Here is a 57,671-nt window from a genome sequence, read left to right on the forward strand (position 1 = left end):
ACGGCCTGTCGGCGGCGGCGGTCCACGCCCATGCGGTTGCGCTGGTGATGCGCCTGCTGCCGCTGCTCGCAGCCGACGATGGTGTCGCACTCGGCCATGTCGTCGTCGCCTCAGGCGCGCGCGTCGCGCTCGGCGACGAGATCGGCGCCATTCTCGGCGCGCGCATGGTCGTGACGCTGATCGGCGAGCGGCCCGGCCTGTCCGCGCCCGACAGTCTCGGTGCCTATCTGACCTTCGCGCCGAAGCCGGGCCGCACCGATGCCGAGCGGAACTGCGTGTCGAACATCCACCACGCTGGGTTGAGCTATGACGAAGCCGCCTTCAAGATCGCCTGGCTCGTCCGCGAGGGGCTGGCAAGGGAGGTCACCGGCGTCGCGCTGAAAGACGAGAGCGCAGACCGCTCACCGCGTCGAATTGGCACGGCTTTGCCCGAATGACGGGCATTCCGGCAAATTCGCCACATCTTGATCGGTTTGGCCACACTTCGCCGGCTTGCGAGACAGGCTATGGACCTGCTAAACCCCTCGCGGCGATTTTCCGCGCATTTTCAAGGGGCAAGCCTCCCATTGGTATGGCGTTTTCAAGCCGTTCGCGGGGCGCAATAAGCTCACTGACCGAGCCGATTTAGGAACTGGATAAGGCATGCTCGAAAAGCACCGCGAGAATGAGGTTCATGTCGACAAGGTCGAGCAGGGACCTGCGTCCTCCATCGCCTTCGGGCTGGAGCGCATCGGGCTGATCGCCGTCCGGGCGCCGATCGTCTCCTGCATCGTCCTGCTCGTCCTGATCGTGGGCGCCGTATTCGGCATCCACCGGATCAAGATCGACGATTCGCTGTCGCAGCTGTTCCGCTCCGACACCCGCGAATTCCACCAGTACGAAGAGGTGACGAAGAAGTTTCCAGCCGAGGAGTTCGACGTCCTCGTGGTGGTCGAAGGCAAGAACCTGCTGGCACGGAACAACCTCGAGAAGCTGCGCGACTTCATCACCGACATGCAGCTGGTCGAAGGCACGCGCGGGCTGGTCTCGCTGTTCTCGGCGCGCCAGGCGCCGGCGCCGGGCAAGCTGCCGGCGGCGCTGTTCCCGCCCGAGCTGCCCGAGGGCGCGGCCTATGACAAGTTCATCGAGACCGTCAAGAACAACGAGATCATCCGCGGCAAGCTGTTGTCGGAGGACGGCACGCTGGCCCTGGTCGTGCTGTCGCTCGATCCGGAGGTGGTCGCCTCCAGCAAGCTGACCAAGACCGTCGCCGACATCCGCGCGCTGATGAAGGAGGATCTCGGCGACACCGGGCTCAACGTCCAGCTCTCCGGCGTGCCGGTGATGCAGCTCGAGATCCGCAACGCGGTCGAGCGCGACGGGCTGACCTACAACATCCTCGGCATTCTCGCCGGCTGCGTCATCGCCATCATTTTCTTCCGCAAGATATCGTTCATGATCGCGGCGGCGTTCCCGCCGATGATCGCGATCCTGCTGGCGCTCGGCGCGCTCGGGTGGGCGAACTTCAATCTCAACATGTTCCTGAACGTGATGACGCCGCTCATCATGGTCATCAGCTTCTCGGACTCGATGCAGCTCACCTTCGCCGCGCGCGACCGGTTGATCGCAGGCCAGGACAAGTTCACCGCGTTCAAGAACGCGGTGCTGGTGGTGGGGCCGGCCTGCGTGCTGACGCACGGCACCGCCGGCATTTCCTTCATCGCGCTCCAGTTCTCCAACTCCGACCTGATCCGCAAATTCGGCGAGGCAGGGCTCGCCGCCACCATCATCGCGCTGGTCGCGGTGCTGTCGCTGGTGCCGGTGTTCGGCGTGCTGTTCGTGCGCAACGAGAAGGTCTTTGCGGTCAAGTTCCAGAGCGCGGATGCCGGCGTCCAGGCGCTGCGCAATTTCTGCTACTGGATCGCGGTGCGCATGGTCGGCCGGCCCGGCCTGTTCAGCCTGATCGCGGTGCTGTTCGTCGGCGGCCTCGGCGTCATCTACGCCAATCTGGAGCCGCGCTACCGGCTTGCCGACCAGGTGCCGGACAAGCGCCAGGCGGTCGCCGCCAGCGACCGGCTCGATGCCAAGCTCACCGGCGCCAATCCGGTCAACGTGCTGATCCAGTTCCCCAAGGGTGAAACGCTCTATTCGCCGGAGACGCTGCAGACGATCGCCGACGTGCATGCGACCGTGGAGAAGGCGGCCGGCGTCGGCAACGTCTGGTCGGTCGAGACCCTGCGCCGCTGGCTCGCGGAAAAGGCCGGCAGCGCTGACGTCGCGACGCTGAAGGAATATGTCAGCGTGATTCCCGAGCATCTGGTGCGGCGGTTCATCGACGCCGAGCAGGATGCGGTCGTCGTCGCAGGCCGCGTGCCGGACAAGGATTCCAGCCAGCTCCTGCCGATCGTCGACAAGCTCGACACCGAGCTCGACGCCGTCCGCAAGAAGCACCCCGGCTACGAGGTCGCGGTGACGGGCCTTGCCGCCATCGCCGCGCGCAATTCGGCCAGCATGATCGAGAAACTGAACCGCGGGCTCACCGTCGAGTTCGCGCTGGTCGCGATCTTCATCGGCCTCGCCTTCCGCTCCTGGGTGGTGATGTTCGCCTGCGTCCTGCCGGGCATCTTCCCCGTCGTGATGTCGGGAACGGTGCTGTGGGCGATGGGCGAGGGGCTGCAATTCGCCAGCGTCGTCGCGCTCACCGTTTCGTTCGGCCTGGGGCTGAGTGCGACCATCCACTTCCTCAACCGCCTCAGGCTGGAGAGCAAGCCGGGCGTCGGCTCGGCGCTCGCGGTGGAGCGGGCGACCGTTCTGGTCGGACCGGCACTGATCCTGACCACGGTGGTGCTGGCCTGCGGCCTCGTCGTCACCGTGTTCTCCGACCTGCCGTCGCTGCGGCTGTTCGGCTGGCTCAGCGCCTTCTCGATGGTCATGGCCCTCGTTGCCGACCTCTTCATCCTGCGGCCGACAGCGATGTGGCTGATCAACCTGCACGCCAAGCTTCAGGGCGCGGACAAGCGCGCGATCTGAGCGTGGGGCGGCGGACGCCACGCCTCGCTCACGCTTCGACGCGTATGATTCCGTACGGGTTGAACTTGAAATCGTCCTCGGCGTAGTCCTGCGCCCGCGTTAGCGTGAGCTTGCGGTCGCGCAGCGTCGCTTCGATGCCGCGCTCGGCCATCGCGTTGGCGAGCTCCTCCATCAGCATGACCGCGGCCCATTCGTTGCCGCGCGATTTCGCGACATAGATCTCCGGCAGGCCAACGAGGTGATAGCCGACGGTTTCGTTGTAGCGATCACCGCCGAGTGGGCGCTTGGCGAAGGCAAGACGACATGCTTTGGCGACAGCGAGAGTCACGGCAAGACCCTGACCGGTGCTCGCGCCCTTGCGCGCCTGGCCGGCCAGTTGCCGCCATCGATCGAGGCCGTGGGCAACGCCCGCGCTTTCGCCCTTCACGGCGGTGGCGCCGGCCTCGATCATCTCCTCGACGATGCGCAAGGCCGCCGCCGAATAGGCGACCGTCTTCTGCTGCTCCATCGGCGGGCTCAGCACATAGAGCACTGATTTGTGGTTGGCCACGGCGGCTTCGTCGGTGGCGGACCAGGCTTTCGGGAAGATGCGGTCCCAGCACACGCCAAACGAGCGCTCCATATGCGGATCGGGTTGGGCCTGCGAATAGGTGCGGTCGATCTCGAAGCCGAAATCCGCGATCGTCCTGGTCACGGCCTCCGGCGGGTGCAGCAGGCTTTCGTCCTTGCCGAGGAAGCAGAGCACGTGACGCGGCATCACGGATGAAGGCTGCATGTCCGTCCTTCGCTAGCTTGACGGTTGATCATTGGCCCATGCGCGACTGGTTGCGAACAGTCCGGCGGCCTTGAGCAGGCTTCTGCGAATAGGGTCCATGTCAGCAAAAAGCCCCCGGCTCGCGAGAACCGGGGGCGTGTTCCTCTCGACGCGGGAGGGGCGTCAGCCCTTCGTCATCGTGATGTTGACGCCGCGGATCTCGCCCTTGGAGCTGATCTGCACCGTCTGCTTGGTGCCGTTGGTGCGCAGCGACAGGTTGGCGGCGAAGCCGTTGGCCTCGACGAACACCTCGATCTGGCCGCCGCCGGCGGTGCCCTGGAGATTGCCGAAGATGTTGCGGCTGGCCTCGCTCCAGTTGCCGGAGATGCGGTCGCCCTGGCTCGTCACGTCGCTGGTGAGGTCGAATTTGTAGCTGTCGGACGCGCAGTGCAGAGCCTGCTTCAGGCTGAGACCGCTGCCGGCGACCTTGTAGTCCGCCTTGCAGCGGATGCGCTCGGTGGAGCCGTCGGACAGCGACACCGTGCCGGTGCCGGTCCACGCGCCGTCGAAACCGGCAAACGGTCCGGACGACTGTGCGTGGCTTGCCGAAACCGAGAAGAGCAGCGCCGCCCCAATGCCGGCCGCCTTGATTGCCAGTCCAGATCGCCCAAAGAATTTCATCACAAATATCCCGTTTTGGAACGACGTCCGCTCAAGATCAGAACGTCTCGCCACATCGAAGGTTTAGTGTCCCGAGCCTGTGTCAGGTTCAAAGCCTGGCCGCCAGAGACGGTGGTTCACGAAGCCCTTGCGCCACGCCCGGCGGCTGCGATTTCCCGTGTTTCGGCGTGTTTCCGGCCGAAACGGAGGGGCAGAGAGATGCAGCTCTGCAACAGGCGTGCAGTAAAATGCGGGCTACCTGAATTATGACGTAGTATCAACCTCTTACATCTGCCAATGAAGGCGCAGGGAAGACCTGATTTGGTCGGTGTGGCGCCAATTTGGCCGCATTTGCCAGTGCTTGTGCCTTCTCCGAGGCCGCTACCCCGCGGCGACTTGCCATCAGAACACTCCGTTCCGGTCGTCCGCCCTGTGCTGTCCGGGATCGGTGCGATTCTGCCGTCAGAATGAAGGAATACAATGCGTAAGCTTCTCGTCGCTCTCACCCTGCTGTCGGCATCCCTTTCCACGGCGGCATTCGCCCAGGCAGGACGCGGCACGGACAGCGAGCAGAAGGCCTGCACGCGCGATGTGCAGAAGTTCTGCCGTCCGGTCATCGATCAGGGCGATTTCACCATCCTGGCCTGCCTGAAGGAGAACCGGGCCAAGATCTCGCAGGCCTGCGACCAGGTCCTGAAGAACCACAACCAGTAAGCTCGGCCACTGGCCCACAAGGGCGGCCCCCCCCGGGGCTGCCCTTTCGGGGCCGATCCGCGAAGGGCAGCCATCGCGAGACAGGATTGGTTTTGCGGCCGTATTCCCCTATATGGGGGCCGCGCCGGCATGAGCCCGCGCGAGCGAAAAAGCCCTTCCTGTCCAAACGATTGTAAACCAGCCCTCGATGACCTCTGCGAGCGAATTGCGATCCGGCAAGGGTGACCGCGACGAGAATTTTCCCGTCGCGTCCTGGATCATTCATCCGCGTCATCGTGCGCTGATCCTGGCGTATTACAATTTCGTCCGCACCGCCGACGATATCGCCGACCACGCGACGCTGCCACCCGACCAGAAGCTCGCCTATCTCGACCTGCTCGAGGCGGAACTGCTCGGCAAAGGCGACACCCAGGCTGAAGCCGTCAGCTTGCGGCGCGCGCTGGCCGAACGCGGCATGGCGCCGCGCCATGCGCTCGACGTGCTCATCGCCTTCCGCATGGACGTGACCAAGCTGCGCTACGAGAATTGGGACGAGGTGATCCACTATTGCCGCTACTCGGCGATGCCGGTCGGCCGTTTCATGCTCGACGTTCATGGCGAGAGTACCTCGACCTGGGCTGCATCGGACGCGCTTTGCGCGGCGCTCCAGATCAACAATCACCTCCAGGATTGCGGCAAGGATTTTCGCGAGCTCAACCGCGTCTACCTGCCGCGCGATGCGCTGGCCGCGAGCGGCGCCTCCGTCGAGCAGCTCGGCCTTGCCCAGTCGCCGCCGGCGATGCTGGCCTGCCTGCAGGCGCTCGCCGTGCGCAACGAGGCGCTGCTGGGCGAAAGCAAGTCGCTGAGCGCGGAGGTGAGGGATTTCCGCCTCGGCGTCGATATCTCGGTGATCCAGGCCTATGCTGATCGCATCGTGCGCCTGCTCAAGGTGCGCGATCCCCTGCGCGAGCGCGTGCACCTGAACAAGTTCGAGCTTCTCACCTTCAGCCTCGCCGGCATGATCGGCGAAGTCGGCCGCCGCGCGATCGGACGCAGGGCCGTTTCCAGACCGGGGACTGCACATGACGCTTGAGGCGACCTCGCCCGGCGCCAGTTATGGCTCGGCCGCATCCGGCAGTTCGTTCTACGCCGCGATGCGCATCCTGCCGCATGACCAGCGCGAAGCGATGTTCCAGATCTATAGCTTCTGCCGGCAGGTCGACGACATCGCCGATTCCGACGGTCCGCGCGAGGAGCGGCTCGCCGCGCTTCAGGAGTGGCGCAACGACATCGACGCGCTCTATCAGGGCAATCCGCCGCCGCGGCTGAAGGACTACGTCGCCTCGGTGAAGACCTTCGGGCTCAAGCGCGAGGATTTCCTGGCCATCGTCGACGGCATGGAGATGGACGTGCCGCAGGACATCCGCGCGCCCGACATGGCGACGCTCGATCTCTATTGCGATCGGGTCGCCAGCGCCGTGGGACGGCTGTCGGTGCGGGTGTTCGGCATGCCGGAAGAGGACGGCATCCTGCTCGCCCATCATCTCGGCCGCGCACTCCAGCTCACCAACATCCTGCGCGACATCGACGAGGACGCGGGCCTCGGCCGGCTCTATCTGCCGCGCGAGGCGCTGCTGCATGCCGGCATCACCTCCAACGATCCGAACCGCGTCATCGCCGAGCGGGCGCTGCCGAAGGTCTGCCTGCCGCTGACGCAGCGTGCGAAGGTGCATTTCGAGAAGTCGGACGAGATCATGAACCGCAACAAGCGCCGCGCCGTGCGTGCGCCGCGGATCATGTCGAAATACTATCATGCCATTCTGGACCTCCTGATCGCGCGCGGCTTCAACGCGCCGCGCGAGCCGGTGCGTGTGTCGAAGGTCACACGCATCCTGATCCTGCTCCGTTACGCTTTCATCTGATGCAAAACACAGCTCACATCATCGGCGCTGGAATTTCCGGCCTCTCCGCCGCCGTGCGGCTCGCCAATGCCGGCTTCAAGGTCGCCGTGCACGAGGCCACGCACCAGGCCGGCGGCCGTTGCCGTTCCTATTTCGACGGCGCCACCAACCTCACCATCGACAACGGCAATCATCTGCTGCTGTCGGGCAACAGCCATGCGCGCGCCTATGCGCGCGCGATTGGATCCGAGGCGGGCCTCGTCGGCCCTGACAGCGCGCAGTTTCCCTTCGTCGATATCAAGACCGGGCAGCGCTGGCAGATCGATCTCGGCGCCGGCCGGCTGCCGACCTGGGTGCTCGACGAGAGCCGCCGCGTTCCCGACACGGGCCTCACCGACTATCTCAAGCTGGCGCCGTTGATCTGGGCGTCGGAGGCGACGCCGGTCGGCAAGTCCATTCCCTGCGAAGGCGTGCTCTATCAGCGCCTGGTGCAGCCGCTGCTGCTCGCCGCCCTCAACGTCGATCCGCCCGAGGGGTCGGCCGGGCTCGCCGGCGCGATCGTGCGCGAGACGCTGCTTGCCGGCGGACAGGCCTGCCGTCCGCTGATCGCGCGCGACGGCCTCAGCGCCGTGCTGATCGAGCCCGCCGTGAAGTTCTTGCAGGAACGTGGCCACTCGGTTCAGCTCGGCCATGAGCTGCGCTCGTTCGTGACCAGTGACGGCAAGGCCGGCGCGCTGAATTTCGGCGGCGAGGATGTGATCCAGCTCGCCGAGGGCGATGTCGTCGTGATGGCGGTGCCGCCGCGTGCCGCCTCAAGCCTGCTGCCGGGCCTGAAGACGCCGACCGAATTCCGCGCCATCGTGAATGCGCATTTCCGTTTTGAGCCGCCGCCGGGTTCGCCGCCGATCCTGGGCGTGATCGGTGGTGTCGTGGAATGGCTGTTCGCGTTCCCGAACCGGCTCTCGGTGACCATCAGCAATGGCGACCGTCTCGTCGACATGCCGCGCGAGGAACTCGCGCAGGCGATCTGGAACGACGTCTGCGAGGCAGGCGGCGTCTCCGGCGAGCTGCCTCCCTGGCAGATCGTGCGCGAACGCCGCGCCACCTTTGCCGCCACGCCGGCGCAGAATGCCCTGCGTCCGGGGCCGGTTACGGCGCTGAAAAACCTTTTCCTCGCCGGCGACTGGACTGCTACGGGATTGCCTGCAACCATCGAGGGATCGGTCCGGTCCGGTGATCGCGCCGCCGATCTGGTGATGGCTGCGCGGCGGCCCTGACGGGAATTTGTCCCGGTCAATTCAAATCAACTATCGGAGTAATCGAGCGAGATGGATTCCGTGAACGCGACCGCCCGCGAAGCCCAGGAATCGAGGATCTTGGAATCGAAGGTCTTGGAATCGAGCATTGCGTCAGCCACGCAAGGCGTCCTCGGCTTGCAGCAATCCGACGGCCATTGGGTGTTCGAGCTCGAGGCCGACTGCACGATTCCGGCCGAATATATTCTCCTGCGCCATTATCTCGCCGAGCCGGTCGACACCGTGCTCGAAGCCAAGATCGGCAACTATCTCCGCCGCGTGCAGGGCGCCCATGGCGGCTGGCCGCTGGTGCATGACGGCGAGTTCGACATGAGCGCCAGCGTGAAGGCGTACTTCGCGCTGAAGATGATCGGGGATTCCATCGACGCGCCGCACATGGTGCGCGCGCGCGAGGCGATCCACGCCCGCGGCGGCGCCATTCACAGCAACGTCTTCACGCGCTTCATGCTCGCGATGTTCGGCGTCGTGACCTGGCGCGCGGTGCCGGTGCTGCCGATCGAGATCGTGCTGCTGCCGTTCTGGTCGCCGTTCCACATCAACAAGATCTCCTACTGGGCGCGCACCACCATGGTGCCGCTGATGGTTATCGCCGCGCTCAAGCCGCGCGCGAGGAATCCGAAGGGCGTCGGCATCGACGAGCTGTTTCTCCAGGATCCGCGCTCGATCGGCATGACCGCGAAGGCGCCGCACCAGAGCATGGCCTGGTTCATGCTGTTTCGTTCGCTCGATGCGATCCTGCGCGTCATCGAGCCGCTGTTTCCGAAGAGCCTGCGCAAGCGCGCGATCGATGCCGCGCTCGCCTTCACCGAGGAGCGGCTCAACGGCGAGGACGGCATGGGCGCGATCTATCCGCCGATGGCCAACATCGTCATGATGTACGACGCGCTCGGCAAGGACGAGAGCTTTCCGCCGCGCGCGATTACGCGCCGGGGCATCGACAAGCTGCTCGTGATTGGCGATGACGAGGCGTACTGCCAGCCCTGCGTCTCACCGGTGTGGGATACGACGCTGACCGCCCACGCGCTGCTGGAAGCCGGCGGCGACAAGGCCGTGCCTGCGGCCAAGCAGGGCCTCGACTGGCTGATCCCGAAGCAGGAGCTCAGCGTGAAGGGCGACTGGGCGGTGAAGCGGCCCGACGTGCGCCCGGGCGGTTGGGCCTTCCAGTACAACAACGCCCATTATCCCGATCTCGACGACACCGCGGTCGTGGTGATGTCGATGGACCGGATGCGCCGGGAGCACGGCGTCACCGGCTATGACGTTGCGATCGACCGCGGCCGGGAGTGGATCGAGGGCATGCAGAGCGACGACGGCGGCTGGGCCGCCTTCGACGTCAACAATCTCGAATACTATTTGAACAACATCCCGTTCTCGGACCACGGCGCGCTGCTCGACCCGCCGACCGAGGACGTCACCGCGCGCTGCGTCTCGATGCTGGCCCAGCTCGGCGAGACCGCCAAGACCAGCAAGCACGTGGCCGACGGCGTTGCCTACCTCCGCAAGACCCAGCACCCGGAAGGGTCCTGGTACGGCCGCTGGGGCATGAACTTCATCTATGGAACCTGGTCGGTGCTTTGCGCCCTGAACATGGCCGGCGTCAGCCACGACGACCCGATGATCCGGAAGGCCGCCGCCTGGCTGGCCTCGATCCAGAACAAGGACGGCGGCTGGGGCGAGGACGCCGTCAGCTACCGGCTGGACTACAAGGGCTGGGAAGCCGCCCCCTCGACCGCCTCGCAAACGGCATGGGCCTTGCTTGCCCTGATGGCGGCAGGCGAGGTTGATCACCCGGCCGTCGCCCGCGGGGTGGAGTACCTGATTGCAACACAGAACGAAAAAGGACTGTGGGACGAGCAGCGGTACACCGCCACAGGCTTTCCCCGTGTATTCTATCTACGGTATCATGGTTACCCAAAGTTCTTCCCGCTGTGGGCGCTGGCGCGGTATCGGAACTTGCGGAACACCAACAGCAGGGTGGTAGGGGTCGGAATGTGACTTTGGGGACGGGGGACTATCTTACCGCGGGCAACGCCATTGATCCGCGGCCAATACTTATTGTGACCGGTCTGGTTCAGGAGGCCCGCATCGCGGCCGGGCCCGGGATGGCGGTGATCTGCTCGTCCAGCAGCCCGACCCAGTTGCGGGCGCTTCTGACCGTGGTGGACCCTGAAACGATTCGCGGCGTGATCTCGTTCGGCGTGGCCGGCGGGCTCGACCCGACGCTGCGCTCCGGCGACGTCGTGCTGGCGACCGAGGTGCTGTCAGGCGATACCCGCTGGGCCGCCGGGCTGTCGCTCGGCGACGACCTGATCGACCGCCTGACGTCGGGGCGCCGCCGTGTCGTGCGCGGCAGCCTTGCCGGCGCCGAGGAAGTGGTCACCGGGCGGTCCTGCAAGGCCGCATTGCATTCGGAGACCGGCGCTTCCGCCGTCGACATGGAAAGCCACATCGCGGCCGCCTACGCCGCCGAGGCCGGGCTGCCCTTTGCCGCGGTCCGCGTCATCAGCGATCCCGCCCATCGCGCGCTGCCGGCGCTCGCCCGCGCCGCCATCAAGCCGAACGGCCAGATCGACCTCGCGGCCGTGCTGCGCGGCATCGTGCGCAATCCGACGACGCTGCATGCGCTGGTCTCGACCGGCCTCGACTTCAACCGCGCGCTGCGCTCGCTGCGCGGCTGCCGCGACTATCTGATCGGCACCGAGCTCGTGGAGAGCAGCGCGCTGGTCTCCGAGGCGGCCTGAGCGGCGTCTTCGATCCAATCAAGAAAAGGCCCGGTCGCGCGACCGGGCCTTTTTCGTTTTGATGTTCGTAGCCCGGATGGGGCGTGGCGTCGCGAAGCGTGCGCATTGCGATCTGCTCACAAGGCTGACATCGCCTCTTCGAGGATATCGAGCGCCCGGTCGAGTTCATCGCGCGAGATCGTCAGCGGCGGGCATAGCGTGACCACGTTGCCGCCGCCGAGCTTGAAGCTCAGGCCTGCCTCCAGGCAGCGATACAAGAGGCGCTCCGCGAGCGCGTTGGCCTCGGCCTCGTCGCGGCGGCCGATCTCGACGCCGAGATAGAGACCTGCGCCGCGCACCTCGGAGATCAGGGGGTACCGGTCTGCCATCGATCGCAGCCGTTCGAGGGCGTGCGCGCCGAGGACGCGCGCTGCCGCAAGCAGCCCTTCCTCCGCGATCACATCGAGCGTGGCAAGGGCTGCAGCGCAGCCGACCGGGCTCTTCTCGTGGGTGTAGTGGCCGAGCGCTCCCTCGGGCACCACGTCGAGATCGGCCCGCGCCACGATGGCCGCCATCGGCATGATGCCGCCGCCCAGTCCCTTGCCTAGCACGAGAATGTCGGGCGCAGTTTCGGCCTGCTCGCAGACGAACATGGTCCCGGTGCGGCCGAGGCAGCTCGGCACCTCATCGAAGATCAGGAGCGCCCCGTGCCGATCGCAGCTCGCGCGCACGCGGGGCCAGAAGCCGGGCGGCGGCAGTTCGACCGTGGTCCAGCGCATCGGCTCGGCGATCACGGCCGCGACGTCGCCCTGCACCTCGAGGACATAATCGATGTAGTCGGCGAGGCGCTCATGCGCGCGGCCGTCCTGTCCGAAGAAGCGCGCGGCCAATCCCGGCGGCGGCACATGCTCCGTGCCCGGCAGCAGCGGGCCGGCGCCGCGCCGAAACAGGGCTTCGCCGCCGACCGAGACCGCGTCGAGATTGGCGCCGTGGAAAGCATCCCACATGGACAGCGTCTTGTGTCGCCCCGTTGCGTAGCGGGCGAGCTTCAGTGCCATGCCGATTGCAGCTGACCCGCTGGGTGCCAGCAGCACCTTCTCCAGGGGCGCCGGCGAGAGTTCGGCGAGGCGCCGGGCGAGGTCGATGGCGGACTTGTTGGTGTAGCGGCGCGGGCAGAAGGGCAGGGTATCGAGTTGCGACTTGATGGCCGCCACCACGCGAGGATGACCGTAGCCGACCTGATGCACACCGTTGCCGTGGAAATCGAGGATGCGCCGCCCCTGGAGATCGACGATGTGGCTGCCTTCGGCGGCGGTGGCCACGTTCAGGCACGGCGTTGACAGCGACTGTCGCAGGAACCAGCGCTCGTCCTCGTCGAGGCAACTTTGGGTCTCTGCGTCGAGGTGGCGCTTCTGAAACGATCGCCGCTCCGCCGACAAATTGACGTCGCCCTCAGAGGCGCTCATGCCGGACTCGCTTGTCTCGGACACGCTCATGTTAGACTCCTGGCCGCTCTCCGCGGGCCAGCCGGCCCTCGATCGCAGCGATCACCGGGATGATGTCGGCGACGCCGTCGATCACGTAATGGGCGCCGGCGCCTGCCAGCCGCTCGACTGCGGCCGCGCGCCGCTCGGCGAAGGCTTTCGGCGGCAACGCTGCCGTGTCGGCGAGCGACAACCCGAACACGTTGCCGGTGACGGCAACGCCGACGGTCCAGCAGCCGCCGTTGAGACCTTCGTTGATACCGACCTCGGTGTCGTCGACCTTGACGCAACTCCAGGCCGGCCAGACGGCGAGCTCCAGAAAGGCCTTGTAGAGCATGAAGGGCGTGGGTCGGCCGTCGGGCGTGTCCCCGGTGCAAACGATGCTGTCAGGCGCGTAGCCTTGCGCGGCCGCGACCGGAATGACCTCGGCCATGATCTCGCGCGTGTAGCCCGTGCTCGAGCCGATCTTCAGGCCGCGGCGCCGCAGGCCGGCGACAGCTTCGGCCACGCCCGGGATCACGTCGGCGTAGCGGGCGGCGACCTCGACATTCATCGGCACGAACACGGCGTAGAGCGCATCGATGTCGGCTTCGGTAGGCTCGCGCCCATGCTTGTTGCGCCAGGCGGTGGCGATCCGGGGCAAGCGCAGGAGGGCGGCGATGTGCGGGCGCTTGGCCATGCCCATCGGCCCGCGCGCCTCGTCGACGGTGATCGTCACTCCGAAGCGCGCGAATGCCTCGACGAACACGCCCATCGGCGCCAGCGAGCCGTGATCCACCGTCGTGCCGGCCCAGTCGAACACGACGGCCCGGACGTGCTGGAATTTATCGGTCATGTCGTTCGGCTCCCGGACGTTAATTCGTCAATCACTTCCTCGGCGATCGCAAACGAGGTGCTGGCGCCAGTGCCGCTGGTGATCATGACGAGGCGTACAGTTTCAGAAGGGCGGTCGATCAGCATCAGCCGGTCGGACGCCGAGGCGTAGGTGCCGATCCAGCGCTCGCGGATGATAGGCGTTGGCCAGGCCATAACTTGCCGGAATTCATCCATGATCAACTCGTCCACCGTATCCGGACCGAACGGGTCCGGCGTCGCGTCGTAGTGGTGGGAATCACCGACGACGAGCGAGCCATCCTCGCTCTGCACGGCGATCAGATGCACACCGTTGGCCAGATGCTGGCCCTGCTCGGATTCGAGTCGCTGCTTCAGTGCGGCGGTCTCCGGCAGTTCGGCGTAGCCGAGATAACGCACGAGGCCGAGGTCCGACATCACGGCCGCGTTGAAGCGCGGCATCGCGCTCGCCGATGCGACCCGCAGCATGTGCAGCTTGCATCGGACGAGGCCGTAGCTCGCCAGGCGTTCCGGATAGAGGCTCAGGAAATCGTCGCCGGGGCAGACCACGCAGAGCCGGGCCCTGACCGGCCCTCGTGTGGTGTCGATGACCGGCGGTGTCACCGCCTTGGCCAGCGTCTGATACAGGAAGGTGACGCCGTGCACTTCGGCCAGCCAGCGCGCCAGTGCCGGCACCGCGATGCGCGACTCCACCCGCAAATCGTGCGGGCTCGCCAGCACGGCTAGCAGATCGTCGGTCCGCAGCATCGGGAAACGACGGCCCGCCTCAGCCGGGTTCAGAAGCTCGCAACCCTCGCCCATCTCGGTGGTGCGGAACGCCTCGAGCACGGCCACGGCTTCCGGTCGTCGCACCGCGACCGCCAGTCCGACATGCTCGATCCTGATGCCCGCGGCCGGGGCCACTTCGGCCCAGACCTGCCGCGATCGCATCGCCCGCTGCCAGCACTGGCCGCGCTGCTGCCCGGTGACGGTGACGAAGCCGAAATTGCGGATCGAGGCGCCGTTCGCCCTCGCATCGCGCTCGATGACCACGACCCGCAAGCCCCGGCGCACGCCCGCAAGCGCATGGGCGAGACCGCAGATGCCGCCCCCGATAACGGCCAGATCGAATTCGTCTCCTGACACGCTCACCGCTTCCTCCACATCTGCGCGCGCGCAAGATAGCCCTGTGTGAGTAACATGTAGATGGCTCGTGTGACGGCGGCGGTGGCGAACACGACCATGGCCATGGCCGCCGCCGGAGCCACGTCGCCAGCGTCATCCATATTGAGCACGGCGATGGCCGCAAGTGTCGTGTGCGGCGCGTAGATGAAGACCACCGCGGAGACTGTCGTCATCGCGTTCACGAACAGATACATGGCGATATCCAGCACGGCCGGCAGGCAGACCGGCAAGGTCACTCGCATGAAGGTACGCCAGAACGGCACCCTGAGCGATGCCGAAACGGTCTCGAATTCCTGGTCGATCTGCTTGAGCGCCGTCACCGCGGTCAGGTGCGAGACGGAGTAGAAATGCGAGATGGTGCAGATGACGAGGATGGCCATCGTGCCGTAGATGAAGTTCAGCGGATTGGCCGGGTTGTTGAAGAAGAAGATGTAGCCGAGGCCGAGCACCAGCCCGGGAACGGCCAAAGGAAGCAGCGCGAGAAACTGCACGAAACCGCGAATGGTGCGAAAGCGCGGGGTCTTCTCGACGAGATAGGCGCCGGCAAAGATCACCGCAGTCCCGAACAGCGCGGTGAGGCCGGCCATGACGAGTGAGTTGAAATAGCTGCGCCAGCCGCCGCCATCCATCATGTCGAAGTCGAAGTTCTTGAAGCTGGGCGTCAGATTGTAGGGCCAGAACGTCGCGATCGAGGCGAAGAAGGACACGCCGAGAATGACCAGGATCGCGAACGCGATCAGCGAGCAGATCGCCAGCATCGCGCGATCGATCGTGGAGTCGGGCCTGGGCGCATACGGTACGGCGCGCGCGGAGAGCAGCGCCAACTGGCGTCGCTGCATGAGCTGATCGACGACGAAGGCCAACCCCGCGGGCAACAGCAGGATCAAGCCGACCACCGCGCCCATCTGGAAATTCTGCTGCCCGACCACCTGTTTGTAGATGTCGGTCGCGAGCACGTTGAACTTGCCCCCGATGACCTTCGGCACGCCGAAATCGGTGATCACCAGGGTAAAGACGACGAAGACCGCGCTGATCAGGCCATAACGTGCTCCGGGAATGGTCACGGTCCAGAAGGTGCGGCGCGGGCTTGCCCGCAGCGCTTCCGCCGCCTCATACAGACGCGCGTCCGAAATCGCCAGCGCCGCGGTGATGATGATGAGCGCGTGCGGGAAGGTCCAGAACACCTCGCCCATCACGATGCCGATCGGACCGTAGATCGACGCGCCGAACAGCATCCATTTGACGAGGCCCTGGTTGCCGAACAGATAGACAAGGCTGATCGCAGGCAGCAGCGAGGGTGCGAGAATCGGGATCTGCGCGATGATGCGGAACAGGCCCCGTCCTGGCATGCAGGTGCGGGTGAGTCCGTAGGCGTAGACGAAGGCGAGCAGAACGCAGATGACCGTGCTCAGCAGCGAGACCCAGACCGAGTGCCAGATCGAATTGGCCAACGCCGGGCTGGCGAAATAGGCCTGGAAATTGGCCAAGCCGACGAAGCTGCCATCAGCCGCCTGGAAGCTCTTGGACAGCAGCGCCCAGAGCGGCAGCAACACGGTGACGATCAACCAGAGGCCGAGCGCCACGACCGCGCCGCGCATGATCCAGTCGTCGTGCCCCAGCTTCTGCCGCAGGGGCGCCACTGCGGCGGTGCGGTCCGGCAGAATCAGCGTCTCGGTCGCCATCGCTGGTTTCCCGTGTCAGGCAGTCGCAGAGCGCGGCTGGGCAAATACGCGCAACCGCTTCGGCGGCAGCGCGACCTCGATGGTCGCGCCCGAGGAAATGCCGAGGTCGCGCACGGCGTTGATCGAAAAGTCGGCCGAGAAGTTCAGTCCCGTGCCGCTCGCATGCAGGGTCGTCGCGAAATGATTGCCGATGAATTCCATGACGCCGACCTGGACCGACAGGCGATTGTCCGAATGCTCGCCGATGTCGCGCACCGCCACGTCCTCCGGCCGAAGGCAGACCGTGACGGCCGCGCCCTCGCCGAGCGGCACCTCCTCGCTGAAGTCGAGCACGGCACCCCTGACATTCGCGCGCTTGCTGGTGACGAGGCATCCCTCCAGAAAGTTCATCTTGCCGACGAAGTCGGCGACGAAAGCGGTCGCGGGTCGGCCGTAGATCTCGTCGGGCGTGCCCACCTGCTCGATTCTGCCATTGCTCATCACCACGATCCGGTCGGACATGGTGAGAGCCTCCTCCTGGTCGTGGGTCACCATGATCGTGGTCAGCTTGAGACGTTGCTGCAGGTCGCGGATCTCGCCGCGCAGACGCGCCCGGACGCGCGCGTCGAGAGCGGATAGCGGTTCGTCCAGCAGCAGAAGGCCGGGCGATAGCGCCAGCGCCCGGGCGAGCGCGACGCGCTGCTGCTGCCCGCCTGAGAGCTGGGCCGGATATTTGCCGGCTTGCTCGGGCAGGCCGACAAGTTCGAGAAGCTCCTTGACCCGTCTGTCGATCTCGACGCGAGGCGTGCCGGCCGACACCAGGCCGTAGGCCACATTGTCCTTGATCGTCAGGTTCGGGAACAACGCATAGGACTGGAACACGATGCCGAAGTCGCGCTTGGCGACCGGCAACGTCGAGATGTCCCGCCCGCCTTGATGGATCGACCCGGCGGTCTGCACGTCCAGTCCGGAGATGGCGCGCAACAGCGTGGTCTTGCCGCAGCCCGATGGCCCGAGGAACGAGACGAACTCCCCGGGCATGATGTCGAGGTCGATAGTGTCGAGCGCGGTGAACGCACCGAACTTTTTCGAGAGGTTGCGGATGCGGAGATAGGGCACCGTCGTCGGCGTGCTGTCCATTGTACTGTCCCGCATTGACCGGCGGCGCCCATGCACCTTGGTCGCTCCTGGGATCCCCGGCAGGATCCTCAGTTCAGGTCCCTCAGTTCAGGTTCTTCAGTTCAGTTCTTCAGTTCTTGGGCTCGGACTTGCCGTCGTAGCGCTTGCTCCACTCCGCCAGGATCTTGTCGCGGTTCTCCGCGGCCCAGGCAAAGTCGTTCTTGATCAACATCTTGTTGATGTCACCCTGGATGAACTCCATGGAGCTTGCGATGCCGGGCAACGCGACGATGGCGAAGTTCTCGGCGTAGAGCTTGTTGGCCTCCGCCGTCGCGGCCCAGTCGGCAAGCTTCTTCGCCGCCTCTGACTCCTTGGTGGTCTTCATGATCCCGATAGCTTCCATATCCCAGCCGAGGCCTTCCTTGGGCAGGACAATGCTGATGGGCGCTCCACCCTTCTTGGTCTTGTTGGCGCGATACTCGAACGAGAGGCCTATCGTGTACTCGCCGGCGGCGGCCTGTCGGCACGGCTTCGAGCCGGAGTGCGTATAGGCCGCGATGTTCTTGTGAAGCTCGTCCATGTACTTCCAGCCCTCGTCCCAGCCGAACATCTGGAGCCAGGCGGAGACCATCAGAAAACCGGTCCCCGAGGAGGCCGGGTTCGGCATGGCGATTTGTCCCTGATAGACCGGCTTGGTCAGATCGGCCCAGGAGGCGGGCTCCGGCAGGTTCTTCTTGCTCGATTCCACGGTGTTGACGCAAAAGGCCGATGCCCAGACGTCCATGCCCACCCACTCCGGCGAGGCAGCGGGATCGCGCATCTTGGCGTCGACCTTGTCGAGACCCGCCGGCGCGTAAGGCATCAGCATGCCTTCCTTCTGCAGCAGCATCAGCGAGGTTGCGGCAAGACCCATGACCACATCGGCCTTGGGGTTTGCCTTTTCCGCGAGGAGCTTCGCGGTGATGATGCCGGTGGAGTCGCGGACCCAGAGGATGTTGATGCCCGGATTCGCCTTCTCGAACGCGGCCTTGTAGGGCTTGATCTGGTCGGCCTCCAGCGCCGTGTAAACGGTGAGGTCCGCCGCGCGAGCTGAAGTGCTGAGGCAGAACATAGCGGCGGTGATCGACACAACAGCGCATCGCAAACCGCTTGTCGTGCACAGGTTCATGTCGGGCTCCATCGATGTTGGCCACGGGCTGGCACCGTCCGGGCAGGGAACCGATATTGTTAGATGACATTTCCGTCACGTACATGTCGGATTTTGTGCACGGCGCGCCTCGATCGCGGTGCCTCTGCACATCTTGAGTGCAATGTCCCCAATGCAAGCGTCTGCTCCGAGCCTTCTTCAGCGACTCCGCTTGGCGTGAGCAATGATGCGCGTTTGCCGCTGATTGTGTTGCGGTCGTCGTGGCTTAGCCGAATGGACATTGCTCCGTCCGGCCGGCGCGTTTCTACTTTGCATGGGGTTGTTTTTCGCTTTTTTGCGGGAGCAACCACCTCTCGCGAGCACGCACTCTGCGATCGCCCTGGGGCGCTCGCGCCGAACAACGAAAAGGCCCGGTCGCCATCGGCGACCGGGCCTTTTGTTCTTGTCGATACCGCGCGTGCTTACGCGGCGGTCGAGGCCTTCCGGGCTGCCTTCTCCTGCGCAGCCGCGGCCTCGTCCTTGCGGATCTCCGACAGCTTCTTCTGGACCTGCTCCGAGAAGATGTACTGCGCCGGACGCTGCTTGGACATGTCGATCTCGGGCGCCATCGGGCCCGTGGTCTTGACGCCGCGCAGCGACACCCACATCGCCTTCAGCGGGTTGTTGAGGGCTGCGGTCGCCGCCGTCGGCTCGTAGCCGCAATGGGCCATGCAGTCGGCGCACTTCTCGTACTTTCCGGTGCCGTAGGTCTCCCAGTCGGTGGTGTCCATCAGCTCCTTGAAGGTCTTCGCATAGCCTTCACCGAGCAAATAGCAGGGCTTCTGCCAGCCGAAGATGTTGCGCGCGGGCATGCCCCACGGCGTGCACTCGTATTCCTGGTTGCCGGCGAGGAAGTCGAGGAACAGGCCGGAATGCATGAAATTCCACTTCTTGCCCTTGCCCATCGCGAAGACGTCGCGGAACAGCTTCTTGGTCTTGGTGCGGTTGAGGAAGTGCTCCTGGTCCGGCGCGCGCTCATAGGCGTAGCCCGGCGACATCGAGACGCCGACACCGAGCTCGACGGTGAGGTCGAGGAATTTTGCGATCTCCTCGGCCGGATGGCCGTCGAAGATGGTGGCGTTGACGTTGACGGTGAAGCCGCGCGCCTTGGCCGCCTTGATCGCGGAGACGGCGCGGTCGAACACGCCCTTCTGCGACACGGCCTTGTCGTGATGGTCCTTCAGGCCGTCGAGATGCACCGAGAAGAACAGGTACGGCGAGGGCTCGAACAGATCGAGCTTCTTCTCGAGCAGCAGCGCGTTGGTGCAGAGCGAGACGAACTTCTTGCGCGCGACGAGGCCGCGCACGATCTCGCCGATCTCCTTGTGGATCAGCGGCTCGCCGCCGGGAATGGCCACCATCGGCGCGCCGCATTCGTCGGCTGCGTCCCAGCACTCCTGCGCCGTCATGCGGCGGTTGAGGATCGCGTCGGGATAATCGATCTTGCCGCAGCCGACGCAGGCGAGGTTGCAGCGAAACAGCGGCTCCAGCATCAGCACGAGCGGATAGCGCTTGCGGCCAACCAGTTTCTGCTTGAGCAAATAACCGCCGATACGCATTTCCTTGAAGAAGGGGATAGTCATTACACGTTTCTTTCTGGGCTTGAAATTCGGGTGGGTCAGCTCGCAGCCAGTTCGGCCGGAAGCCGGAATTCGATGTTCTCCTCGCGGCCCGGCAGCACCGAGACCTTGACTGGTCCGATCCGCCGCATCGCTTCGATCACGTCATCCACGAGTACCTCGGGCGCCGAAGCGCCGGCCGTGACACCGACGGTCCTGGCATCTTTCAACCACTCCGGATTGAGCGCGCTGCCGTCGGCAATCAAATAACTCGCGACGCCGGCCTCAGTGCCGATTTCGCGGAGCCGGTTCGAGTTCGAGCTGTTGGCAGCGCCCACCACCAAGATCACGTCGACCAGCTTGCTCAAGTCCCTTACCGCAGATTGGCGGTTCTGTGTCGCATAGCAGATATCCCGGATATCCGGGCCTTGAATATCTGTAAAGCGGGCCTGGAGGGCCGAAATGATGTCCCGGGTGTCGTCGACCGACAGGGTGGTCTGGGTGATGTAGGCCACTGGCGTATCCGCCGGCAGCACAAGGGCCTTAACCTCTTCAACGCTTTGGACAAGCAGCACCGGCCCCGGAACCTGGCCCATCGTGCCCTCGACCTCGGGGTGGCCGGCATGGCCGATCAGGATCAGCGTGCGGCCCTTGGTGATATAGCGCTTCCCCTGATTGTGAACTTTCGTGACCAGGGGGCAGGTGGCATTGAGCACCGGAAGGTCGCGCGCGGCGGCCTCTTCCTCGACGCTGCGGGCGACGCCATGGGCGCTGAAAACGGTCACCGCCTTCGGCGGAACCTCGGACAGCTCCTCGACGAAGATGGCGCCCTTGTTCTTCAGGCTCTCGACCACGTATTTGTTGTGCACGATCTCGTGGCGCACGTAGACGGGCGGGCCGTACTTCTCCAGGGCCCGTTCCACGATCTCGATCGCGCGCACCACGCCAGCGCAGAAACCGCGCGGCTGCGCTAGATAAACTTCCATGGGACGCCCATCACGCAAGTTGCACCAATCCGCTTCAAAGTTCCCCGGCGGCACCCCGATACTGACCAATGAGTTGCAATATCCGCACCATTGGTTTCAGCACGCGGTAGCCACCCACCCCCGTCGGGGCTCCGGCGCATGGAGGCGCAATACTTTGTGTCAAAAAATCGGCAGAAAGGAAAGGTCGGATGGACCTATGGTTCCCCGCCGGTTCAATTAAACGGTAATATAATACAGAAATTGCCGTGAGCAAAATGGCGACATTTGTGCTCACCCCTTCGTCACTTTCCCGCCTCAACTCCCCGGCTATACCGACCGTCCCGCATGATTTTGCCATGGTCTGCGCCGTTTACCTCGAACCTTCCGGCGGCGAGAACCACTCAAAACAGCAATAGGTTTCGCCCAGGAACTCCGATAAAGAGCGGGCGTTTCCGGCAAGCTGTTAACAGCAGAAAGAAAAGAAGTGCTGCAAAGCGTCGTCGTTGCCATCGTCAGGGCCTGCACCCGGTTTGCCTCCCTCGTCGTCGTTCTCGGGCTCCTGCTTTCGGTGGGGGCCGGCTATTACACGTCCCAGCACTTCGCCATCAACACCGACATCAATTCGCTGATTGCCCAGAATCTGGACTGGCGCCAGCGCGACCAGCAGTTCGATCGCGCCTTCGACCGCGACGCGACGATCACGGCAGTGGTCGAGGCCAGGACGCCGGAGATGGCGACCGCGGCGTCGGACGCGCTCTTTGCCAAGCTGAAGGACGACAAGACCAATTTCCAGTCGATGCAGCAGCTCGGCACCGGCGAGTTCTTCGAGAAGAACGGCCTGCTGTTCCTGCCGACCGAAGAGGTCGGCAAGGTCACCGGCCAGTTCGAGGCTGCGGCGCCCCTGATCGAGATCATGGCGGGCGATCCTTCGATCCGCGGCCTGACCGGCGCGCTGGAGACGGGACTTGCCGGCGTCAAGCGCGGCCAGGTCAAGCTCGACAATACCGCGCGGCCTTTCAACCTGATCGCGCAGACGGTCGAGACCGTGCTCAACAAGGGCAATGCGAGCTTCTCGTGGCGCGAGCTCGTCAGCGACGAGCCGCTGTCGGCTTCCGACAAGCGCGCCTTCATCGAGTTCAAGCCGATCCTCGACTACAACGCGCTGGAGCCCGGCAAGGGCGCCACCGACGCGATCCGCAAGGCCGCGGCGGAGCTCGATTTCGCGACCAAATACCAGGCGCGGGTGCGACTGACCGGCCCGGTGCCGATCGCCAATGAGGAATATGCCACCGTCCAGGAAGGCGCCGTCGTCAACGGCATCGGCACCGTCCTCGTCGTGCTGCTGATCCTGTGGCTGGCGCTGCATTCGGCGAAGATCATCTTCGCGGTGTTCATCAATCTCTTCGTCGGGCTCGCGATCACGACCGCCGCCGGCCTGATGATGGTCGGCTCGCTCAATTTGCTGTCGATCGCGTTCGCGGTGCTGTTCGTCGGCCTGGGCGTCGATTTCGGCATCCAGTACAGCGTCCGCTACCGCTCCGAGCGCTACAAGCACAACGATCTTTCGGGTGCGCTGGTGCTGGCCGCGAAACGATCGGCCGTGCCGCTGTCGCTGGCGGCGATGGCGACCGCGGCGGGCTTCCTCTGCTTCATGCCGACCGACTACAAGGGCATCTCCGAGCTCGGCCAGATCGCCGGCGTCGGCATGCTGGTGGCGTTTCTCTCCAGCATCACGATTCTGCCGGCGTTGCTCAAGCTGCTGAACCCGCCCGGCGAGCAGGAGCCGGTCGGCTACGCCTTCCTGGCGCCGCTCGATCATTTCCTGGAGAAGTACCGCGTGCTGGTGGTGGGGGGCACGCTGCTGCTCGCGCTCGCCGGCCTGCCGCTGCTCTACTTCATGAAGTTCGACTTCAACCCGATGAACCTGCGCAACCCGAGGGCCGAATCGATCGCGACCTTCCTCGACCTGCGCAACGATCCTAACACCGGCGCCAACGCCATCAACGTGATGACGACGTCCGAGGAGCAGGCAAGGCAGGTCGAGGCGAAGCTGGAGAAGGTGCCGGAGGTGCTGCGCGTGATGTCGCTCGACAGCTTCGTGCCGCAAGACCAGCAGCCGAAGCTGAAGCTGATCGCACAGGGCGCCAAGGTGCTGAACCCCGCGCTCAATCCCGACCAGATCGATGCCGCGCCGTCGGACAAGGAGAACGTCGATGCGCTGAAGTCCTCGGTCGACAATCTGCGCCGGACCGCCGGTGATGCGAAGGGGCCGGGCGCGGTCGCCTCGCGCCGCCTTGCGGACGCGCTCGATAAGCTCGCCAATGCCGACGAGGCCACGCGGAACAAGGCGCAGGACGTGTTCGTCACGCCGATGAAGATCGTGTTCGACCAGCTCAGGAACGCGCTGCAGGCCGAGCCGGTCACCCTGAAGTCACTGCCGCCCGATCTCGTTAGCGCCTGGAAGAGCAAGGACGGCATCATCCGCGTCGAGGCGCTGCCTAAGGGCGATCCCAACGACAACGACACGCTGCGCAAATTTGCGGCGGCGGTGCTCGTTGCCGAGCCGACCGCGATCGGCGGGCCGGTCTCGATCCTGAAGTCCGGCGACACCGTGGTGAAGGCGTTCATCCACGCCGGCATCTACGCGCTGCTGGTGATCGGCCTTCTGCTGTGGATCACGCTCCGCCGGTTCGTGGACGTGCTGATGACGCTGGTGCCGCTCCTGGTTGCCGGTGCCGTGACGCTCGAGATCTGCGTGTTGATCGGCCTGCCGCTCAACTTCGCCAACATCGTCGCGTTCCCGCTGCTGCTCGGCGTCGGCGTCGCCTTCAAGATCTATTATGTCGTGGCCTGGCGCTCGGGCAGAACAAACCTGCTTCAGACCAGCCTGACACGCGCGATCTTTTTCAGCGCGCTGACGACGGCGACCGCGTTCGGCAGCCTGTGGCTGTCGAGCCATCCCGGCACGTCCAGCATGGGCAAGCTGCTGGCGCTCTCGCTGGTGACGACGCTCGCCGCCGTGCTGCTGTTCCAGCCGGCCCTAATGGGCAAACCCCGCAATCTCAGGGAGTAGGCAGATGTCGCCGACGGGGTCGGCGGCGCCCTTCTGACCGGGCTTGGCCGCGGTGGCGGTCTTCGGGGCCGGCGTGGGCGCAGGCACCGTGGCGCCCGTCGTGCCTTGGGACGTGCCTTGGGGCGCTGTGCCTTGTGGTGCCGTGCCTTGGGCTTTCGGCGCCGCGCCGGTGGGCTTTGGCGCGCCCTTGGCCATGGCGTTGGCGGGGCTCAAGGGGATCGGCGGGCCAACCCGGGTCCAGGTCTCGCCGCCGCAGAGGAAGCCCATCACGCAGCCCTTGATCTCGAGCTGGTCGGTACCGGCCGGCGTGATGGTGGCGCTGTAGAGCTGGCCGTCCTTGGCGTTGTAGACCTGTCCTTCCCACTGATCGACGCCGGGCTTCTTCTTCATGTCGATCAGGGTCGCCATGCCCAGCGTCGGCCTGCTCTGTTTCGAGACATCCGGATTGTTCTCGTCGCGGCCGCCGGGCTGCTTTTCCCAGGAAACCGCGCCCCACATGCTGCCATTGCATTGGGCAACGCGAATGTTGGCGACGCCGTCGGCGACCCGCCAGTCGCCGGTGGGATCGGCGGCGAGAGCAGGAGTCAGGCAGGCGTAACCGCCAGCCAGTATAATTCCGGTGTAAAGGGCCAAACGCATGAGTGTTCCTTGGCAGTGCAACATGGTTTAAAGCTGTGCTTGCGAAGATGGTCCGAAAAAGGGCAAAAGGCCGCACAGACCGTTTTGAGTAACGGTCCGTTTTCAGTTGACGAGACGGCCCTCAACCGAAGTATGTAGCGGATGCACAGCCCAAATCCAGACATGTCTCAACTGTTCGCGGACCGTCAGGCCCAGCGCAGTGCCATGCATAATCGGTATCTGAACGAGCAGTTCGTTCGGGTTCTCAAGACCATCGGCTACGATGTCGGCTTCCAGAAGGGGCAGGGGCAGTACCTCTACGACCGCGACGGGGCGCGCTATCTCGACCTGTTGTCCGGCTTTGGCGTGTTTGCGATCGGGCGCAATCATCCGGTCATGCGCGAGGCGCTCAAGAGCGTCCTCGATGCCGACCTGCCCAACCTCGTCCAGTTCGACGTCTCGACGCTCGCCGGCGTGCTCGCCGAGCGCCTCCTGAAATACGTTCCCTATCTCGACAAGGTGTTCTTCGCCAATTCCGGGGCGGAATGCGTCGAGGCCGCGATCAAGTTCGCGCGAGGGGCCACGGGGCGTCCCGGCATCGTCTATTGCGCCCACGGCTATCACGGCCTGACCTATGGCGCGCTGTCGCTGACGGGGGATTCGAACTTCCGCACCGGTTTCGAGCCGCTGCTGCCCGGCTGCACCCCGGTCCCCTTCAACGATCTCGCCGCGCTCGAAAAGGCGCTGGCCTCGCGCGAGGTTGCGGCCTTCGTCGTCGAGCCGATCCAGGGCAAGGGCGTCAACATGCCCACGGACGAGTTCCTGCCCGGCGCGGCCGCACTCTGCAAGAAATACGGCACGCTGTTCGTCGCCGACGAGATCCAGACCGGCATGGGCCGTACCGGCCGCTTCCTCGCGGTCGAGCACTGGAACGTCGAGCCGGACATGGTGCTGTTGTCGAAATCGCTGTCGGGGGGCCACGTGCCGGTCGGCGCGGTGCTGACGCGCAAGGGCACCTTCGACAAGATCTTCAACCAGATGGACCGTGCGGTGGTGCACGGCTCCACCTTCTCCAAGAACGACCTGGCGATGGCCGCGGGCATCGCCACGCTCGATGTCATGGAGTCCGAGAAGCTGATCGAGTCCGCCGCCAAGCGCGGCGCCGAGCTGCGCCTTGCGCTGACGCGCATGGTGCCCGGCTACGAGCTGATGAAGGAAGTGCGCGGCAAGGGCCTGATGATCGGCGTGGAGTTCGGCCCGCCGAAGTCACTGCGCCTGCGGGCGTCCTGGAACGTGCTGGAGGCCGCCAACAAGGGCCTGTTCTGCCAGCTCATCACCGTGCCGCTGTTCAAGGATCACAAGATCCTGACGCAAGTGGCCGGCCACGGCAGCCACACCATCAAGCTGTTGCCGCCGCTCACCATCACCGAGGAAGATTGCAGCTGGATCGAGAAGGCGTTCGACGACGTCATCGCCGGCAGCCACAAGGTCCCCGGCGCGATCTGGTCGCTCGGCAAGACGCTGGTGGACAACGCGGTGAGAAGGTCGGCTTAGGCGCAATCGGCTACGACGCGCTTCCGCTCCGGTAGCGGCCCGGTGATCGCCCGTACACGCGGCTGAACGCCTTCGAAAACGCTGGTCCGGACTCATAGCCGACGGCCCGCGCGATCTCGTCGATGGAACGACCGGTTTCGCGCAGTGCTTTCGCGGCGAGATTCATCCGCCAGCGCGCGACATAAGCGAGCGGCGGCTCTCCGACCAATCGCGTGAAGCGACGTGCAAATGTGGCGCGGGAGAGCAGGACACGATCCGCCAATGCTGCAACGGTCCAGGCGTCTTGCGGCTGCTCATGGATCAGGCGCAGGGCGCGCGCGATGGCGGGATCGCTCAATGCACCGAACCAATTGCCGCTGCCCGCGGGCTGGATGTCCATCCACGCGCGCAACAGCAGAACCAGCGCGCTGTCGAGCAGGCGTGAGGCGATAACATCGGCTTCGTTGCGGCGGCCCTGCGCTTCGACGCGGAGCAATTGCAGCGCCAATCGCAACGGTTCGTTGTCCTCGACCTGCTGCGCAGTGAGGTGAATCAAGGGCGGCATCACCGACATCATCCGATGAGGAGCGGCCTCATCGAGCTGATACTTTGCGCACAGCAGCGTCGTTGCATCCGGTGCTGGCTCACGGCTTGGTGCGCCGGCCAACGCATTGCGAATGGGAACGATCGCGGCATCCGGTGGGTCGCTCAGCGCGTGGCCGATGCCGCTCGTGACGAGGACTGCGTCGCCGGACGAAAGGCAGATGGGGTCGTCACGGCCTGCCAGCCTCAGCCAGCAGCTGCCCGCGAGGATGACATGAAGGGCGGAGTTGCGCTGCGGATCCACGCCGATGCCCCATGGGCGACGCAATATCGCGGTCCCGAGGAACGCGCTGCTGGTGCGATACGACGTCAACACGTCCCACCCGGCATCCATGCTTCCGCTCCCGCGCTCCGACGCCTGCTGTTTGAGACGATCGGACATGACTTTGCAAGTCTGGCGCATCGACAGTGCAGCTGCGCCAGTTCAGAACGCGTTGCGGCGATCTCATGGAGACAACGTAATGAATCAGATGATCCCGGCCAACAAGGCCATCGTGCTCGATTTTCTGGAGAAGGCGATCAATCAGGGGGACTTCGATGCGGCGGCGACGTATTTCGGGCCGCGCTATGTCCAGCACAATCCCATGATCGGCGACGGCATCGAGGGCATTCGCAACCACATGTCCGAGCTTCGCCGTCAATTCCCGGAGTTGCGCGGTGAGGTCAAGCGCATCGTTGCCGAAGGTGATCTCGTCATCGCCCATGTTCACGCCAGACGCACTCCCGCCGACCCCGGGCTTGCTATCGTCGATATCTTCCGCCTCGATGATGGCAAGCTCGTCGAGCATTGGGAGGTGCGGCAGCCCGTGCCCGACGGTGCGGTGCATGACAACGGCATGTTTTGACGCGAAAGCGGCCGGGTGCAGCGAGCAAAGCAATCCAGACTCCCGTGGTGGCGACAATCTGGATTGCGTCGCTCCCGCTTCCCACGATCTTGGCGCGAAGACTACCCCTCCACATTCGCCTTCATCGCTGTCTCGAACTTGTCGACGAACTCGGCGAGCTCGTCGGCGCCGATGTCGCTGACGGCCCAGAAGTTCAGGCCGCGATTGCCCCAGCGGCGGCAGTTGAAGCCCTGCATCGTCTCGGTCTTCGGCGCGCGATATTCCGTGCTCGAGGTTTGCGACACGAACAAATTGACCACGTGCTGCCGGCGCTTGTAGACGACCGCGCCGATCGCGCGTGCGTCGATATAGTCGAGCCGGCCGCCGACCAGTGTAAAGCCCTGCGCGGTGAGGTCGATCACGGGCGGAGCGACGTCGAGCTTGCCGTTGAACCAGGGCTTGACCGTGTGCTGGTCGGTCGAGATCACGTCGGTGAGATGGCCGGCCTGGAGCGAGCGCAGATGGGCGGAGACGACCTCCGACAGGATGCGCTGCTGATCGTCCTGGCGCAGCACCACGGCAACGACGCCGGTTGCGGCGAGCGCGGAGACCGCCGAGCCCATCGCAAAACCGCGCAGCACGGAGCGGCGCGTCGGCTGCTGGCGCTGTGGCTGCGGCAGCGACGCCTCGATCCGCGTGCGCAGGCTTGCCGGCGCGGTATAGCGCAGATTGGTGTCGGCGAGCACGCGCTGCATCTCGCGCTGGGCTGCGAACTCGGCAGCGCAGGCCGGGCAGCTGGCGATATGCGCTTCGACCTCGCGCGCATGGCCGGCGTCGAGCTCGTTGTCGAGCAGGGCGTGAAGCAGGATCCTTGCTTCGTCGCAGGTCATCTTGGATGCTCCTCTTCCGCCGTCCAGGCCGCGCGCAGCATGGCGCGGGCGCGGGCGAGGCGGGACATCACGGTGCCGACGGGTGCGCCGACGGCCTCGGCGATTTCACGATAGGACAGGTTGTTGATCTCGCGCAGCACGAAGGTTTCCTTGAACGGCTCGGCGAGCGCGTCGATCAGCTTGCGAATGGCGCCGGCATCGCGGCTGCGCAGCACTTCGGTTTCCGGGCTTGCCTCGGTCTCCTGCCAGATCGGCGTCTGTTCGGCGGCGCCGGGCGTGTCCTCGATCGCGCTGGGCCTGTGCGCGCGACGCGCATATTCGGCGTTGCAGACGTTGCGCAGGATCGCGAACAGCCAGGGCTTCATCGCTGGCCCGCGATAGCTGTCGAAGTGCTTCAGCGCGCGCAGATAGCACTCCTGCACTGCGTCCTCGGCATCGGAGGCGTCGCGCAAGAGATAGCGCGCGAGCGTGTAGACGTCGTCGAGATAGGGCAGCGCCGCTTCGCGGAAGCGCTGCGCCTTCTGCAGATCGTCGGTGGCGGGCATCGCTCCTCGCTTTGCCTCTTGTTCTGCCTGTGGCTTCGTTCCGTCCCTGTGTGTGACGGAACGCACACGAGCCCGGCCGGCGTGGGACCACCGGCCGGGCAAGACGTTGATGCCTTGGTTGGAGACGTTACTCAACCTTGATCATCCCCGTCATGTGCGGGTGCAACGAACAAAAATATTTGTAGTCGCCCGCATTGGTGAAGGTGAACGAGAACTTGTCGTCGGTGTCCAGGGTCTTGGACCTGAACTTGCCGGCCGAGACGATCGTGTGCGGGATGTCGTCCCGGTTGGTCCAGGTGACGGTGGTGCCGGCCTTGATCTTGAGTTCGGCCGGCTGGAAAACGAAATTGTCGATGTGCACGTCCATGTCGTCGGCCCGGGCGGTTGTTGCGGGCAACAGGACGGCCGCGGCCAAAGCGAAACCGAAGTCGCGGCGATTGAGTGTCTTCATTGTCAGCTTCCGTTCAACCCTGGATTCAGCCCCGGAGCGGCGTGTCGATGATCGCGAGCCGCTGCTCGTTCTGCTTGAAGTTGATGCTGGCGACGCCAAGCATGGAGCGGAGCCTTGCGTCCTCGACCTTCATCGGACCGGGCGAGGGCGCGGCCCCCGGCGCCGGCTGCGGGAAGGCGGTCGAGCGCGCGGTGTGGAAGGTGACGTTGCCCTCGACCTTCTGCATCACCTGGTGGATGTGCCCGTTCAGCACGGTGACCGAGCCGAAACCCTTGACGTGTTCGAGCGCGCGGCCGCCATCCTCGGTGCCCCAGCCCCATTCCGGATAGACGGTCCAGAGCGGGATGTGGGCGAACAGCACGATCGGCGTCGATTTCGACTTGCCGCGCAGGTCGTCCTCCAGCCAGGCGAGCTGCTCGGCGCCGAGATTGCCGAGGCCGCCGGCCTTGAGGTCGACGACGTTGACGAGGCCGATGAAGTGCACGCCGCCGGCGTCGAACGAATACCAGCCCTGGCCCTTGGTGCCGCGGCCGTAGCGCTCGCGATAGAACTTCACCTCCTCGTCGAGGAAATCATGTTCGCCGGGGACGTAGTGCACGTCCAGCTTGGCCTGCGAGATGATGCGATCGGCATTATCGAACTCGGCGGCTTTCGACAGATGGGTGATGTCGCCGGTGTGGATCATGAACGACGGCTTGGCCGGCATCGCGTTGATCTTGCCCACCGCTTCCTCGAGCGTGCCGAGCGCATTGGGATTGGCCGGCTTGTCGAAGCCGACATGGCTGTCGCTGATCTGAAGGAAGCTCATGCCGGGCGCTGCCGCGGTCGCGGCTTGCGCGGAATCGATGATGCCGAGCGAGCGCGGCACGCCGCCCGTGACGGTCCAGAGCACCCCGGTGCCGGCCCAGGTCATGCATTCCAGCACCTTGCGGCGGCTGACGCCGTCGTCCCCGTGATCGTGTCCGCTCATCGCGCATCTCCGCTTCGCCCGGAATTGGGCTTCGGGGAGGTGATTGGGGGAGGGGTGGACTTATTCCCGGATACGATGACGATTTCGTGAGGTGGCGAGATCTCGTGTCCCGGACGCGGTGCAGCGCCCAAAAGCGCGTTCACGCGCGTCTTCGACGCGCTATGGCGGTGCGCCGCAGAGCCGGGATCCACGCGGCTCGGGTAGTCTGGGCCCCGGCTCTGCGCAGCAGCGTTGCACGCTGCAGCGCGTCCGGGGCACGAGACTTACTTCGCGAATTCGCGCATCGTTTCCACCACGGCTGCCGGCACTTCCTGCGCCACACAGTGCCCGGCGCCCTCAAAGACCAGCGTACTGACGCGCGGAATCAGCGACACCGCACGCGACGCCATCTCCTTGTAGATGGGCCCGGACTTCACGGCGGTCGTGATGCGCACCGGGCAATCGATCTCGGCGAGCCCCATAAACGGATTGCCACGCGCATCGCCGGTGTAAACCTGCTCCATCGCCTCATAGATCGGACGCAGCATCGCGTACTCGATCTCGGGCGTGCAGCAGAGTCGGACCCGGCCATCGTCGAGTTGCATGAAGCCGTGTTGGACATAGGCGCGTAGCGAGGTCTCGGTCCAATCCGCAAACGTCGGCGCGGTGCGGTAGCGCTCGAACACAGCATCGGCACTGTCGAACTCGGCGCGTCGGCGCAGCGTGCCCTCGACGCGGGCGAGGGATTCGTCGTTCAATCCCCCGGAGCGCGCCGCGCGCGGATCCATCACGGTCGGCTCCATCACGAACAAGCGCGTGAAAAGTCCCGGCCGAAGTTTCGCCGTAAGCAGAAGATCGGTCGCGCCCGCACTGTGGCCGATGCCGTAGACATCGTGCAGACCGAGGGCATCGATCACGCGGCAGACGTCCTCGGCAAAATCCAGGAAGTGATAGGTGTCGGGCTTGTGGCTCGCGCCGTGGCCGCGGCGGTCGAGCGCGTAGACAGTGTAGGTCGTTGCAAGCTCGCGCGCGACCTCGTCCCAGACGTCGGCGACGAAACCGGTGCCGTGCAGGAGGAGGGCGGGCGGCTTCCCGCTCTCGCCCCATCGCAACAGCGCGATCTGCGCATCAGTGGGGCCGATGGAGAAGCGATGTGGATTGATCATGGGGACAGGATGCTATTTCGCATCCTCCAGGATCATCGCCGCGCCCTTCTCCGCAATCATCGCGGTCGGCGTGTTGGTGTTGCCCGACGTGATCGTCGGCATGATCGAGGCATCGACGATGCGAAGGCCGTTGAGGCCGTAGAAGCGCAGCCGTTCGTCCACCACCGCCATCGGATCGCTCGCCGCGCCCATCTTCGCGGTGCCGACGGGATGGAAGATGGTGGTGCCGATATCGCCCGCGGCTTTGGCGAGTGACGCATCGTCGTCACCGACGGAAGGGCCGGGCAGATATTCGCTGGGGCGATATTTTGCGAGTGCCTTCTGCTGCATCAGCCGCCGTGTGGTGCGGATGGCGTCGGCGCCGACCTGGCGGTCGTCGTCGGTCGACAGATAGTTCGGTGCGATGATCGGCTTCTCGTCCGGGCTCGCCGCGCGCAGCCGTACGGTGCCGCGCGAGGTCGGCTGGAGATTGCAGGCGCTCACCGTGATGGCGGGGAAGCGGTGCAGGGGATCGCCGAACTTGTCGAGCGACAGCGGCTGCACGTGAAACTGGATGTTGGCGCGTGCGCGTGTTGCATCCGAGCGCGTGAAGATGCCGAGCTGCGACGGCGCCATGGTCAGTGGACCGCGGCGGCGGAAGGCGTAGTCGAGCCCCATCAGGCCGCGGCGGAACAGGTTGTAATAGGTCTCGTTCAGCGTGCGCACGCCCTCGACCTTGTAGATCGCGCGCTGCTGGAGATGGTCCTGCAGATTGCGGCCGACGCCGGGCTTGTCCATCACCACGTCGATGCCGAGCGGCGACAGCCAGTCGGCAGGACCAATGCCGGAGCGATGCAGCACCTGCACCGAGCCGATCGAGCCCGCCGACAGGACCACCTCGCGCTTCGCGCGCGCCTCGATGACCTCGCCGTTCTGGATGAAGCGCACGCCGACGGCGCGGCCCTGCTCGATGATGAGGCGGTCGACCAGTACGTGCTTCTCGAGCCGCAGATTGGGCCGGTTCAGTGCCGGCTTGAGAAAGCCGCGCGCCGACGACCAGCGCCGGCCGCGCTTCTGGTTGACGTGGAAATAGCTCGTGCCTTCGTTGTCGCCGGTGTTGAAATCCGGGATGCGCTTGATGCCCATTTCTTCCGCGGCATCGCCGACGGCATCGAGAACGTCCCACGACAGCCGCGGCGCCTCGATGCGCCAGCCGCCACCCGCGCCGTGATGCTCGCTTGCGCCAAGAAAGTGATCCTCGAGCCGCTTGAACAGCGGCAGCACGTCGTCATAGCCCCAGCCGGTCATGCCGAGCTGGCGCCAATGGTCGTAGTCGGCGGCCTGTCCGCGCATCGAGATCATGGCGTTGATCGCCGAGCAGCCGCCGATCACCTTGCCGCGGGGGTAGGCGAGCGCGCGGCCGTTCAGGCCCGGCTCGGCCTCGGTCTTGAACATCCAGTCCGAGCGCGGATTGCCGATCGCGAAGAGGTAGCCGACCGGAATGTGGAACCAGATCCAGTTGTCGTCGCCGCCGGCTTCGAGAATGAGGACGCGGTTTTTCGGATCGGCCGACAGGCGGTTGGCGAGAATGCATCCCGCCGTGCCCGCCCCGACGACAATGTAGTCAAACTCACCTTCGAGCCGCCTTGGCATTCTGCTTCCACCCAAACAGGCGTCATGCCCGGGCTCGTCCCCGGCATCCACGCGCTTTCTGTCCTAATAGGCAGACGCGGATGGCCAAGACAAGTTGGAGACAGCTGGCGGCAAGTCCGGCCATGACGAGAGGACAGGGCTCCCCCCGATCCGCGGCGGTTAGGTGGACTGCGGCTTGCATGGTAGACAGTTCTGTATTCCCAACAAAGCTTGAGACCCCCATGCCCATCGTGAACCGCGTCGCCGACCTTCAACCCGATATTCAGGCCTGGCGCCGGGACATCCACCAGCATCCCGAGTTGCTGTATGACGTTCACCGCACCGCAGCATTCGTCGCGGACCGCCTGCGTGAATTCGGCTGCGATGAGGTCGTGACCGGCCTCGGCCAGACCGGCGTGGTCGGCGTGATCAAGGGCAGCAAGCCGGCCGGCGAGGGGCTCAAGACCATCGGCCTGCGCGCCGACATGGACGCGCTGCCGGTCGAGGAGCAGACCAACCTGCCTTATGCCTCGAAGAATCCGGGCAAGATGCACGCCTGCGGCCATGACGGCCATACCGCGATGCTGCTTGGGGCGGCCCGCTACCTCGCCGAGACTCGCAATTTTGCCGGCGATGCCGTCGTGATCTTCCAGCCGGCCGAGGAGGGCGGTGCCGGCGGCGCGGCCATGGTCAAGGACGGCCTGATGGAGCGCTTCGGCATCGAGCAGGTCTACGGCATGCATAACGGCCCGGGCATCCCGATCGGCTCGTTCGCGATCCGGCCGGGCCCGATCATGGCGGCGACCGACGAGGTCGATATCATGATCGAGGGTCTCGGCGGCCATGCCGCGCGTCCGCACAAATGCATCGATTCCGTGCTGGTCGGTGCACAGGTGATCACGGCGTTGCAGTCGATCGTGGCGCGCAGCGTCGATCCGCTGGAATCCGCAGTGATCTCGATCTGCGAATTCCATGCCGGCAATGCCCGCAACGTCATTCCGCAGACCGCGACGCTGAAGGGCACCATCCGCACGCTGTCGCCGGAGGTGCGCAAGCTGGTCGAGAAGCGCGTGCACGAAGTGGTGGCGGGCGTGGCGCAGATCACCGGCGCAAAGATCGACCTGCACTACAAGCGCAACTATCCCGTCGTGAACAACCACGCCGCGGAGACTGAGGTGGCGCGGCGTATCGCGAGGCAGGTCGCGGGCGAAGCCAACGTGCACGAGATGCCGCCGCTGATGGGCGGCGAGGATTTCGCCTATATGCTGGAAGCGCGCCCCGGCGCCTTCATTTTCTGCGGCAACGGCGACAGCGCCGGCCTGCACCACCCCGCCTATAATTTCAACGACGAGGCGATCGTGTTCGGCACGTCCTACTGGGTCAAGCTGGTCGAGGAATCGCTCGCGGCGTCTTAAGGCCAAGCCAGAAGCACATATGAAAAGGGCCCGTGCATCGCACGGGCCCTTTGTTTTGAGGGATCTGATCGGCTTCAGAAGATACGCGAGAAGATCACGTAGAGCGTGGCCGACAGCATGATCGCGCAGGGCAGCGTCAGCACCCAGGCCATCAGCAGGTTGCGGATGGTCGACCATTGCAAGCCCGAACCGTTCGCCGCCATGGTGCCGGCGACGCCGGACGACAGCACGTGGGTGGTCGAGACCGGCAGGCCGAACACGTCGGCGGCGCCGATCGTGGCCGCGGCGACGAGCTCGGCGGAGGCGCCTTGCGCATAGGTGAGATGGGTCTTGCCGATCTTCTCGCCGACCGTGATCACGATGCGCTTCCAGCCGATCATGGTGCCGAGACCGAGCGCGATGGCGACCGCGATCTTCACCCAGTTCGGGATGAACTTCGTGGCGGCGTCGAGCGAGCCCTTGTAGGCGTTCAGGGTTGCGACCTCTTCCTTGCTGAGATCGTTTTCCTTGTCCTTCATCAGGAAGCGGATCGCTTCCGAAGTCAGGTACATGTCGTTGCGGGTGTTGCCGACGGCTTCCGCCGGCACCTTGTTCAGCGAGCCGTATTTGGCGACCTGGTCGCCGACATCCTTCACCAGCACGGCGAGCGAAGGATAGGTGCCCTCGTTGATGTGATGCAGCGCGATGTACTGCGTCACCGCCGGACGGGGATCGCCGATGATGCTGTGGCCGGCGCCCTTGGCCGAGATCACCCTGGAGGCGGCCTCCGAGGTCTTCTGGAACTGGGCGACCTGGGATTCCGGCAGCGCGCGGTTGAGCGCGTAGGCGGTCGGCACGGTGCCGATCAGGATCAGCATGATCAGGCCCATGCCCTTCTGGCCGTCATTGGAGCCGTGGGCGAAGCTGACGCCGGTGCAGGTCGCGATCAGCAGGCCGCGGATCCAGAGCGGCGGCGCCTTGTTGCCTTCGGGCGCAGAATAGAGTGCCGGGTTGCGCACGATGAACTTGAGCACCAGCAGCAGCACGGCGGCGCAAATGAAGCCAAACAGCGGCGACAGCAGCAGCGCGTAGCCGATCTCGGTCGCCTTGCTCCAGTCCACGCCCGAGGTGCCGTCGCGGCCGCGCATGACGGCGTTGGCGATGCCGACGCCGATGATCGAACCGATCAGCGTGTGCGAGGACGAGGCGGGCAGGCCGAAGAACCAGGTGCCGAGATTCCACAGGATCGCGGCGATCAGAAGCGCGAACACCATCGCGAAACCGGCGCTGGAGCCGACCTGAAGGATCAGCTCGACCGGCAGCAACGAGACGATGCCGAAGGCGACCGCGCCGGAGGACAGGAGCACGCCGAGGAAGTTGAAGAAGCCCGACCACATCACGGCGACTTCGGCCGGCAGCGAATGGGTGTAGATCACGGTCGCCACCGCGTTGGCGGTGTCGTGGAAGCCGTTGACGAATTCGAAGCCGAGCGCGATCAGCAGCGCGACGAACAACAGGATATAGGGCAGGTAGGTCGTCACCCGCGTGCCGGTCGCGTTGACGTCGGCATAGATGCTGTAGGCGACGAATAGCAGGCCCGCGGCGAGGATGCCGAAGAACAGGATCATCGTCAGCGGATTGAAGCCCTTGTCGAGATTTGGCCGCGAGGCCGGCTGGATCGGCGCGGGATCGGCTACCGCGCGGTCGAATGCTACATCGGTCATGTCAGGACGCCCCTTAACTTTCAGGTAAGGGTATTGTCCGCGATGGATTTGAAGGCTGGATGACAAGCGGCGGTTGCAAGACGTTTTCCCGCCGCTATTTAGGCGATTTAGGCGGCGCGCGCGGATTTCTTCTGCAAGTTGGCCGCGATCTTCAGATCTTCGACAAAGCGCCGATATTCCAGCACCTTGGCTTCCGGATCGGGCAGCCGCAGCAGATAGGACGGATGCACCGTCACCAAAGCCTTGCGGCCGTCGGGAAGGTCGATCAGCCGGCCGCGGGTCTTGCCTACAGGAGTGATCTTGCCGAACACGCTTTGCGCGGCGGTGGCGCCCATCGCCACGACGAGATCGGGTTGAACGGCCGCCAGCTCCCGCTCATACCATCGCCGGCATGCCCGGATCTCCTGTGTATTCGGCTTCTGGTGCAGGCGGATTTTTCCGCGCGGCACGAATTTGAAATGTTTGACCGCGTTGGTGACATAGACCTTCCTGCGATCGACGCCGGCTTCCTCCAGCGCGCGGTCGAGCATCTGGCCGGCGGGGCCGACGAAGGGATGGCCGGCGAGGTCTTCCTTGTCGCCGGGCTGCTCGCCGACCAGCATGATGGTGGCGTCTTTCGGGCCTTCGCCGAACACGGTTTGCGTCGCGTCCTTGTAGAGCGGGCAGGCACGGCAATGCGCGGCCTCCTCGCGGAGCGCTTCGAGATCCTTGGCGGCTGCTTTGTGTCCCATGATGGCTTCCGGACGTGGGGAGATCCGTCCGCCGGTCCAGCGTTCGGCATCGGCGAGCAGGGGTCCAAGTATCGATCCAAGTGTCGATGCGTCCTGGAGGTTCCTCCGGCGCTTCACCGGCGTGTCAGTCGTCGTCAGCCGGTCGGGCTGGAAATGGCGCCGCCAGGTTTCCTCCAGGCGGCCTGGGGCCGGCCACTCCGCCCGGCTGATCCCTGGCGTGAAGGAGATCGCGTGACCGTTCCAATGGGCACAAACGTCAGGCGTGAGGATCGACCAGGGCATGTCGGCAAAACGACGCGCGAAGAACGGCGCGGCGAATGCGACGATGTGATGCTCCGGCTCGAACCAGGCGGCGTAATGCGCCTTCTGCTCGCGCCCGATCTCGCGGAAGCGGACGAGATCGCGCATCCGCTGCGCATCGCGCTGCACGCTGCCAGCCATCGCGGTTGCCTGCGCCACGTCGGGATCGCTCATCGTTGCGAGCAGGTCGTGATCGGCCTTCAACCGCCAGAGCAGGCGATAGAGCAGCGCAAAACGCTCGCCGTCGCGATGCAGGATCGCGATGCGGGCAAGCTCGATGAAATTGGCCGGCACGGTGAACGTGCTTTCGGTCTCGATCGGCGGAAGGCTCGGCGCTTCGGACAGGCCGGGCGGCATCTGGTCGTCCGTCTGGCCTTGCACGTGCCACACCACGTCCGCCGGGGCGACGTGATGCAGGGCGAATGCGCGTGCGGCTTTGCGCCAGCCGTCGAAATCGGTCTCGCTGTCCAGGGTGACGAGGTACATGGCACTCGAATCCTCTTGATTCCGCTCATGAATCCGAAGGCGCGCCAATTCGATTGACTCCTAGGGCGCCGTTAGCTTTATATTAGAACATATCATGAACAAATGAGCCAGCCGCGGGTTCTTATTTTTGAGCCACGGCACCCATCTCAAAGGAGCGGCGAGCATGAGCGGCGCACGCATGAGCGCGCTTGCGACCTTGCGCGGCCAGATCGAGCGCATCGAGACGGCGGAGGTCGTGCATCAGCGCGATCGCGTCGCGCTTGGCCACGGCGAGGTCGACAGCGCGCTGAAGGGCGGGCTTGCGCGTGCGGCGATCCATGAGGTGTTTTGCGAGGGGCGCCAGGGCGCCGCCGCGACCGGGTTTGTCATGGGCGTTGCGGGACGCGTGACCGCGCGCCGGCCGCTGCTATGGGTGCGGCAGGATTTTTCGGAACTGGAAGCCGGCGCGCTGTCGATGAGCGGGCTCGCCGAGCTCGGCCTCGACCCGCGCCGCGTGGTGATGGTGCGCGCGGCCGATGTGGAGAGTGCGCTGCGCACTTCGGCCGATGCACTCGCCTGCGATGCGCTCGGCGCGGTCGTGCTCGAGCTCTGGGGCGAGACGCGGCAGTTCGATCTCGTGGCGAGCCGCAAGCTGACGCTGGCCGCGCAAGGCTCCGGCGTCACCGGCCTGCTGCTGCGGATGGCCGCGCAGCCGCTGCCCTCGACCGCGGAGACGCGATGGATGCTGCGCGCGGCGCATTCGCCGCCGGGCACGATGTGGGATGCCTGGGGCGCGCCGCGCTTCGATGCCGAGCTGTTGCGCAATCGTCATGGCCCGTGCGGCCGGTGGATCATGGAATGGAAGTGTGATGAGTGCCAGTTCAGTGAACCGTCGACGTATTCTCAGCCTGTGGCTGCCGCGCCTGCCCATCGACCGGATCCAGCGGTTCCTTGGCAGCGCCGGACTGCATAAGGACAACGAGCCCAGCGTCGTCGTCATCAAGGACACCAATGCGCTGGTGATCCATGCGCTTGACGATGCGGCGTCGCGCCTCGGCCTGCATATCGGCCAGCCCCTGGCCAATGCGCGGGCGATGTGCCCGGACTTGCGGGTGTTCGATGCCGATGTCGTTGCCGATGCGAAGACGCTGAGCGACATCGCCGACTGGTGCGACCGCTTCACGCCGCTGGTTGCGCTCGATCCGCCGCACGGGCTGTTCCTTGACATCACCGGCTGTGCGCATCTGTTCGGCGGGGAAGCCGCGCTGTTGCAGACGCTCGTCCGCGCGCTCGGCCGACAAGGCTTTGCCGTCAGTGCGGCGATTGCCGGCACCTCGGTCTGCGCGCGGACGCTGACGCGCCAGGTCACAGGCACCATCGTCGCCGATGGCGGGGAGGCGGAGGCGATCAGCCGGCTGCCGGTGTCCGCGCTCGGCGCGGGCGAAGCCATCACCACCGGCCTGCGCCGCGCCGGCCTGAAGACCATCGGCGATGTTGCATCGCGCAGCGCCCACGAGATCACGGCACGGTTCGGCGCGCGGTTCTCCACGCTGCTCGCGCACGCGCTGGGACAGGGCGATGCGCCGATCAATCCGCGAAAGCCGCTGCCTGATTACATCGTGGAGAAGCGCTTTGCCGAGCCGATCGCGACCGATACGATGATCGCGATGACGCTGTCGCGGCTCGCCGACACGTTGATCGCGTCCATGGAGAAGCAGGGCAAGGGCGCGCGCCGGCTGGAGGCCGCCTTCTTCCGCACCGATGGCGTGGTGCGCGCGATCATGGTCGAGACCGGACGTCCGGTGACGCGAAGCGCTGTCATCGACCGCCTGTTCCGCGAGCGGCTCGATGCGCTCGCCGATCCCCTCGATCCCGGCTTCGGCTTCGACATGGTGCGGCTGTCGGCGAGCCGCACCGAGATCGTGGTGCAGGAGCAGCGTGATCTCGACGCCCATGTCCACGACAATGACGAGCTCGCCGCGCTGATCGACCGCATCGCCGCGCGGATCGGTGGCAAGCGCGTCGTCGTGCACCTGCCGCAGGACACGCATATCCCTGAATGTGCGGTGCTGGCCGCGCCGGCGCAGCATCATCTCGCCGCCGCCATGCAGGCCGAATGGCCGGCACGTGTCGAGAGCGAGCCGCCGCTGCGCCCGCTCAGGCTGTTCGACAAGCCTGAGCCGATCAAGGTGCCGTTCGCGACCGTGCCTGATGGTCCGCCGCATCAATTCACCTGGCGCCGCGCGCTGTATGCGGTGGTGCGCGTGGAGGGGCCCGAACGCATCGCCATGGAATGGTGGCGGCAGGACGGCAAGCAGTTCACGCGGGACTATTTCCGCATCGAGGATGCCGAGGGGCTGCGCTTCTGGATTTTTCGCGACGGTCTTTACGAGGGAGAGGTGTTCGACGACGACGGCAAGCCGGCTCCTCCCGGCTGGTATGTGCACGGTCTCTTCGCATGACCGCGTCCGCTTATGCCGAGATCGGCATCACCACCAACTTCTCGTTCCTGCGCGGCGGCTCGGATCCGCGCGCCTATGTGCATCAGGCGAGCAAGCTCGGCATTGCCGCGATCGGCATCGCCGATCACAACACGCTCGCCGGCGTGGTGCGGGCCTACAAGGAGCTCGACAATGACAAGGTGCTGCACAAGCCAAAGCTGCTGATCGGCACGCGCATCGTCTTCATCGACGGCACGCCCGACATTTTTGTCTATCCGCGCGACCGCGCAGCCTATGGCCGGCTCTGTCAGCTGCTCACCAGGGGCAAGCGCGGCGACGACATCACGCGGATCGAGAAGGGCGAGTGTCGTCTCACCTTCCCTGATCTCCTCGAGTTTTCGGAAGGCCAGCTTCTGGTCCTGACCCTGCCGCATCGCTTCGAGCCGGCGCAGGCGCTGGATGTTCTTGCAAAGCTCAAAGCGACCCGCGCCGATGGCGTGTGGCTGGCGGCGAGCCTGGTCTATCGCGGCGACGACCGGCGTCGCCTGGCGCGGCTCGATGATCTCGCGGGAAAAGCAAAGGTGCCGCTGCTCGCGACCAACGAGGTGCTCTATCACGATCCCGGCCGCCGCCCCCTCCAGGACGTGCTGACCTGCATCCGTGAAAAGACCACGATCGAGGCGGTCGGACGGAAGCTCGAGGCCAATGCCGAGCGCTTTCTCAAAACTCCACGAGAAATGTCGCGGCTGTTCCGTGACTTCCCCGAGGCGATCGCGGAGACCATGCGCTTTGCGAACAAGATCGACTTCTCGCTCGACCAGCTCAAATATCAATATCCTGACGAGCCGGTGCCGCCGGGCAAGACCGCGCAAGGGCATCTGGAGGATCTGACCTGGGCGGGCGTCGATAAATATTTTGCCGGCGAAATCGATGACAAGCTGCGTGCCACACTCAAGAAAGAGCTCGCGCTGATCGCCGAGCTGAAATACGCGCACTACTTCCTCACCGTGCACGACATCGTCCATTACGCGCGCAGCCAGAATATTCTGTGCCAGGGCCGCGGCTCGGCGGCGAATTCGGCCGTCTGCTACGTGCTCGGCATCACCTCGGTCGACCCGACCAAGGTCGACCTCTTGTTTGAGCGCTTCATTTCCAAGGAGCGGCTGGAGCCGCCCGACATCGACGTCGATTTCGAGCATTCGCGGCGCGAGGAGGTGATGCAATATGTCTATCGCCGCTATGGCCGCCACCGCGCCGCGATCATCGCCACCGTCATTCACTATCGTCCGCGCAGCGCCATCCGCGACGTCGGCAAGGCGCTGGGCCTGACCGAGGACGTCACCGCCGCGCTCGCCGACACCGTCTGGGGGAGCTGGGGCAGTGGCCTCAACGACATGCAGGTCAAGCAGGCCGGGCTCGATCCGCAAAACCCCATGATCAACCTCGCGGTCGAGCTTGCGACCGAGTTGATCGAATTCCCGCGCCATCTCTCCCAGCATGTCGGCGGCTATGTGCTCACCCAGGATCGGCTCGACACCTATGTGCCGATCGGCAACGCCGCCATGGACGACCGCACCTTCATCGAATGGGACAAGGACGACGTCGACGCGCTCAACATGATGAAGGTCGACGTGCTCGCGCTCGGCATGCTGACCTGCATCCGCAAATGTTTTGATCTGATCGCGGACCACAAGGGCGAGCACTGGGTTCTGGCGAGCGTTCCGCAGGACGATCCCAAAGTCTACGACATGCTGTGTGACGGGGAGTCGCTCGGCGTGTTCCAGGTCGAGAGCCGCGCCCAGATGAACATGCTGCCGCGCCTGAAGCCGCGGACGTTCTACGACCTCGTGATCGAGGTCGCGATCGTGCGGCCGGGGCCGATCCAGGGCGACATGGTGCATCCGTATTTGCGGCGGCGGAACGGCCAGGAGAAGGTGAGCTATCCCTCGCCATCGCCCGAGCATGGTCCCGCGGACGAGCTCTACAAGGTGCTGCACAAGACGAAGGGCGTGCCGCTGTTCCAGGAGCAGGCAATGCGCATCGCGATCGAGGCGGCCAAATTCACCTCCGAGGAGGCCAACGGCCTGCGCCGCTCGATGGCGACCTTCCGCAATGTCGGCACCATCGGCACATACGAGGACAAGCTGATCGGCAACATGGTCGCGCGCGGCTACGATCCCAACTTCGCCAGAAGCTGCTTCGACCAGATCAAGGGGTTTGGCAGTTACGGCTTTCCTGAGAGTCATGCGGCGAGCTTTGCGCAGCTCGTCTATATTTCGTCGTGGCTGAAATATCATCACCCCGACGCGTTCTGCTGCGGCCTGCTGAACTCGCAGCCGATGGGCTTCTACGCGCCGGCGCAGATCGTCGGCGATGCCCGCAAGAACGGCGTCGAGGTCCGCGACATCGACGTGTCCTACAGCTTTGCGCAGAACACGCTGGAGAATACCGGCGGCAAATATTGCGCCGTGCGCCTGGGCTTCCGCCAGATCGACGGTTTCCATTGGCTCGATGAAGACGAAGAGAGGTTGAAACGTTCTCAGCTGTCATTCCGGGGCGCGCCGCTTGGCGCGAGCCCGGAATCCATTGGGCCGCATACGCCTGGCGGAATGGATTCCGGGTTCGTTGCTGACGCGACGCCCCGGAATGACGGCGGGGAGTTGGACTGGGCCGACCGCATCGTCGCCGCCCGCAACCGCCGTCCCTTCACCTCGCTGGAAGACTTCGCCCGCGACACCGGCCTGCCGAAGCGCGCGCTGATCCTGCTCGCCGATGCCGACGCGTTCCGCTCTCTCGGGCTCGATCGCCGCGAGGCGCTGTGGCAGGTGCGGCGGCTGCCCGACGGCGTGCCGTTGCCGCTGTTCGAGGCCGCCACCGCCCGTGAGCAGCCCGACGAGCACGCAAAGCCATTGCCCGTGATGCCGCGCCCCGAGCAGGTGGTCGCGGACTACCAGACCATCCGGCTGTCGCTGAAGGGCCACCCGATGGAATTCCTGCGCGAGATGTTTTCGCGCGAGCGCGTCGTCGCCTGTAAGGACGTCAATCATCAGAACGAGCGGCGCCGTGTCCGCTGCGCCGGCGTGGTGCTGGTCCGGCAGCGGCCGGGCAGCGCCAGCGGCGTCGTGTTCATGACGCTCGAGGACGAAACCGGCATCGCCAATGTCGTGGTGTGGCCCAAGATCATGGAGCAGTACCGCAAGGAAGTGATGGGCGCGCGTCTCATCCTGGTCGAAGGCTATATCCAGAGCAGCCCCGAGAAGGTGACGCATCTCATCGCCCAGCGCATGGTCGACCGCTCGCACGATCTGGTCGGCCTTGCCAACGACTCGCTGACCCGCAAGCATCCGGTGCCATCAGGCGCCGCGCTGATCGAGCCTCTCAACGACGACCGCCGCGATCACGCGGACGCGCCGGCGCAGAAAATCCGCCACCCCCGCAACGTCCGCATCCTGCCGCCGTCGCGGGATTTTCATTGAGGATGTCATCTCTCTCCCACGTCGTCCTGGCGTACGCCAGGACCCATTACCCCAACGGGTCGTTGTTACGCTCGCCGATGGCCACGTAACTGGGAGTTTTCGCCAAACTGCTCTCGGTGGCTATGGGTCCTGGCGTTCGCCAGGACGACGCCGAGTTTGTTGAGCGATCGTGCATCACACTCTCAGTCGTCATGCCCGGGCTTGACCCGGGCATCCACGTCTTTCTGCGCGCGGCAGCGCGTGGATGGCCGGGTCAAGCACGGCCATGACGGCGGAGGGAGTCCCGCGCGCCAGCCCCTAAAAATTCACCCGGTTCGAGATCGCGCCGTCGACGACGAGATTGGAGCCGGTGGTGAACGACGACACCGGGCTGGCCAGAAACACCGCCGCGCTTGCGATCTCCTGCGGCGTCGCCATGCGGCCGGTGGGGTTGCGCTTCATCGCATCCTTGTAGCGCTCGGGCATGTTCTGCTCGATCATGTTCCAGACGCCGCCCTTGAAATAGACGGTGCCGGGCGAGACCACGTTGACGCGGATCTTCTTCTTCGCGTATTGCCGCGCCAGCCCCTTGGCCATGTGGATCAGCGCCGCCTTGATCGGGCCGTAGGAGCTCGCGAGATCGGCCTGCGCGGCCGAGATCGAGGAGATGATGACGAAGGCGGCGTCACCGCTTGTCTCGCCGCTCGCTTCGAGGAACGGTCGCGCGGCATCGAATGCATGCACGGCGCCGAGCACGTCGAGCCGGAAGTTCTGCTCCCAGGACGCCGCATCCTGACCTTGCGCCATCGCGCCGGCATTGGAGAACAGCATGTCGATGCCGCCGAGCTCTTTTGCAGCGCCCTCGACCCAGGATTTCAGCGCCGCGCCGTCGGTGACGTCGACCGGGCTGCCGGTGGCGCGGATACCGCTCGCCTTCAGCTCAGCGACGGTGGACGCAACCTGATCCGCGTTGCGCGCGCATACCGCGACATTGGCGCCTTCGCCGGCCAGCGTCGCCGCAATCGCCCGCCCGATGCCACGCGTGCCGCCGAGGACGATGGCGTTCTTTCCCTTGAGACCGAGATCCATTGTTTTGTTTTCCTTGTTGTTGGTTGTTCGACTTTAGCGGTTTACGCGACGGCGTTGAATACGGTCTCCGCGTCATACCCCGCGAAAGCGGGGTATCCAGTACGCCGCGGCGTCTCGGTTCTATCTCTGGCGTCTCTGGAATACTGGATCATCCGCCTTCGCGGATGATGACACCGTGCTAGACGGCTAAGACCGCGACTATCTCACTCCGGCGCCGCACCCACCGGCGGGCCGCCGGGCGGGCGGTGCAGGAAGGTCAGCGACGTGTAGGCGCCGACCCAGGAGCCGATCGCGGCGAAGGCAACATAGAAGGCGTTTTCGGTGTAGCTGATCACCGCGTAGGAGGAGAGCAGATACCAGATCGCGCTCCAGCTCGCCGCCGGCACGCGCTTGCGCGCGACCACGGCGGAGGTGAACATGACGTAGACCGCGTCGGTGGCCGCCGTTGCGATGAACACGGCGCCTGCGGTGAGGGGATCGATGGCGGCCATTGCATTCCTTTCTGCGATCATGACATGGTCGCGAAAAGTACAGCAGGATCAGGAAAAATGCGCAGCGGTTTTCCGGAAGGATCCGTACTTAAAACAATAACCCGAAAGAGAGAGAAGCGGCCATGCAAAGCCCCGCCGATATTCTCAAGAACATCTGGACCTCCGCCGGCGGTGACGCGGCTGCGCTCGCGTGCGTGCGGCTGACCGGCGAGGAGCCGCAGATCCCGTCCTCGTTTCGTGTCGCTGTCGCCGGCCAAACCACAATCGCTGCCGCAGGCCTCGCCGCCGCCGAAATCTGGCGACTGCGCAGCGGTGAGGCGCAGGACGTCCATGTCGACATGCGCCATGCCGTGGCCGAATGCCGTTCGGAGCGCTATCTGCGCCTCGACGACAAGCCGCCGCCACCGGCCTGGGACGCCATCGCCGGCGTCTACAGGACCGGCGATGGCCGCTTCGTCCGCTGCCACACCAACTTTCCGCATCATCGCGATGCGGTCTGCAAGGTGCTCGCTTGCGAGGCGGAGCGCGAGAAGGTGCAGGCCGCGTTGATGCGGTGGAAGGGCGAGGATTTTGAATCCGCGGCTTACGCTGCAGGCGGCGTCGTTGCCCTGATGCGCTCTTACGACGAGTGGTCCGCACTGCCGCAGGCGCGTGCGCTCGCCGAACTGCCGCTGATGTCGATCGAGAGGATCGGCGAGGCCCCGCCAAAGCCTTGGCCTGAAGGCGATCGCCCGCTGTCCGGCCTCCGCGTGCTCGATCTCTCTCGCGTCATCGCAGGGCCAGTCGCCGGCCGCACGCTCGCCGCGCATGGTGCGGATGTGCTGCTGGTGTCGGGGCCGGAACTACCCGCCATTCCCTGGCTCACCATCGACACCGGCCGCGGCAAGCTCACCACATTCGTCGAGCTGAAGAGCGAGAGGGGCAGGGCGCAGTTGCGCGAGCTGCTCAAGGACGCCGACATTGTCTCGCAGGGCTATCGCCCGCGTGCGCTTGCCGCCCTCGGCTTCGGGCCCGCGGAGGCCGCGAAGATCAACCCCGGCATCGTCTACGTGACGCTGTCAGCCTACGGCCATGCCGGCCCCTGGGCCGAGCGGCGCGGCTTCGACTCTCTGGTGCAAACCACCACCGGTTTCAACCATGCCGAGGGGCAGGCCGCCGGCATCGACGGTCCCAAGGAATTGCCGGCACAGATACTCGATCACGCCACCGGCTATCTCATGGCGTTCGGTGCGATGATGGCCAGGGCGCGCCAGGCCCGCGAAGGCGGCAGCTGGCACGTGCGCGTGTCGCTGGCGCAGACCGGCCGCTGGTTGTGGAATCTCGGCCGGCTCGACGGCGGACTGGACACCCCGGATCTTACGGGCGAGGCCGTACATGCAGCGTTCATCGAGAGCATGCCATCTGGCTTCGGTACGTTGAAAGCGGTGCGCCATTCGGCGCTGCTGTCGAGAACGCCGGCGCAATGGAGCCGTCCGGCGATGCCGCTCGGCAGTCATCCGGCACAGTGGCCGGTGAGAAGCTGACGTGAAGCTGACGCGTCGCAAAATTTTAACGCAAACGGAAAGGTGCCTGGCGTTTTTTAGGTTGTTTGAAATCTGAATTCGGCACTATTAGCGCGACCGATGAGGCAGTCATTTGCCAAGATCGTCGCAGATACGACCGGGCCCCATGGTAGTTGAAAATACCAAGCGATTGCAGTTGCTTACAAAACAACGGGTGATCTCATCCGTAGTTTTACTGGCATTCGCCGGTGCCGGTGCCTACGGCTTCCTCTATGCGGGGACCAGGGAAAAGAGTCATTCCGAGGTCTCCAGCCAGTCGCGCAGGAATGCGCAGAACTTCACGCCGACGCCGTCCGAATGGGCGACGCTGACGATCGAGCCGGTCAAGGCCAAGACCTTCCGCGCCGAATATGTCACCGAAGGCAAGGTCGCGGTCGACGAGGACCGCTCGACGCCGGTGTTCTCGCCCTATGCGGGCAGGGTCACCAAGTTGCTCGCCAAGCCGGGCGAGATGCTGAAGCAAGGTCAACCGCTGTTCACGATCGAGGCCGCCGACACCGTGCAGGCCCAGAACGATTTCATCGCGGCGATGACCACGCAGAACAAGGCGAAGTCGGCGATCGATCTTGCCGACATCCAGTTCAAGCGGGCCAAGGATCTCTATGAGGGCCACGCCATTCCGCTGAAGGACTATCAGCAGGCGGAAGCCACCCAGGTTCAGGCGCAGAACGACATGCGCTCCTCGGCGACGGCGCTGGAAGCCGCACGCAACAAGCTGCGGATTCTCGGCTTCACCGACGAGACCATCAAGGCGTTCCAGGACAAGGGCGTCATCGATCGGGAGGTCACGATCTACTCGCCGATCTCCGGTACGGTCGTGCAGCGCAAGATCGGCCCCGGCCAGTACGTCAATTCCGGCGCCAGCGATCCGGTCTTCGTGATCGGCGACCTCTCCACGGTCTGGCTCACCGCCTTCGTGCGCGAGAGCGACGCGGCCGCCGTGTGCATCGGGCAGGACATCACCGTCAACGTGATGGCACTGCCGGGCCGGCCGCTGACTGCCAGGATCAACTACGTCGCCGCCGCGATCGATCCCAGCACCCGCCGTCTGCTGGTTCGCGCCACCATCGACAACAAGGACGGCCTGCTCAAGCCGGAAATGTTCGCCAACGTCACGATCTATTCGGCTGGCGACCGTGCGGCACCGGCGGTGCCGAAACAGGCGCTGATCTATGAAGCCGACAAGGTTCGCATCTGGGTGGCGCGCGAGGACAAGTCGGTCGAGCTGCGCCAGATCAAGATCGGCCTCATCAACGGCAACCTCGTCGAGGTCACGGGCAACCTGAAACCCGGCGAGCAGATCGTCACCAAAGGCAGCCTGTTCATCGACCGCGCGGCGTCCGGCAGCTGATCGACGACCCAAAAAACTGAAAACAAACTGAAGAGTTGAATGGATCGTCTCGTCGCCCTTGCCGTCAACCGGCGCTTCCTGATGGTCGGCATGTTCGTTGCCGTGCTGATCGGCGGCCTGATTGCGTTCAACCAGCTCAACATCGAGGCCTATCCCGACCCGACCCCGCCGATGGTCGACATCGTGACGCAGAGCCCGGGCCTGTCGGCCGAGGAAATCGAGCGTTACATCACGATCCCGATCGAGACCCAGGTCGCCGGTCTGAAGAACCTCACGACCATCCGCACCATCTCGCTCTACGGCCTCTCCGACATCAAGCTCCAGTTCTCCTTCGCCTACACCTATGACGAGGCGTTGCAACAGGTCTTGAACCGCCTGGCGCAGCTCGCGCCGCTGCCGGGCAATGTGCAGCCGCAGATCTCGCCGCTCAGCCCGATCGGCGAAATCTTCCGCTACCGCCTGGTCGGCCCGCCGAACTACAGCGTGCTCGATCTCAAGACCATCCAGGACTGGATCCTCCAGCGCCGCTTCCGCGCCGTGCCGGGTGTCATCGACGTCACCGGCTGGGGCGGCAAGAGCAAGACCTACGAGCTCCAGGTCGACTTCAACAAGCTCGTCGCCAACGGCCTGACGCTGCCGCAACTGCTCCAGGCGGTCGGCAATGCGAACGTCAATGTCGGCGGCAACACCGTCAATATCGGCCAGCAGTCGGCCGTGGTGCGCGGCGTCGGCCTGATACGTTCGATCGACGACCTTGCCAACACCATGGTCTCGCAGACCAACGGCAACCCGGTGCTGGTCAAGGACGTCGCCACCGTCACCGTCGGTCAGAAGCCTCGTCTCGGCATCGCCGGCCTCGACGAGTCCGACGACATCGTGCAGGGCATCGTCCTGATGCGTCGTGGCGAGCAGAGCTCGCCAACCATCAAGCGCGTCCACCAGCTCGTTCAAACCATCAACGACTCCAGCATCCTGCCGCCCGGCGTGCGCATCGAGCGCATCTACGACCGCGGCGACCTGATCGAGCTCACCACCCACACCGTGCTGCACAACATGGTGGTTGGCATCCTCCTGATCGTGCTGTTGCAGTGGATCTTCCTCGGCGACCTGCGCAGCGCGCTGATCGTCGGCGCCACCATTCCGTTCGCGCTGTTCTTCGCTGTGATCATCCTGGTGCTGCGCGGCGAATCGGCGAACCTGCTGTCGGTCGGTGCGATCGACTTCGGCCTGATCGTCGATGCCACCGTCATCATGGTGGAAGCGATCTTCCGCCGCCTGACGCAGACGACGCCGGTGTCCGAATCCGAGCACATGTCGCCCGAAACGCTGTTCGGCATGAAGAGCCACGCCATCCTCAGCGCCGCGGCCGACGTGTCGCGCTCGATCTTCTTCGCCGCCGCCATCATCATCGCGGCCTTCCTGCCGCTGTTCACGCTCTCCGGCGTCGAAGGCAACATCTTCGGACCGATGGCCCGCACCTACGCCTATGCGCTTGCCGGCGGGCTGCTGGCCACCTTCACGGTGACGCCGGCGCTGTCCGCGATCATCCTGCCCGCGCATGTCGAGGAAACCGAGACCAGGGTCATGTTGATCCTGCACCGGATCTACACACCGATGCTGCATTGGGCTGTCGCCAATCGCAACATCATGCTCGGCGGCGCGGTCGGCCTCGTGCTGATGACGGTGGCGCTCGGCCGGCTGCTCGGCCTCGAATTCCTGCCCAAGCTGGAAGAGGGCAATCTCTGGATCCGCGCCACGCTGCCGCCGACCATCTCGCTCCAGGAAGGCAACAGCTACGTCAACGAGATGCGCAAGGTGATCCGCGCCCGGCCCGAGGTGGAATCCGTGGTGTCGCAGCACGGCCGTCCCGACGACGGCACCGACGCGGCCGGCTTCTTCAACGCCGAGTTCTTCGCGCCGCTCAAGCCCGTCAGCCAATGGCCCGGCACACGCGACAAGGAAGAGCTGACCGCGCAACTGCTCAAGCAGCTCGACGACCGCTTCCCCGGCGTCGAGTTCAACTTCTCGCAATATCTCCAGGACAACGTCTCCGAGGCCGTCTCGGGCGTGAAGGGCGAGAACTCGATCAAGCTGTTCGGCAGCGATCTCCAGGCGCTCACCGACACCGCCAACAAGATCAAGTCGGTGCTGGCCACCGTGCAGGGCGTCACCGACCTTGCGGTGTTCACCTCGCTCGGGCAGCCGACCATCCAGATCGACATCGACCGTGCCAAGGCCGCGCGCTACGGCCTCGCGCCGGGCGACATCAACGCCACCATCAAGGTCGCGATCGGCGGCGACACTGCGGGCGATCTCTACGAGCCCGGAAGCGACCGCCATTTCCCGATCATCGTCCGCCTTGCGCCGGAATATCGCAGGAGCGCGGAGGCGATCCAGAACCTGCGCATCGGTGCGCCCGGGCCGAACGGCACCGTCACGCAGATCCCGTTGAGCGAGGTCGCCACCATCAGCCTCGTCTCGGGTGCGGCCTACATCTATCGCGAGCAGCAGGAGCGCTACCTGCCGATCAAGTTCTCGGTGCGCGAGCGCGATCTCGGCAGCGCGATCCGCGAGGCGCAGCAGAAGATCGCCGACCAGGTGCAACTGCCGCCCGGCTCGCACATGGACTGGGTCGGCGAATTCGGCAATCTCCAGGACGCGATCCGGCGCCTGTCGATCGTGGTGCCGATCTCGCTGGCGCTGATCGGCGTCCTGCTCTGGTTCAATTTCGGCTCGATGACCGACACGCTGCTCGCGATGAGCGTGATCCCGATGGCGATCTTCGGCGGCGTGCTGGGCCTCCTGATCACCGGCACGGCGTTCAGCGTTTCCGCGGCGATCGGCTTCATCGCGCTGTTCGGCATTGCGGTCATGGACGGCATCATCATCCTGTCGCAGTTCAACCAGCTCATCGAAGAAGGCATGGATCGCGTGAGCGCGGTGATCCGCACCGGCGAGTTGCAGCTCCGGCCCGTGCTGATGACCTGTGTCGTTGCCGGCGTCGGCCTCTTGCCCGCTGCGCTGTCGGAGGGCATCGGCTCGCAGGTGCAGAAGCCGCTCGCGGTCGTCGTCGTCACCGGCATGATGCTGGCACCGGTCGTGATCCTGGTGACGCTGCCGGTGCTGATCTCCTTCTTCTCCCGCCGCGCGCGCTGATCGCGGGGGCTCGTCGCGCATCAGAATCCGTAGAGCTGCGCCGGATTGTCGACCAGGATCTTCCTGCGCACATCCGCATCCGGCGCCCACACCGGGAGCTGGTTGAGCAGACGACCATCGTCGATCTGGTAGAGCGGCGCGATGTCGGTGGCTTTCCGTCCCTCGACGCGGTTCGAATCCGGATGCGGCCAGTCGGTGCCCCAGACGATGCGATCCGGATTGGTCGCGATCAGCGCGCGCGCATAGGGCACCATGTCCTGATAATCAGGCGCGAGTTTTGACGAACGATAGGCGCCGGAGATCTTCACATAGGCCTTGCCGGATTTGACGAGCGCGACCAGGTCCGCAAATCCCGGCTGCTCCGGCCCGAGCGAAGCCTCGAGGCCGCCGAAATGATCGAACACCGCGGGCACGGGCGCGGCCAGCACCAGGTCCTTGATTGCCGAGATCATCGGCAGCGTGGTGTAGAGCTGCACGTGCCAGCCGCGCGCCTTCATGCGCTCCACGGCCGCAGTGAAGCGGGCCCGGCCGACATTGGGGTCGCTGATGCCGCCGGTCGCAAGGTTGATGCGAATGCCGCGAAAGCCGTCCTGCTGCATCGCGTCGAGCTGGGTCTCGGTCGTCTCGTCGTCGATCACGGCGACCCCGCGCGCCGTTCCGCCACGCGCCTTCATGCCGAACAGAGAGGAGGAGTTGTCGGTGCCGTAGACGCTCGGCGTCACGATCACCACGCGCTCGATATGCAGCGCCTTGTGCAGAGCGGCCATTTCTTCAGGGCTCGCCGGCTCCGGCGTATAGATCCGTCCTGCGAAGAACGGAAACTTTTCGGGATCGCCATGGATGTGGGTGTGGCAGTCGCAGGCATGGGCCGGAACGTCGAAATTGACCGGCGTCGCGGGCTGCGACGCGCGGGCGTGAACTTTGCTGGTCATGGCTACTCCGGCGGCAAGGGAGGCAAGCAGGATGCTGCGTCGGTCGAGCATGGTTTCTCTTCCTGCTTCGTTATTTGGAGGTGGGACCGGGACAGTATCACATCAGCCCGGCAATCGCTCCGCTTCGCTGCATAGCTGCTCGACAAGCTCCGCAAGCGGGTGTGAGCCGTCAACGCGCACGACCGGGCAGGGCAGGCCCGCGAGCCAGGCCTCATCTGTTGCGAGACTGCGGCCCTCGCGATCGCCGGCTTCGTAGCGCGAGGCCCATTCGACGAACGACTCCGTCTCCTCATGACGCCAGCCGCCCTGTGCGACGGCATCAGCTCCGAAATGCGCAGCCTCGCGGCCACGCAGGCGCTGCAAGCGAAGCTCGCGCGTCGTCGTCACAAAGACGACAAGATCGAAGAACGGGACGAGCTCGTTGCCCCAGCCGGTGACGGTTCCGCTCAGCACCCAATCGAGACGCGGCAGAAACATCTCGCGCATCAGGCGCAGCCGCTCGGCGGCGGGGCGCGTCGTCTGGTAGGGCGGCGCGGTCGGCAGCCAGAAATAATCATCGCTGTCGTGATGCGGAAGCGCAAGCCGGGCGGCGAGCGCGCGACCGAGCGTCGTCACGCCGGAGCCCGAAGCTCCCATCAGATGGATGCGGCGGCTTTTCATATTCACGTCCTGAGAATGCTCGAACCGGTATAGCGGCTGATGACGGCGATCGCGACGTTCCAGAGCGCCAGGAGTATGGCTCCCCTTACGCGGCGCGGCGGCGCTTAGACATTCGTCCGCTTGTCGCGGGTTGGGCCGACAATGTCAGGCCCAACGCTCCGACAATGCGCATGACCGTGCCGAACTCGGGATTTCCGCTCTCTCCGAGGGCCTTGTACAGACTTTCGCGATTCAAGCCGGCTTTTTTCGCAATCGCGCTCATGCCGCGCGCACGAGCGACGAGGCCAAGCGCGTCACGCACGAAATCGGCATCGCCGGTCTCCAACGCGACCGCAATATAGGCGGCCTGACGCTCTTCGGTGTTGAGATAGTCGGCGGCTTCGAAGCGCGTCGTCCTGGATGCCGTTTTGGTCCTCACTTTTGCTACTTTTGGCATCACACTGTCTCCGCTAGTTGCTGGGCCCGCTCGATGTCTTGCCGTTGTGTGCGCTTGTCGCCGCCACACAGCAGGATCACGATCTGCGCTCCGCGCTGCACATAGTAGATTCGATAACCCGGGCCATAGTCGATGCGTATCTCCCGGACGTTGCGACCGACGCTCTTGCTGTCGCCGGGATTGCCTATCTCCATGCGGCGAATGCGGACGGTGATACGGGCAACCGCGTTGGCGTCCTTGAGGCGATTCAGCCACGCCGAAAAATGCTCGGTTTGCCTCACCTCGATCATGAGGCATAACTGTAGTCCATGGGCTACAGAATGTCAAAGAGGCCGAGGTGGCGCGCCGGGACGGCGGGCGGTGCAGGGAGCTTGGAGGCGCAGCGCCGCGAACGTCTACTGCCCCGACGGCGTGCGCAGGCCGTGCCAGGCGTCGCGGACCTGCTGGTAGTGCACTTCGGGCAGGTAGTCCGGCGTGTTCAGGCTCAAGGTCTTGACGTCGAGATGGCCGACGGCGCTGAGCAGCGTGTAGGAGGCGATGACGCGGTCACGCAGCGCACCGATCAGGCGGGCCTTGGCCTGAATCAGGTCGGCCTGCGAGTTCAGCACGTCAACCGTCGTGCGCTGTCCGCCGGAGGCCTCGCGCTGCACGCCCTGAAGCGCGACGGTTGCCGCCTTCACCTCGGACTCCGAGGCCGAGACCGCGATCTTGGCGCCTTCGTTCGCAACCCAGGCGCTGACCGCCGCGGTGCGGGCCTGATTGCGCACCTGGTCGAGCACGAGCCGGCTCTGCGCCGTGATCTCCTTGGCCTGCCGGGTCTGCGCGGCGGCCTGGCCGCCGTCGTAGATCGGCGCGGTGACGTTGGCGACGATCGAGGCCTGGTCCTCGGAGCGGGTGCCGAGCGTCGGGTCGTTGTCGCGGCTGCGGCTGGCGCTGCCCTGGATGCTGGCGCTCGGCAGCAGCGCGCCTTCGGCGACGCGGATGTTGGTGGAGGCGACATCGACGTCGAAACTTGCGGCCATCACCGCCGGGTGCTGGCGGATCGCCATCGTCATCGCGTCTTCGCGGCTCTTCGGCAGGTAGCGGTCGACGACCTCGGCGGGCCGGAGCTGCGACGGCGCATTGCCGATCACCTGCGCGTAGATCGCCTGGCTCACGGCGAGCGCGACTTCGGCGGCGTTGAGATCGGCAAGGCCGCGGTTGAGACGGGCTTCGGCCTGCGCGGAATCGGTCGGCGTGACGTCGCCGGCGTTGAGGCGGCGCTGGGTGACGGAAAGCGTCTCGCGCAGGAAGGCGACGTTGGAGCGCTGCGCCTCGACCAGCGACTGGTTCGCCAGTACGTTGGTGTAGGCGGTGACCGCGTCGAGCAGCACGCCCTGGCCGACATTGCGCAGCGCCTCGCGGCCCGACTGGACCTGGAGTTCGGCGGCTCGCACGTTGTTGGCGGTGCGGAACCCGTTGAACAGGGTCTGCGTCACGGTGACGCCGATGACCCACGGCTTCAGATTGGCGGTCTGGATGGTGTTGTCGGGCAGCAGATTGCGCACCGATTGCAGGCCGGCGCTGAGGCTTGCCACGATCTGCGGCCGGTAGCCGGCCAGCGCCTGCGGCACGTTCTCGTCGGTTGCGCGCTGCCGCGCGCGCTCGGCATTGAGCTGCGGGTTGGTCTGGTAGGCCTTGGCGAGCGCTTCCGGCAGGGCTTCGGCCCATGCAGCGGAGGAGAGGGCGCAACACAGCGCCAGCGTGGTCCATGTCGCAAGCACAGGACCCACGCCCGATCGATGCCGCGTCATCACGCGACCAGCTCTGGCGGCACGCCCAATCATGTAATCCCGCTAACCCCGGCTGTCCGCCCCCGCCGACGGTGGCCTCTTAGCTGTTTAGCCAGCCGGGGTCCCGCAGGCAAACTGCCGCGGGGAAAACCCCCATGTATTCCGTGCTTGTTGCAGGTGCGTCACAGGGGTTCTGCGGCGAAGCGGCGGAGCCTTACACCGGCCTTACCGCTCGCCGGCGTTACCGGTTCTTGTTCACCGGCTTGCGCTTCTCGATGAACGCCGCCATGCCCTCGGAGCGGTCTTCCAGCGCGAAGGTGGAGTGGAACAGGTTGCGCTCGACGCTCATGCCCTCGGCGAGCGTGGTCTCGAAGGCGCGGTTCACCGCTTCCTTGGCCATGGCGACGGCGGGGCGCGACATCGAGGCGATCTTCTCGGCGGCGGCCATGACTTCGTCCATGAGCTTGTCGGCGGGCACGATGCGGCTGACGAGGCCTGAGCGCTCGGCTTCCGCTGCATCCATCATGCGACCGGTGAGGCAGAGGTCCATCGCCTTGGACTTGCCGATGGCGCGGGTCAGGCGCTGGGTGCCGCCGATGCCGGGAATGGTGCCGAGCGTGATTTCGGGCTGGCCGAACTTGGCGGTGTCTGCGGCGATGATGAAGTCGCACATCATGGCGAGCTCGCAGCCGCCGCCGAGCGCGTAGCCCGCGACCGCGGCGATGGTCGGCTTGCGGCAGCGCGCGACGCGGTCGCCGCCGATCGCGGCGAAATCCTCGGAGAACATGTCGATGAAGCCCTTCGGCTGCATCTCCTTGATGTCGGCGCCGGCGGCAAAGGCTTTCTCGCTGCCGGTCACGACGATGCAGCCGATGGCATCATCGCCCTCGAGATCGTCGACCGCAGCTGCAATCTCACGGAAGACGCCGAAGGAGAGCGCATTGAGCATCTTCGGCCGGTTCAGCTTGATGATACCGACCGCGCCTTTGCTTTCGACGATGATGTGTTCGAACGTGCTCATGCTCCACCCACGCTTTTGATTGGGCGGGCAATGTGCCCGCTAGCGCGGTGGGCTTCAAGGGGGCCCGAAAAGCTGCCGGAACAAGGGCGCCCGGAACGCGCAGCAAACTGCGCGTCCCGGACGAGGTCCGTCGGGCCAAAAGATCAGGCCAGGAAATCAGGCCATGAACATCCGCGCGGCGGAGGCCAGCGTCAGCAGCGTGCCGACGCCGATGAAGATCTTGCCGATCAGGGAGCTCTGGTCCCAGGCCGTGCTCTGCTGGCTGCTCGCCATCACCGGCGCGGGCCGCGGCTGCGCGTCGGTTGCGGCGATCACCGCGTTCTGCTTCTGCGCCGGCGGGCTGTCCTGTTGCAGGGCGCGGTCGAGATCGTTGAGCTGGTCGGGCGCCACCACCTGGTTCTCGGCATTCGGGGTGGCGGTATTATCGGCCGCTGCCTGGACGTTGTCGTTGGCGCGGCCCGTCATCGCGGAGGCCGCGGCCGCGGGCGGCGTGTCGGCGGCGAGCTGCGCATTGGCGTTGGCGACTTCCGGCGGCATCTGGCTCGAGGCCGCCACGTCGCCATCGGCCTTGTTGTCAGCCTTGTTGTCGGCCTTGGCCTCGTCGGTCTTGGCCGCGGCGTCCGTCTTGCCGGCCTTGTCGTCGGAGGACTTCTGCGCCGTCTTGCTGTTGGTGCGGCGAGCATCGTGGCGCCGGTGCTTGCTCGGCTGGACTGCATCAGCCTGTTTGCCTGCGCTGTCCGGTTGGTTGCTCGCAGCCGAAGCCGGCGCCGCCTGCGCAGCGCCTCCGAACAGCAGGAAAAGCCCGGCCAGAAGAATCAGGGCAGCGCGCCCGCTGGCTTTCATCATGTTGACGATCTCCCCAATCCACCCATCCCGGACCGAACAGAGACGCCGTGACGTGACGACAGCGGGGCAAAAAATGGGAATCTTCGGGCTACACCGGGCAAAAACGGGGCAAGCCACCCCTTCGGGGCTGGCCGCCGGGTGCGGACGGGACCGATCGGTGTTATGAGCCGTCGCGGATTTCCACGGCCGCGTGGGAGAGTTGGCACGTCGCCGATCACGAGTTCGTGATCATGCGGGTGCCGGTGTAACAAATTGAAAGAGCGGCCGAATTGCATGGTGAGGGCGCGCGTGCGCGGACGTGAGGACGAATGGACCGGCCTGATGCGGTCGGCCATGGCAGGCGATGATGCGGCGTATCATCGCCTGTTGAAGGCGGTCACGCCGGTGCTGCGCGCTGCCGCGAGGCGCGGGTTGGCGCGGGCCGGCCAGCCTCCCGACCAGGCCGAGGATATCGTGCAGGAGATTCTGTTGGCGGTGCATCTGAAGCGGCACACCTGGGACAGCGAAGCCCCCTTCGCACCCTGGCTGTTCGCGATCGC

Annotated in this window: 48 protein-coding genes (2 of these 48 cut by a window edge); 19 read left to right on the forward strand and 29 right to left on the reverse strand. The window is 65.2% G+C overall.

Going from position 1 to position 57,671, the window contains the following annotated elements; translation table 11 throughout:
• Both eutC and XI09_RS30400 read left to right on the forward strand, forming a co-directional pair.
• On the forward strand, window positions 1–437 hold the 3' portion of the coding sequence (gene eutC / locus XI09_RS30395; protein ID WP_271570126.1) for an ethanolamine ammonia-lyase subunit EutC. The gene continues 349 nt to the left of window position 1, outside the view; the window shows 437 of its 786 coding nt (coding positions 350–786); the start codon falls outside the window, past its left edge; the stop codon is at window positions 435–437.
• Window positions 438–642: 205 nt separating this feature from the next.
• On the forward strand, window positions 643–3,009 hold the full coding sequence (locus XI09_RS30400) for an efflux RND transporter permease subunit (protein WP_271570127.1): 2,367 nt from the start codon (window positions 643–645) through the stop codon (window positions 3,007–3,009).
• Between the two features lie 28 nt (window positions 3,010–3,037).
• Here the strand turns inward: XI09_RS30400 and XI09_RS30405 are convergent, their stop codons facing one another.
• Both XI09_RS30405 and XI09_RS30410 read right to left on the reverse strand, forming a co-directional pair.
• A complete protein-coding gene (locus XI09_RS30405) occupies window positions 3,038–3,784 on the reverse strand; it encodes a hypothetical protein (protein WP_271570128.1) in 747 nt (248 codons plus the stop codon).
• Between the two features lie 162 nt (window positions 3,785–3,946).
• Window positions 3,947–4,444 carry a hypothetical protein gene (locus tag XI09_RS30410; protein WP_271570129.1) on the reverse strand — a complete coding sequence of 166 codons (498 nt, stop codon included), beginning with the start codon at window positions 4,442–4,444 and terminating at the stop codon, window positions 3,947–3,949.
• A 459-nt stretch (window positions 4,445–4,903) separates the two neighbouring features.
• Between XI09_RS30410 and XI09_RS30415 the strand changes: the two genes are divergently transcribed.
• From XI09_RS30415 to XI09_RS30440, 6 genes are all read left to right on the forward strand, one after another.
• The gene (locus XI09_RS30415) at window positions 4,904–5,137 is read left to right on the forward strand and encodes a hypothetical protein (protein ID WP_008144014.1); all 234 of its coding nucleotides are present in this window, start codon (window positions 4,904–4,906) and stop codon (window positions 5,135–5,137) included.
• 187 nt (window positions 5,138–5,324) lie between these two features.
• On the forward strand, window positions 5,325–6,209 hold the full coding sequence (gene hpnC, locus XI09_RS30420; RefSeq protein ID WP_271570130.1) for a squalene synthase HpnC: 885 nt from the start codon (window positions 5,325–5,327) through the stop codon (window positions 6,207–6,209).
• Window positions 6,199–7,038 carry a presqualene diphosphate synthase HpnD gene (gene hpnD, locus XI09_RS30425; protein WP_271570131.1) on the forward strand — a complete coding sequence of 280 codons (840 nt, stop codon included), beginning with the start codon at window positions 6,199–6,201 and terminating at the stop codon, window positions 7,036–7,038. Before hpnC ends, hpnD begins: the two co-directional genes overlap by 11 nt.
• On the forward strand, window positions 7,038–8,294 hold the full coding sequence (gene hpnE / locus XI09_RS30430; protein ID WP_271570132.1) for a hydroxysqualene dehydroxylase HpnE: 1,257 nt from the start codon (window positions 7,038–7,040) through the stop codon (window positions 8,292–8,294). The genes hpnD and hpnE overlap by 1 nt, the downstream gene beginning before the upstream one ends.
• A gap of 99 nt (window positions 8,295–8,393) precedes the next feature.
• The gene (gene shc, locus XI09_RS30435; protein ID WP_271570133.1) at window positions 8,394–10,328 is read left to right on the forward strand and encodes a squalene--hopene cyclase; all 1,935 of its coding nucleotides are present in this window, start codon (window positions 8,394–8,396) and stop codon (window positions 10,326–10,328) included.
• Window positions 10,325–11,074, forward strand: coding sequence for a phosphorylase (locus XI09_RS30440; RefSeq protein WP_271570134.1), 750 nt, complete (start codon window positions 10,325–10,327; stop codon window positions 11,072–11,074). Before shc ends, XI09_RS30440 begins: the two co-directional genes overlap by 4 nt.
• A 116-nt stretch (window positions 11,075–11,190) precedes the next feature.
• On the opposite strand, the gene pbfA is transcribed toward XI09_RS30440, so the two are convergent.
• The 8 genes from pbfA to ispH all read right to left on the reverse strand — a co-directional run bounded on the left by pbfA (window position 11,191) and on the right by ispH (window position 21,064).
• Window positions 11,191–12,549 carry a (R)-1-hydroxy-2-aminoethylphosphonate ammonia-lyase gene (gene pbfA, locus XI09_RS30445; protein WP_271570135.1) on the reverse strand — a complete coding sequence of 453 codons (1,359 nt, stop codon included), beginning with the start codon at window positions 12,547–12,549 and terminating at the stop codon, window positions 11,191–11,193.
• 1 nt (window position 12,550) lies between these two features.
• Window positions 12,551–13,372, reverse strand: coding sequence for a phosphonoacetaldehyde hydrolase (phnX, locus tag XI09_RS30450; protein ID WP_271570136.1), 822 nt, complete (start codon window positions 13,370–13,372; stop codon window positions 12,551–12,553).
• Window positions 13,369–14,532 carry a TIGR03364 family FAD-dependent oxidoreductase gene (locus XI09_RS30455; protein WP_271570137.1) on the reverse strand — a complete coding sequence of 388 codons (1,164 nt, stop codon included), beginning with the start codon at window positions 14,530–14,532 and terminating at the stop codon, window positions 13,369–13,371. The genes phnX and XI09_RS30455 overlap by 4 nt, the downstream gene beginning before the upstream one ends.
• Complete coding sequence (locus XI09_RS30460; protein ID WP_271570138.1) at window positions 14,517–16,235, reverse strand: putative 2-aminoethylphosphonate ABC transporter permease subunit; 1,719 nt, start codon at window positions 16,233–16,235, stop codon at window positions 14,517–14,519. Before XI09_RS30460 ends, XI09_RS30455 begins: the two co-directional genes overlap by 16 nt.
• Before the next feature lie 15 nt (window positions 16,236–16,250).
• Window positions 16,251–17,354: a putative 2-aminoethylphosphonate ABC transporter ATP-binding protein gene (locus tag XI09_RS30465; RefSeq protein ID WP_271570139.1), complete on the reverse strand. Its 1,104-nt coding sequence runs from the start codon at window positions 17,352–17,354 to the stop codon at window positions 16,251–16,253.
• A gap of 109 nt (window positions 17,355–17,463) precedes the next feature.
• The gene (locus XI09_RS30470) at window positions 17,464–18,501 is read right to left on the reverse strand and encodes a putative 2-aminoethylphosphonate ABC transporter substrate-binding protein (protein ID WP_271570140.1); all 1,038 of its coding nucleotides are present in this window, start codon (window positions 18,499–18,501) and stop codon (window positions 17,464–17,466) included.
• Between the two features lie 440 nt (window positions 18,502–18,941).
• Window positions 18,942–20,102, reverse strand: a complete 1,161-nt coding sequence (gene hpnH / locus XI09_RS30475; RefSeq protein ID WP_271570141.1) for an adenosyl-hopene transferase HpnH — start codon at window positions 20,100–20,102, stop codon at window positions 18,942–18,944.
• Window positions 20,103–20,137: 35 nt separating this feature from the next.
• Entirely contained in the window at window positions 20,138–21,064 is a 927-nt protein-coding gene (ispH, locus tag XI09_RS30480; RefSeq protein WP_092192789.1) for a 4-hydroxy-3-methylbut-2-enyl diphosphate reductase, read from the reverse strand.
• 463 nt (window positions 21,065–21,527) lie between these two features.
• On the opposite strand from ispH, the gene XI09_RS30485 reads away from it, so the two are divergent.
• Window positions 21,528–24,116, forward strand: coding sequence for an MMPL family transporter (locus XI09_RS30485; protein ID WP_271570142.1), 2,589 nt, complete (start codon window positions 21,528–21,530; stop codon window positions 24,114–24,116).
• On the opposite strand, the gene XI09_RS30490 is transcribed toward XI09_RS30485, so the two are convergent.
• The gene (locus XI09_RS30490) at window positions 24,084–24,755 is read right to left on the reverse strand and encodes a DUF2147 domain-containing protein (RefSeq protein WP_271570143.1); all 672 of its coding nucleotides are present in this window, start codon (window positions 24,753–24,755) and stop codon (window positions 24,084–24,086) included. The two genes, XI09_RS30485 and XI09_RS30490, sit on opposite strands and share 33 nt — an antisense overlap.
• Window positions 24,756–24,896: 141 nt before the next feature.
• Between XI09_RS30490 and hpnO the strand changes: the two genes are divergently transcribed.
• Complete coding sequence (gene hpnO, locus XI09_RS30495) at window positions 24,897–26,288, forward strand: aminobacteriohopanetriol synthase HpnO (protein ID WP_271570144.1); 1,392 nt, start codon at window positions 24,897–24,899, stop codon at window positions 26,286–26,288.
• Window positions 26,289–26,298: 10 nt separating this feature from the next.
• Here the strand turns inward: hpnO and XI09_RS30500 are convergent, their stop codons facing one another.
• The gene (locus XI09_RS30500; RefSeq protein ID WP_271570145.1) at window positions 26,299–27,252 is read right to left on the reverse strand and encodes an AraC family transcriptional regulator; all 954 of its coding nucleotides are present in this window, start codon (window positions 27,250–27,252) and stop codon (window positions 26,299–26,301) included.
• Here XI09_RS30500 and XI09_RS30505 point away from each other — a divergent pair.
• The gene (locus XI09_RS30505) at window positions 27,251–27,715 is read left to right on the forward strand and encodes a nuclear transport factor 2 family protein (protein ID WP_271570146.1); all 465 of its coding nucleotides are present in this window, start codon (window positions 27,251–27,253) and stop codon (window positions 27,713–27,715) included. The genes XI09_RS30500 and XI09_RS30505 overlap by 2 nt on opposite strands.
• A 101-nt stretch (window positions 27,716–27,816) precedes the next feature.
• On the opposite strand, the gene XI09_RS30510 is transcribed toward XI09_RS30505, so the two are convergent.
• From XI09_RS30510 to XI09_RS30535, 6 genes are all read right to left on the reverse strand, one after another.
• On the reverse strand, window positions 27,817–28,584 hold the full coding sequence (locus XI09_RS30510) for an anti-sigma factor family protein (protein WP_271570147.1): 768 nt from the start codon (window positions 28,582–28,584) through the stop codon (window positions 27,817–27,819).
• A complete protein-coding gene (locus XI09_RS30515) occupies window positions 28,581–29,129 on the reverse strand; it encodes a sigma-70 family RNA polymerase sigma factor (protein WP_271570148.1) in 549 nt (182 codons plus the stop codon). The genes XI09_RS30510 and XI09_RS30515 overlap by 4 nt, the downstream gene beginning before the upstream one ends.
• A gap of 127 nt (window positions 29,130–29,256) precedes the next feature.
• A complete protein-coding gene (locus XI09_RS30520; protein WP_271570149.1) occupies window positions 29,257–29,580 on the reverse strand; it encodes a cupredoxin domain-containing protein in 324 nt (107 codons plus the stop codon).
• A 25-nt stretch (window positions 29,581–29,605) separates the two neighbouring features.
• On the reverse strand, window positions 29,606–30,550 hold the full coding sequence (locus XI09_RS30525; protein WP_271570150.1) for a metallophosphoesterase family protein: 945 nt from the start codon (window positions 30,548–30,550) through the stop codon (window positions 29,606–29,608).
• 263 nt (window positions 30,551–30,813) lie between these two features.
• The gene (locus tag XI09_RS30530; RefSeq protein WP_271570151.1) at window positions 30,814–31,695 is read right to left on the reverse strand and encodes an alpha/beta fold hydrolase; all 882 of its coding nucleotides are present in this window, start codon (window positions 31,693–31,695) and stop codon (window positions 30,814–30,816) included.
• A 12-nt stretch (window positions 31,696–31,707) separates the two neighbouring features.
• A complete protein-coding gene (locus XI09_RS30535; RefSeq protein ID WP_271570152.1) occupies window positions 31,708–33,327 on the reverse strand; it encodes a GMC family oxidoreductase in 1,620 nt (539 codons plus the stop codon).
• A gap of 221 nt (window positions 33,328–33,548) precedes the next feature.
• Here XI09_RS30535 and XI09_RS30540 point away from each other — a divergent pair, with 221 nt between their 5' ends.
• Window positions 33,549–34,721, forward strand: coding sequence for a M20 aminoacylase family protein (locus XI09_RS30540; RefSeq protein WP_092192769.1), 1,173 nt, complete (start codon window positions 33,549–33,551; stop codon window positions 34,719–34,721).
• A gap of 74 nt (window positions 34,722–34,795) precedes the next feature.
• On the opposite strand, the gene XI09_RS30545 is transcribed toward XI09_RS30540, so the two are convergent.
• Both XI09_RS30545 and XI09_RS30550 read right to left on the reverse strand, forming a co-directional pair.
• The gene (locus tag XI09_RS30545; protein WP_271570153.1) at window positions 34,796–36,424 is read right to left on the reverse strand and encodes an inorganic phosphate transporter; all 1,629 of its coding nucleotides are present in this window, start codon (window positions 36,422–36,424) and stop codon (window positions 34,796–34,798) included.
• Between the two features lie 107 nt (window positions 36,425–36,531).
• Window positions 36,532–37,941, reverse strand: coding sequence for a UdgX family uracil-DNA binding protein (locus tag XI09_RS30550; RefSeq protein ID WP_271570154.1), 1,410 nt, complete (start codon window positions 37,939–37,941; stop codon window positions 36,532–36,534).
• A 163-nt stretch (window positions 37,942–38,104) separates the two neighbouring features.
• Here XI09_RS30550 and XI09_RS30555 point away from each other — a divergent pair, with 163 nt between their 5' ends.
• Genes XI09_RS30555 through XI09_RS30565 form a run of 3 tightly spaced genes read left to right on the forward strand, consistent with a single transcriptional unit; the run spans window position 38,105 to window position 43,837 of the window.
• A complete protein-coding gene (locus tag XI09_RS30555; protein ID WP_271570155.1) occupies window positions 38,105–38,893 on the forward strand; it encodes an ImuA family protein in 789 nt (262 codons plus the stop codon).
• The gene (locus XI09_RS30560; RefSeq protein WP_271570156.1) at window positions 38,790–40,382 is read left to right on the forward strand and encodes a Y-family DNA polymerase; all 1,593 of its coding nucleotides are present in this window, start codon (window positions 38,790–38,792) and stop codon (window positions 40,380–40,382) included. Before XI09_RS30555 ends, XI09_RS30560 begins: the two co-directional genes overlap by 104 nt.
• Window positions 40,379–43,837, forward strand: coding sequence for an error-prone DNA polymerase (locus XI09_RS30565; RefSeq protein ID WP_271570157.1), 3,459 nt, complete (start codon window positions 40,379–40,381; stop codon window positions 43,835–43,837). The genes XI09_RS30560 and XI09_RS30565 overlap by 4 nt, the downstream gene beginning before the upstream one ends.
• A 297-nt stretch (window positions 43,838–44,134) precedes the next feature.
• Here XI09_RS30565 and XI09_RS30570 read toward each other — a convergent pair whose 3' ends face one another.
• Both XI09_RS30570 and XI09_RS30575 read right to left on the reverse strand, forming a co-directional pair.
• On the reverse strand, window positions 44,135–44,905 hold the full coding sequence (locus XI09_RS30570; protein WP_271570158.1) for an SDR family NAD(P)-dependent oxidoreductase: 771 nt from the start codon (window positions 44,903–44,905) through the stop codon (window positions 44,135–44,137).
• A gap of 203 nt (window positions 44,906–45,108) precedes the next feature.
• Entirely contained in the window at window positions 45,109–45,396 is a 288-nt protein-coding gene (locus XI09_RS30575; RefSeq protein ID WP_092189127.1) for a hypothetical protein, read from the reverse strand.
• Between the two features lie 122 nt (window positions 45,397–45,518).
• On the opposite strand from XI09_RS30575, the gene XI09_RS30580 reads away from it, so the two are divergent.
• From XI09_RS30580 to XI09_RS30590, 3 genes are all read left to right on the forward strand, one after another.
• On the forward strand, window positions 45,519–46,919 hold the full coding sequence (locus XI09_RS30580; RefSeq protein ID WP_271570159.1) for a CoA transferase: 1,401 nt from the start codon (window positions 45,519–45,521) through the stop codon (window positions 46,917–46,919).
• A 145-nt stretch (window positions 46,920–47,064) separates the two neighbouring features.
• Window positions 47,065–48,309 carry an efflux RND transporter periplasmic adaptor subunit gene (locus tag XI09_RS30585; protein ID WP_271570160.1) on the forward strand — a complete coding sequence of 415 codons (1,245 nt, stop codon included), beginning with the start codon at window positions 47,065–47,067 and terminating at the stop codon, window positions 48,307–48,309.
• 39 nt (window positions 48,310–48,348) lie between these two features.
• Entirely contained in the window at window positions 48,349–51,465 is a 3,117-nt protein-coding gene (locus XI09_RS30590) for an efflux RND transporter permease subunit (RefSeq protein WP_271570161.1), read from the forward strand.
• Between the two features lie 20 nt (window positions 51,466–51,485).
• Here XI09_RS30590 and XI09_RS30595 read toward each other — a convergent pair whose 3' ends face one another.
• From XI09_RS30595 to XI09_RS30625, 7 genes are all read right to left on the reverse strand, one after another.
• The gene (locus XI09_RS30595) at window positions 51,486–52,448 is read right to left on the reverse strand and encodes an amidohydrolase family protein (RefSeq protein ID WP_271570162.1); all 963 of its coding nucleotides are present in this window, start codon (window positions 52,446–52,448) and stop codon (window positions 51,486–51,488) included.
• 51 nt (window positions 52,449–52,499) lie between these two features.
• The gene (locus XI09_RS30600; RefSeq protein WP_271570163.1) at window positions 52,500–53,057 is read right to left on the reverse strand and encodes a hypothetical protein; all 558 of its coding nucleotides are present in this window, start codon (window positions 53,055–53,057) and stop codon (window positions 52,500–52,502) included.
• 85 nt (window positions 53,058–53,142) lie between these two features.
• The gene (locus XI09_RS30605) at window positions 53,143–53,493 is read right to left on the reverse strand and encodes an addiction module antidote protein (RefSeq protein WP_271570164.1); all 351 of its coding nucleotides are present in this window, start codon (window positions 53,491–53,493) and stop codon (window positions 53,143–53,145) included.
• Window positions 53,493–53,783, reverse strand: coding sequence for a type II toxin-antitoxin system RelE/ParE family toxin (locus XI09_RS30610; RefSeq protein WP_271570165.1), 291 nt, complete (start codon window positions 53,781–53,783; stop codon window positions 53,493–53,495). The genes XI09_RS30605 and XI09_RS30610 overlap by 1 nt, the downstream gene beginning before the upstream one ends.
• Before the next feature lie 105 nt (window positions 53,784–53,888).
• Window positions 53,889–55,319, reverse strand: a complete 1,431-nt coding sequence (locus XI09_RS30615; protein WP_442869628.1) for a TolC family outer membrane protein — start codon at window positions 55,317–55,319, stop codon at window positions 53,889–53,891.
• A 187-nt stretch (window positions 55,320–55,506) separates the two neighbouring features.
• Window positions 55,507–56,286: an enoyl-CoA hydratase gene (locus XI09_RS30620; RefSeq protein WP_271570167.1), complete on the reverse strand. Its 780-nt coding sequence runs from the start codon at window positions 56,284–56,286 to the stop codon at window positions 55,507–55,509.
• A gap of 156 nt (window positions 56,287–56,442) precedes the next feature.
• A complete protein-coding gene (locus XI09_RS30625; protein ID WP_271570168.1) occupies window positions 56,443–57,132 on the reverse strand; it encodes a hypothetical protein in 690 nt (229 codons plus the stop codon).
• 288 nt (window positions 57,133–57,420) lie between these two features.
• Here XI09_RS30625 and XI09_RS30630 point away from each other — a divergent pair, with 288 nt between their 5' ends.
• Window positions 57,421–57,671 carry the start of a sigma-70 family RNA polymerase sigma factor gene (locus tag XI09_RS30630; RefSeq protein WP_271570169.1) on the forward strand. It continues 295 nt past the right edge of the window, so the window shows 251 of its 546 coding nt (coding positions 1–251); the start codon lies at window positions 57,421–57,423; its stop codon lies beyond the right edge, outside the window.

Source organism: Bradyrhizobium sp. CCBAU 11386, from assembly GCF_028128955.1.
In the GTDB taxonomy this organism is placed as follows: domain Bacteria; phylum Pseudomonadota; class Alphaproteobacteria; order Rhizobiales; family Xanthobacteraceae; genus Bradyrhizobium.

Coding starts and splice junctions, on each gene's coding strand:
- pbfA (WP_271570135.1), bottom strand. CDS start 12,549: ATGAGCGTGTCCGAGACAAGCGAGTCCGGCATGAGCGCCTCTGAGGGC.
- hpnO (WP_271570144.1), top strand. CDS start 24,897: ATGCACAGCCCAAATCCAGACATGTCTCAACTGTTCGCGGACCGTCAG.
- XI09_RS30515 (WP_271570148.1), bottom strand. CDS start 29,129: ATGCCCGCCACCGACGATCTGCAGAAGGCGCAGCGCTTCCGCGAAGCG.
- hpnD (WP_271570131.1), top strand. CDS start 6,199: ATGACGCTTGAGGCGACCTCGCCCGGCGCCAGTTATGGCTCGGCCGCA.
- XI09_RS30500 (WP_271570145.1), bottom strand. CDS start 27,252: ATGTCCGATCGTCTCAAACAGCAGGCGTCGGAGCGCGGGAGCGGAAGC.
- XI09_RS30540 (WP_092192769.1), top strand. CDS start 33,549: ATGCCCATCGTGAACCGCGTCGCCGACCTTCAACCCGATATTCAGGCC.
- XI09_RS30520 (WP_271570149.1), bottom strand. CDS start 29,580: ATGAAGACACTCAATCGCCGCGACTTCGGTTTCGCTTTGGCCGCGGCC.
- XI09_RS30620 (WP_271570167.1), bottom strand. CDS start 56,286: ATGAGCACGTTCGAACACATCATCGTCGAAAGCAAAGGCGCGGTCGGT.
- XI09_RS30535 (WP_271570152.1), bottom strand. CDS start 33,327: ATGCCAAGGCGGCTCGAAGGTGAGTTTGACTACATTGTCGTCGGGGCG.
- XI09_RS30510 (WP_271570147.1), bottom strand. CDS start 28,584: ATGACCTGCGACGAAGCAAGGATCCTGCTTCACGCCCTGCTCGACAAC.
- phnX (WP_271570136.1), bottom strand. CDS start 13,372: ATGACCGATAAATTCCAGCACGTCCGGGCCGTCGTGTTCGACTGGGCC.
- XI09_RS30625 (WP_271570168.1), bottom strand. CDS start 57,132: ATGATGAAAGCCAGCGGGCGCGCTGCCCTGATTCTTCTGGCCGGGCTT.
- XI09_RS30400 (WP_271570127.1), top strand. CDS start 643: ATGCTCGAAAAGCACCGCGAGAATGAGGTTCATGTCGACAAGGTCGAG.
- XI09_RS30470 (WP_271570140.1), bottom strand. CDS start 18,501: ATGAACCTGTGCACGACAAGCGGTTTGCGATGCGCTGTTGTGTCGATC.
- XI09_RS30575 (WP_092189127.1), bottom strand. CDS start 45,396: ATGGCCGCCATCGATCCCCTCACCGCAGGCGCCGTGTTCATCGCAACG.
- XI09_RS30530 (WP_271570151.1), bottom strand. CDS start 31,695: ATGATCAATCCACATCGCTTCTCCATCGGCCCCACTGATGCGCAGATC.
- XI09_RS30610 (WP_271570165.1), bottom strand. CDS start 53,783: ATGATCGAGGTGAGGCAAACCGAGCATTTTTCGGCGTGGCTGAATCGC.
- hpnC (WP_271570130.1), top strand. CDS start 5,325: ATGACCTCTGCGAGCGAATTGCGATCCGGCAAGGGTGACCGCGACGAG.
- XI09_RS30565 (WP_271570157.1), top strand. CDS start 40,379: ATGACCGCGTCCGCTTATGCCGAGATCGGCATCACCACCAACTTCTCG.
- XI09_RS30550 (WP_271570154.1), bottom strand. CDS start 37,941: ATGTACCTCGTCACCCTGGACAGCGAGACCGATTTCGACGGCTGGCGC.
- XI09_RS30605 (WP_271570164.1), bottom strand. CDS start 53,493: ATGCCAAAAGTAGCAAAAGTGAGGACCAAAACGGCATCCAGGACGACG.
- hpnE (WP_271570132.1), top strand. CDS start 7,038: ATGCAAAACACAGCTCACATCATCGGCGCTGGAATTTCCGGCCTCTCC.
- XI09_RS30545 (WP_271570153.1), bottom strand. CDS start 36,424: ATGACCGATGTAGCATTCGACCGCGCGGTAGCCGATCCCGCGCCGATC.
- XI09_RS30525 (WP_271570150.1), bottom strand. CDS start 30,550: ATGAGCGGACACGATCACGGGGACGACGGCGTCAGCCGCCGCAAGGTG.
- XI09_RS30415 (WP_008144014.1), top strand. CDS start 4,904: ATGCGTAAGCTTCTCGTCGCTCTCACCCTGCTGTCGGCATCCCTTTCC.
- XI09_RS30555 (WP_271570155.1), top strand. CDS start 38,105: ATGAGCGGCGCACGCATGAGCGCGCTTGCGACCTTGCGCGGCCAGATC.
- hpnH (WP_271570141.1), bottom strand. CDS start 20,102: ATGACTATCCCCTTCTTCAAGGAAATGCGTATCGGCGGTTATTTGCTC.
- XI09_RS30600 (WP_271570163.1), bottom strand. CDS start 53,057: ATGAAAAGCCGCCGCATCCATCTGATGGGAGCTTCGGGCTCCGGCGTG.
- XI09_RS30505 (WP_271570146.1), top strand. CDS start 27,251: ATGACTTTGCAAGTCTGGCGCATCGACAGTGCAGCTGCGCCAGTTCAG.
- XI09_RS30590 (WP_271570161.1), top strand. CDS start 48,349: ATGGATCGTCTCGTCGCCCTTGCCGTCAACCGGCGCTTCCTGATGGTC.
- XI09_RS30410 (WP_271570129.1), bottom strand. CDS start 4,444: ATGAAATTCTTTGGGCGATCTGGACTGGCAATCAAGGCGGCCGGCATT.
- ispH (WP_092192789.1), bottom strand. CDS start 21,064: ATGGAAGTTTATCTAGCGCAGCCGCGCGGTTTCTGCGCTGGCGTGGTG.
- XI09_RS30580 (WP_271570159.1), top strand. CDS start 45,519: ATGCAAAGCCCCGCCGATATTCTCAAGAACATCTGGACCTCCGCCGGC.
- XI09_RS30405 (WP_271570128.1), bottom strand. CDS start 3,784: ATGCAGCCTTCATCCGTGATGCCGCGTCACGTGCTCTGCTTCCTCGGC.
- XI09_RS30585 (WP_271570160.1), top strand. CDS start 47,065: ATGGTAGTTGAAAATACCAAGCGATTGCAGTTGCTTACAAAACAACGG.
- XI09_RS30465 (WP_271570139.1), bottom strand. CDS start 17,354: ATGGACAGCACGCCGACGACGGTGCCCTATCTCCGCATCCGCAACCTC.
- XI09_RS30460 (WP_271570138.1), bottom strand. CDS start 16,235: ATGGCGACCGAGACGCTGATTCTGCCGGACCGCACCGCCGCAGTGGCG.
- XI09_RS30615 (WP_442869628.1), bottom strand. CDS start 55,319: ATGATTGGGCGTGCCGCCAGAGCTGGTCGCGTGATGACGCGGCATCGA.
- XI09_RS30595 (WP_271570162.1), bottom strand. CDS start 52,448: ATGCTCGACCGACGCAGCATCCTGCTTGCCTCCCTTGCCGCCGGAGTA.
- XI09_RS30570 (WP_271570158.1), bottom strand. CDS start 44,905: ATGGATCTCGGTCTCAAGGGAAAGAACGCCATCGTCCTCGGCGGCACG.
- XI09_RS30560 (WP_271570156.1), top strand. CDS start 38,790: ATGAGTGCCAGTTCAGTGAACCGTCGACGTATTCTCAGCCTGTGGCTG.
- XI09_RS30490 (WP_271570143.1), bottom strand. CDS start 24,755: ATGCGTTTGGCCCTTTACACCGGAATTATACTGGCTGGCGGTTACGCC.